Annotated in this window: 43 protein-coding genes, 1 tRNA gene and 1 pseudogene (1 of these 45 running past the window's edge); 28 read left to right on the top strand and 17 right to left on the bottom strand. The window is 40.0% G+C overall.

The genetic code is table 11. The features are described 5' to 3' along the window. The 3 genes from IQ236_RS06705 to IQ236_RS06715 form a co-directional block, all read right to left on the bottom strand. Nucleotides 1-225: RRXRR domain-containing protein (locus tag IQ236_RS06705; RefSeq protein ID WP_193868541.1), on the bottom strand; the 225-nt coding region annotated here is incomplete at its 3' end. A gap of 574 nt (nt 226-799) precedes the next feature. After that, nucleotides 800-1,984: an NAD(P)H-quinone oxidoreductase subunit H gene (locus IQ236_RS06710; RefSeq protein ID WP_193868542.1), complete on the bottom strand. Its 1,185-nt coding sequence runs from the start codon at nt 1,982-1,984 to the stop codon at nt 800-802. A 677-nt stretch (nt 1,985-2,661) separates the two neighbouring features. Next, complete coding sequence (locus tag IQ236_RS06715) at nt 2,662-3,279, bottom strand: DUF6335 family protein (protein ID WP_228041463.1); 618 nt, start codon at nt 3,277-3,279, stop codon at nt 2,662-2,664. A 421-nt stretch (nt 3,280-3,700) separates the two neighbouring features. Between IQ236_RS06715 and IQ236_RS06720 the strand changes: the two genes are divergently transcribed. The 4 genes from IQ236_RS06720 to IQ236_RS06735 all read left to right on the top strand — a co-directional run bounded on the left by IQ236_RS06720 (nt 3,701) and on the right by IQ236_RS06735 (nt 7,613). Next, nucleotides 3,701-4,351, top strand: coding sequence for a hypothetical protein (locus tag IQ236_RS06720; RefSeq protein ID WP_193868543.1), 651 nt, complete (start codon nt 3,701-3,703; stop codon nt 4,349-4,351). Between the two features lie 203 nt (nt 4,352-4,554). Continuing rightward, a complete protein-coding gene (locus IQ236_RS06725) occupies nt 4,555-4,944 on the top strand; it encodes a sensory rhodopsin transducer (RefSeq protein ID WP_193868544.1) in 390 nt (129 codons plus the stop codon). A 42-nt stretch (nt 4,945-4,986) separates the two neighbouring features. After that, nucleotides 4,987-6,627, top strand: coding sequence for an alpha-amylase family protein (locus IQ236_RS06730; protein ID WP_193868545.1), 1,641 nt, complete (start codon nt 4,987-4,989; stop codon nt 6,625-6,627). A 23-nt stretch (nt 6,628-6,650) separates the two neighbouring features. Then, nucleotides 6,651-7,613: a TIGR03885 family FMN-dependent LLM class oxidoreductase gene (locus IQ236_RS06735; protein WP_193868546.1), complete on the top strand. Its 963-nt coding sequence runs from the start codon at nt 6,651-6,653 to the stop codon at nt 7,611-7,613. Between the two features lie 11 nt (nt 7,614-7,624). Here the strand turns inward: IQ236_RS06735 and IQ236_RS06740 are convergent, their stop codons facing one another. The 7 genes from IQ236_RS06740 to IQ236_RS06770 form a co-directional block, all read right to left on the bottom strand. After that, the gene (locus IQ236_RS06740) at nt 7,625-8,569 is read right to left on the bottom strand and encodes a diguanylate cyclase (RefSeq protein WP_193868547.1); all 945 of its coding nucleotides are present in this window, start codon (nt 8,567-8,569) and stop codon (nt 7,625-7,627) included. A gap of 3 nt (nt 8,570-8,572) precedes the next feature. Continuing rightward, complete coding sequence (locus IQ236_RS06745) at nt 8,573-13,567, bottom strand: PAS domain S-box protein (RefSeq protein ID WP_193868548.1); 4,995 nt, start codon at nt 13,565-13,567, stop codon at nt 8,573-8,575. A gap of 103 nt (nt 13,568-13,670) precedes the next feature. Beyond that, nucleotides 13,671-14,993, bottom strand: coding sequence for a TIGR03279 family radical SAM protein (locus IQ236_RS06750; protein WP_193868549.1), 1,323 nt, complete (start codon nt 14,991-14,993; stop codon nt 13,671-13,673). An 80-nt stretch (nt 14,994-15,073) separates the two neighbouring features. Next, entirely contained in the window at nt 15,074-15,988 is a 915-nt protein-coding gene (locus IQ236_RS06755; RefSeq protein WP_193868612.1) for an undecaprenyl-diphosphate phosphatase, read from the bottom strand. Nucleotides 15,989-16,230: 242 nt separating this feature from the next. Further along, a complete protein-coding gene (gene tsaB, locus IQ236_RS06760; protein ID WP_322744095.1) occupies nt 16,231-16,896 on the bottom strand; it encodes a tRNA (adenosine(37)-N6)-threonylcarbamoyltransferase complex dimerization subunit type 1 TsaB in 666 nt (221 codons plus the stop codon). A gap of 9 nt (nt 16,897-16,905) precedes the next feature. After that, nucleotides 16,906-18,657, bottom strand: coding sequence for a serine/threonine-protein kinase (locus tag IQ236_RS06765; protein ID WP_193868550.1), 1,752 nt, complete (start codon nt 18,655-18,657; stop codon nt 16,906-16,908). A 140-nt stretch (nt 18,658-18,797) separates the two neighbouring features. After that, nucleotides 18,798-19,049 carry a Ycf34 family protein gene (locus tag IQ236_RS06770; RefSeq protein WP_193868551.1) on the bottom strand — a complete coding sequence of 84 codons (252 nt, stop codon included), beginning with the start codon at nt 19,047-19,049 and terminating at the stop codon, nt 18,798-18,800. 109 nt (nt 19,050-19,158) lie between these two features. On the opposite strand from IQ236_RS06770, the gene IQ236_RS06775 reads away from it, so the two are divergent. After that, the gene (locus tag IQ236_RS06775; protein ID WP_193868552.1) at nt 19,159-20,403 is read left to right on the top strand and encodes a tRNA nucleotidyltransferase/poly(A) polymerase family protein; all 1,245 of its coding nucleotides are present in this window, start codon (nt 19,159-19,161) and stop codon (nt 20,401-20,403) included. Between the two features lie 223 nt (nt 20,404-20,626). On the opposite strand, the gene IQ236_RS28300 is transcribed toward IQ236_RS06775, so the two are convergent. Then, nucleotides 20,627-20,680 carry a hypothetical protein gene (locus IQ236_RS28300; protein ID WP_407676143.1) on the bottom strand — a complete coding sequence of 18 codons (54 nt, stop codon included), beginning with the start codon at nt 20,678-20,680 and terminating at the stop codon, nt 20,627-20,629. A 437-nt stretch (nt 20,681-21,117) separates the two neighbouring features. Between IQ236_RS28300 and ilvA the strand changes: the two genes are divergently transcribed. Beyond that, complete coding sequence (ilvA, locus tag IQ236_RS06785; RefSeq protein WP_193868553.1) at nt 21,118-22,635, top strand: threonine ammonia-lyase, biosynthetic; 1,518 nt, start codon at nt 21,118-21,120, stop codon at nt 22,633-22,635. A gap of 34 nt (nt 22,636-22,669) precedes the next feature. On the opposite strand, the gene IQ236_RS06790 is transcribed toward ilvA, so the two are convergent. Next, complete coding sequence (locus IQ236_RS06790) at nt 22,670-23,143, bottom strand: universal stress protein (protein ID WP_193868554.1); 474 nt, start codon at nt 23,141-23,143, stop codon at nt 22,670-22,672. A 184-nt stretch (nt 23,144-23,327) separates the two neighbouring features. On the opposite strand from IQ236_RS06790, the gene leuB reads away from it, so the two are divergent. After that, entirely contained in the window at nt 23,328-24,416 is a 1,089-nt protein-coding gene (gene leuB, locus IQ236_RS06795) for a 3-isopropylmalate dehydrogenase (protein WP_193868555.1), read from the top strand. Nucleotides 24,417-24,525: 109 nt separating this feature from the next. Here leuB and cphA read toward each other — a convergent pair whose 3' ends face one another. Both cphA and IQ236_RS06805 read right to left on the bottom strand, forming a co-directional pair. After that, nucleotides 24,526-27,231: a cyanophycin synthetase gene (gene cphA / locus IQ236_RS06800; RefSeq protein WP_193868556.1), complete on the bottom strand. Its 2,706-nt coding sequence runs from the start codon at nt 27,229-27,231 to the stop codon at nt 24,526-24,528. A gap of 886 nt (nt 27,232-28,117) precedes the next feature. Beyond that, nucleotides 28,118-28,972 (bottom strand): cyanophycinase, encoded by an 855-nt coding sequence (locus IQ236_RS06805; RefSeq protein WP_190517177.1) that lies wholly within the window; start codon nt 28,970-28,972, stop codon nt 28,118-28,120. 350 nt (nt 28,973-29,322) lie between these two features. Between IQ236_RS06805 and trmD the strand changes: the two genes are divergently transcribed. The 9 genes from trmD to IQ236_RS06850 all read left to right on the top strand — a co-directional run bounded on the left by trmD (nt 29,323) and on the right by IQ236_RS06850 (nt 39,411). Beyond that, nucleotides 29,323-30,045: a tRNA (guanosine(37)-N1)-methyltransferase TrmD gene (gene trmD / locus IQ236_RS06810; RefSeq protein WP_193868557.1), complete on the top strand. Its 723-nt coding sequence runs from the start codon at nt 29,323-29,325 to the stop codon at nt 30,043-30,045. 62 nt (nt 30,046-30,107) lie between these two features. Further along, nucleotides 30,108-30,467, top strand: a complete 360-nt coding sequence (locus IQ236_RS06815; RefSeq protein ID WP_190517180.1) for a hypothetical protein — start codon at nt 30,108-30,110, stop codon at nt 30,465-30,467. Between the two features lie 497 nt (nt 30,468-30,964). Continuing rightward, nucleotides 30,965-31,231 (top strand): KGG domain-containing protein, encoded by a 267-nt coding sequence (locus IQ236_RS06820; RefSeq protein WP_072718569.1) that lies wholly within the window; start codon nt 30,965-30,967, stop codon nt 31,229-31,231. Nucleotides 31,232-31,783: 552 nt separating this feature from the next. Next, entirely contained in the window at nt 31,784-32,518 is a 735-nt protein-coding gene (locus IQ236_RS06825; RefSeq protein WP_193868558.1) for an NYN domain-containing protein, read from the top strand. A gap of 156 nt (nt 32,519-32,674) precedes the next feature. Further along, entirely contained in the window at nt 32,675-33,376 is a 702-nt protein-coding gene (rnc, locus tag IQ236_RS06830; RefSeq protein ID WP_322744096.1) for a ribonuclease III, read from the top strand. Between the two features lie 606 nt (nt 33,377-33,982). Continuing rightward, complete coding sequence (locus IQ236_RS06835) at nt 33,983-35,356, top strand: CmpA/NrtA family ABC transporter substrate-binding protein (protein WP_193868559.1); 1,374 nt, start codon at nt 33,983-33,985, stop codon at nt 35,354-35,356. A 119-nt stretch (nt 35,357-35,475) separates the two neighbouring features. After that, nucleotides 35,476-36,324, top strand: coding sequence for a nitrate ABC transporter permease (gene ntrB / locus IQ236_RS06840; RefSeq protein WP_193868560.1), 849 nt, complete (start codon nt 35,476-35,478; stop codon nt 36,322-36,324). A 72-nt stretch (nt 36,325-36,396) separates the two neighbouring features. Continuing rightward, nucleotides 36,397-38,403: an ABC transporter ATP-binding/substrate-binding protein gene (locus IQ236_RS06845; protein WP_193868561.1), complete on the top strand. Its 2,007-nt coding sequence runs from the start codon at nt 36,397-36,399 to the stop codon at nt 38,401-38,403. Nucleotides 38,404-38,556: 153 nt separating this feature from the next. After that, nucleotides 38,557-39,411: a nitrate ABC transporter ATP-binding protein gene (locus IQ236_RS06850; RefSeq protein ID WP_193868562.1), complete on the top strand. Its 855-nt coding sequence runs from the start codon at nt 38,557-38,559 to the stop codon at nt 39,409-39,411. 238 nt (nt 39,412-39,649) lie between these two features. On the opposite strand, the gene IQ236_RS06855 is transcribed toward IQ236_RS06850, so the two are convergent. After that, nucleotides 39,650-40,621 carry a LysR family transcriptional regulator gene (locus tag IQ236_RS06855; protein ID WP_193868563.1) on the bottom strand — a complete coding sequence of 324 codons (972 nt, stop codon included), beginning with the start codon at nt 40,619-40,621 and terminating at the stop codon, nt 39,650-39,652. A gap of 479 nt (nt 40,622-41,100) precedes the next feature. Here IQ236_RS06855 and bicA point away from each other — a divergent pair, with 479 nt between their 5' ends. The 4 genes from bicA to IQ236_RS06875 all read left to right on the top strand — a co-directional run bounded on the left by bicA (nt 41,101) and on the right by IQ236_RS06875 (nt 44,481). Beyond that, complete coding sequence (bicA, locus tag IQ236_RS06860; protein ID WP_193868564.1) at nt 41,101-42,828, top strand: bicarbonate transporter BicA; 1,728 nt, start codon at nt 41,101-41,103, stop codon at nt 42,826-42,828. A 129-nt stretch (nt 42,829-42,957) separates the two neighbouring features. Next, nucleotides 42,958-43,029, top strand: a tRNA-Gly gene (locus tag IQ236_RS06865). A 107-nt stretch (nt 43,030-43,136) separates the two neighbouring features. After that, on the top strand, nt 43,137-43,997 hold the full coding sequence (locus IQ236_RS06870) for a shikimate dehydrogenase (protein WP_193868565.1): 861 nt from the start codon (nt 43,137-43,139) through the stop codon (nt 43,995-43,997). A 52-nt stretch (nt 43,998-44,049) separates the two neighbouring features. After that, nucleotides 44,050-44,481: a hypothetical protein gene (locus IQ236_RS06875; RefSeq protein ID WP_193868566.1), complete on the top strand. Its 432-nt coding sequence runs from the start codon at nt 44,050-44,052 to the stop codon at nt 44,479-44,481. Nucleotides 44,482-44,496: 15 nt separating this feature from the next. Here IQ236_RS06875 and IQ236_RS06880 read toward each other — a convergent pair whose 3' ends face one another. Further along, nucleotides 44,497-46,677 carry a serine/threonine-protein kinase gene (locus IQ236_RS06880; protein WP_193868567.1) on the bottom strand — a complete coding sequence of 727 codons (2,181 nt, stop codon included), beginning with the start codon at nt 46,675-46,677 and terminating at the stop codon, nt 44,497-44,499. A 230-nt stretch (nt 46,678-46,907) separates the two neighbouring features. Here IQ236_RS06880 and IQ236_RS27990 point away from each other — a divergent pair, with 230 nt between their 5' ends. The 4 genes and pseudogenes from IQ236_RS27990 to IQ236_RS06895 all read left to right on the top strand — a co-directional run bounded on the left by IQ236_RS27990 (nt 46,908) and on the right by IQ236_RS06895 (nt 53,969). Next, entirely contained in the window at nt 46,908-47,039 is a 132-nt protein-coding gene (locus tag IQ236_RS27990) for a hypothetical protein (protein ID WP_265578680.1), read from the top strand. A 592-nt stretch (nt 47,040-47,631) separates the two neighbouring features. Next, nucleotides 47,632-49,382, top strand: a pseudogene (gene ltrA, locus IQ236_RS06885) (group II intron reverse transcriptase/maturase). Nucleotides 49,383-49,478: 96 nt separating this feature from the next. Beyond that, nucleotides 49,479-51,341, top strand: coding sequence for an acetate--CoA ligase (gene acs / locus IQ236_RS06890; protein WP_193868615.1), 1,863 nt, complete (start codon nt 49,479-49,481; stop codon nt 51,339-51,341). Nucleotides 51,342-51,491: 150 nt separating this feature from the next. Continuing rightward, a complete protein-coding gene (locus IQ236_RS06895) occupies nt 51,492-53,969 on the top strand; it encodes an ATP-binding protein (protein ID WP_193868568.1) in 2,478 nt (825 codons plus the stop codon). Nucleotides 53,970-54,066: 97 nt separating this feature from the next. Here the strand turns inward: IQ236_RS06895 and IQ236_RS06900 are convergent, their stop codons facing one another. Beyond that, nucleotides 54,067-54,642 (bottom strand): Uma2 family endonuclease, encoded by a 576-nt coding sequence (locus tag IQ236_RS06900; RefSeq protein ID WP_193868569.1) that lies wholly within the window; start codon nt 54,640-54,642, stop codon nt 54,067-54,069. 181 nt (nt 54,643-54,823) lie between these two features. On the opposite strand from IQ236_RS06900, the gene IQ236_RS06905 reads away from it, so the two are divergent. The 4 genes from IQ236_RS06905 to IQ236_RS06920 all read left to right on the top strand — a co-directional run. Further along, nucleotides 54,824-55,435, top strand: coding sequence for a PH domain-containing protein (locus tag IQ236_RS06905; protein ID WP_193868570.1), 612 nt, complete (start codon nt 54,824-54,826; stop codon nt 55,433-55,435). 327 nt (nt 55,436-55,762) lie between these two features. After that, the gene (locus IQ236_RS06910; protein WP_193868571.1) at nt 55,763-56,713 is read left to right on the top strand and encodes a thermonuclease family protein; all 951 of its coding nucleotides are present in this window, start codon (nt 55,763-55,765) and stop codon (nt 56,711-56,713) included. A gap of 12 nt (nt 56,714-56,725) precedes the next feature. Then, complete coding sequence (locus IQ236_RS06915) at nt 56,726-57,307, top strand: NADPH-dependent FMN reductase (protein ID WP_193868572.1); 582 nt, start codon at nt 56,726-56,728, stop codon at nt 57,305-57,307. A 39-nt stretch (nt 57,308-57,346) separates the two neighbouring features. Then, on the top strand, nt 57,347-57,671 hold the 5' portion of the coding sequence (locus IQ236_RS06920) for a heme-binding protein (protein WP_193868616.1). Its footprint extends 194 nt past the window's final position; the window shows 325 of its 519 coding nt (coding positions 1-325); it begins with the start codon at nt 57,347-57,349; its stop codon lies beyond the right edge, outside the window.

Genomic DNA, 57,671 nt, shown 5'->3' on the forward strand with positions numbered 1-57,671 from the left:
ATTGCATTGAGTTAAAGCAATACCTGTTTTCTTGGAACCGGGATCTAACTTGATTTCCACAGTCTCAATCTCAGGATTCTCAACAACCCTTTTCAGAATAATTGTAAAAGGGTATCTTCGGAAAACCGCAGCTTTCTTTTGGCTAAGAAGCTTTCTGGCTACTGAGGGATGACAGGGATTCAAAGGTTGTTTGTTATCGTCAATCACAAAGACATAATTTGACATTTCTGTCTCTCCTATTTCTAGGGTAATGTTAGCTTCGCCAATGTTTTAAGAGCTTTTTAGTCCAGTAACACTTCCTTAACCCAATACAGATGTTTAATTACTGGGGACAGAGCAACAGACTAGCTTCGCATCTATTGGTGTCGTGACTCAAAAAACGTAGTCAGTTAAGACTTGGGCTGGTAAACTATCGGCTTCTTTCAAAGCCTCCACTGTACTTGTACTCAAGTCAGTGGGGGTTGTTTACGGTAATAGCCTCTAACTCCATAATACCTAATATTTTCTTTTTAAAAGTTAGTTACTTTTGAAAAGAATCAAGACTATTGAGACGATTTCAACTTGAGTTGTGAGCAATTCGATGAAGATCACCCTTAAAAATTATTCTGTAAACGGACTCGTTTTTTTCAACACAACTGTTATTTTCAATCTAGTATTAGTATACAACAATACTTTGGGAATTCTATTTTTATAAATTTTTGTAAATTTTTTGACGAGATGCAGCGATTTGAGAGTAATTCTGTTTTGGGGATAGGGACAAGAATACCTCGCCCCAAATCCCATTTCTACCTATCAAACTCTAGCGGTCAACAGAGCCCATGATAATATCGATACTACCGAGAATTGCCACTAAGTCAGCAACTTTTTCTCCGCGCACTAATTCCGAGAGAATCGGTAAATTACAGAAATCCGCCGCTCGAATTTTGAACCGCCAGGGAAACACAGTATCATCCCCAATGATATAAATGCCGAGTTCCCCTTTGCCACTTTCAATCCGTACATAATGTTCCCCTTGGGGAATTTTGAATGTGGGGGCAATTTTCTTACCAATAAATTGATAATCAAAGCCATTCCATTCAGATTTCGGCCCCTCCATCATCCGTTTCGCTTCTAAATTCTCGTAGGGGCCACCGGGTAAACCGTCTAAGGCTTGATACAGGATTTTAACGGATTCCCGCATTTCCCGAATCCGCACTAAATAACGAGCGAAACAATCTCCGGCCGTTTCGTAGTGGACATCCCAGTCTAACTCGTCATAACATTCATAGTGGTCAACTTTGCGTAAATCCCACTTCACCCCAGAGGCGCGTAACATTGGGCCAGATAACCCCCAGTTAATCGCCTGTTCACGGGTAATTACCCCTAACCCTTCAATCCGACGTCGGAAAATCGGGTTATTGGTAATTAAGCGCTCATATTCATCAATTTTGGGGGCGAAATAATCGCAGAAATCTCGACATTTATCCACCCAACCATAGGGTAAATCAGCCGCGACTCCCCCAATCCGAAAATAGTTATTATTCACCATCCGGTATCCTGTGGCGGCTTCCCAGAGGTCATAAATTAATTCCCGTTCTCGGAAAATATAGAAAAACGGCGTTTGGGCTCCGACGTCAGCCAAGAACGGGCCAAGCCATAACAGGTGATTGGCGATGCGGTTGAGTTCCAGCATAATCACCCGAATATATTGCGCCCGTTTGGGGACGGTGACTCCGGCTAATTGTTCAGGCGCATTGACCGTGACCGCTTCGTTGAACATTCCCGCCGCATAGTCCCAACGGCTAACATAGGGAACGTACATGACAACGGTACGATTTTCGGCGATTTTTTCCATACCGCGATGCAGATACCCAATGACGGGTTCACAGTCCACCACATCTTCCCCATCCAGGGTCACAATTAACCGCAAGACCCCGTGCATGGAGGGATGGTGTGGCCCCATGTTCAAGACCATCGGTTCTGTGCGGGTTTCTATTCTGCTCATAATCTTATCTGTGTTCCCTAACGCGGATTTATGGCTTTCTTGGGATGTTTGTTTCAATTGTTTAATATTATAGGAACAGTTGGATTGTCTGAGATCGCAGCTTTGACAAAAAATACTCACAAGCCTTTTGTCCCTGGTCAGGCTCTGCACTTCCCCAGCAACCGGGTTTCTCAGCTAATTTAAGGGAATAGAATCAAAATTTCTGTTGAGAAACCGGGTTTCTTAGCTGGTTTAGAACTCTATATAGCAATCAAGATTGAATTTGTGAAAAATAACTGTAGGGGTTGGGTTCTCCAACCCAGATCCCTAGCGGGTTTGGCAACCAAACCCCTACAATAAAATATTACAAGCTTCACAGGGATTGCTATATATTGTTAAGGTGTAGTTTTAACTCCACACAATCAGGAGTCTAGTATGCACTTACTAAGAGTTCAAGTTCCTAATTTTCGAGGCTTGGATCAAGTTAATATTACGTTTGAGAAAGATTTTTTTTCTCGAATTTTTCCTTTTCTTTAAAATTTTATATCAGTTTGTATAAAATTCTATATTGATAATAATCATTCTATCCCTCTCCTAAGAAACCGTATTTGCTTGGGAGAGAGATAATTCTAAAAACGCTTAAATTCGTGACGGAATGGGATTTTTTTAGAGGTTTTATTCTCCCCTATCAATTTAGACTACAAACGTTCGTTTTCCCGGTCTTCATAATCCTCAGAAGAAGTCGGATCTAATTCCCAGCGTTGATCATCTCGTTTTTCTAAAAATTCTGTTGTCCGCAGGGAAGAGCGATCGCGCATTTCCAAACCCACTGCGGCTGCAATTTCCTCTACAATATCTTGATCCGGTGTGGCGACCGTCCCGCCAACGGCTTCATCGCCAACAGCATTGGCTTGTTCAAAATTAGCATCAATATCTCCACCTGTTAAAACTGCACTGGCTTGATTAAATTGATCACTTTGGCTTAAATGATCGCGTCTACCCGCACGGTCAGTAGGTTGTCCTTGTAGTCCTGTCCCTAATGATTGGGTCATTTCTGGGGGTAAATCACTAATCATTTCTGGATCATCATTAATATCCCAATTATCATCCGTATCATCAATCATTACCGTATTGAGTTCTTCGGGATCAACGGAAATTTCTATTAAACCCATTTCCTCCTCAATGCTTGCTAATTCTGCTAAGGTCGGTTCTTGATTTTGATTCAATTCAATCTCATCTTTAATTTTTTGAATTAAGTTTTGATTGTGAGGAAGTTGATTTTTTTTCCCTTTAGACGGGTGAGTTCGATTAGCCATGATGTTTTCCTGTTTATCTATGCTATTTGCACGGTATCTGACTGAAGCTAGATTTAATAACTTCATAAAGATAGACTCCCACTTCTTCCCATTTAGGGATATCTCAACCTGAAAGAATTTTATGAAATTCTCGGAATACTTAATCTATTTATGTTTTATAAAAAAACATCTATCCCAAGTTATAAGATCTGAATTATAACTTGAATTTGATTAAAACTCTTCCTCAAGTTAGAGAAGAAAACCGGAAACACAATTAATAATATAACTTTTGCTAGACGATGAGTTCTCTGTCCAAAGGTTAATGTATAAGCACGTTGATGATTGGCTTAAACATACCGAATCAACAGATGCTGTTAATCAGGCATTACCTACATAAACTTCAAAGATTCAGACTTTTTAATTTTAGGAGAAGCTAAAAAAAATGGCATACACTGATGAATCCGGCCGAATTATTGATCATCCCGTTGCTGTGGGAACAGACTATCATGATCGTGTCCGTTGGGGCCCTATTTTTGCAGGTTTAGTTATTGCCATTGGAACCCAATTAATATTGAGTGGAATTGGTGCAGCTATTGGTTTAACTGGACTTGCCAACTCCGGTGCACCTCGTTCTAATGCTGACGATACGGGGACAGCCGTTGGCATTTGGTCAATTATTAGTTTATTAATTGCCTTGTTTGTTGGCGGTTGGTTAATGGCTCGTGTTTGTGGGCCGATGAATCGTACCACCGCCCTCTTGAATGGTGCCATTTTGTGGGCTACAACATTAGCCATTAGTGCTTGGTTGTTGTCGAGTGGGGTATCCGGTATTTTTGGCATTGTTGCGTCTAATGCTGGAGAAGTGATTAATCAAGTTCAAGAAGGCGGTGTCAATGTTCCCGCCAATACCCCCAATGTCACGGCACAACAGGCTCAAGATATAGCTTCAAATGCAGCTAAAGCGAGTTGGGCATTTTCCTTTGGCTCTTTGTTAGGATTAATTTCAACTTTAGTTGGCTCATCCGTCGGTGTTCATAAACCCTATTCAGGCTCTACAGTCCAACCTGGAGTAGGTAGACCTTATGCTCGATAAAATTCCTTAGATTTTATGGTATTCAAACCCATGATTTTATCAACCCAGTTTCTATAAAAAGCTGGGTTTTTAATATTAATTTTTGATTTCCATCTTAAGGGTGAAGAAAGTAATTTTTAAATATGATTAACTTCTATATAAAGGGAGATCAATCATTGAAATTCAATGAATATTAAGCTTTAATGATTAAGGAATAATTGACTATGGTTTTACAAATTGGAGATAATTTACCCATTGGAAGTTTGCGTTGGGCGATCGCTGAAGGCTATATTCCTGACTATAGTAACGGCCCAGAGCCTCAATTTACCAGTCATGAAACGGCTTGTATTTTAAATACTTCTGATCAAGATGCTTATGTAAAAATCACCATTTATTTTAGCGATCGCGAACCCGTCGGCCCCTATTGTTTGACAGTTCCCGCAAGACGGACAAAACACCTGCGTTTTAACGATTTAACCGACCCTGAACCCATTCCCCGTGATACCGATTATGCCAGTGTATTTGAGTCGGATGTTCCGATTGTTGTCCAACATACTCGCCTCGATTCTCGACAGTCGGAAAACGCTTTACTCAGTACCATTGCGTATTCCTAGTTTTAGTTTTTTAGTTTCAGTAAAATCAAGTGATTATCCCTCATGGTTAAACAAAATTTTTGGTATAAAAACGCCATTTTCTATTCCTTAGATGTCGAAACCTTTAAAGATGCAAATGGCGATGGGGTGGGAGATTTTCAAGGCTTAACCCAATGCTTAGATTATTTATCAGGATTAGGAATCACTTGTTTATGGTTATTACCCTTTTACCCTTCTCCCAATCGAGATAATGGCTATGATGTCATGGATTATTATAACGTTGATCCTCGTCTGGGAACTTTAGGGGATTTTGTCAAGTTTATTCATCAAGCTGAAAGTCAAGGAATTCGAGTGATTATTGATTTAGTCGTGAATCATACTTCTATTGAACATCCTTGGTTTCAAGATGCCAGAACTCATAAAAATTCTAAGTATCGAAATTATTATGTTTGGTCAGAAGAACAACCCCCAAAAAATCAACCCGAATTAATTGCCTTTCCTACAATAGAAGATAATATTTGGGAATATGACCAAAAAGCAGAAGCTTATTATCTACATCATTTTTTTAAAGAACAACCCGATTTGAATATTTCTAACCCAGAAGTTCAAGAAGAAATCTGTAAAATTATGGGTTTTTGGTTAGAGTTAGGGGTTTCTGGGTTTAGAATTGATGCGGCTCCTTTTTTAATTCAAGGCGTGGGAATTAATGGAGAAACCCAAGAAGATTTACAACACTTTTTAGAGGAAATGCGGAATTTTGTGATCTCCCATCGCACGGACGGGGTGTTATTAGCAGAAGCAAATGTTCCCCCCGATAAAATTCCAATTTATTTTGGAAATGGGAATCGAATGCAAATTCTGTTTAACTTTTTAGTTAATCAAGCGATGTTCCTAGCCTTGGTACGTCAAGAAGCATCAACATTGTGGCAAGGTTTAAAAGCATTACCCGATATTCCCGACACAGGAGAATGGTTAAATTTTGTTCGTCACCATGATGAATTAACTTTAGATGCGTTAAGTCCTTCTGAACTTCAAGAAGTTTTTGAAGCCTTTGCACCGGAAAAAAATATGCAAATTTTTGGGCGAGGAATTCGCCGCAGACTTGCACCCATGATGAAGGGAAATCGCCAAAAAATTGAACTGATTTATAGTTTAATGTTGAGTTTACCCGGTATTCCTTTATTACGTTATGGCGAAGAAATTGGTATGGGAGATGATCTATCTTTGCAGGGTCGCACTAGCGTCCGAACGCCGATGCAATGGTCAAATCAACCCAATGGAGGATTTTCTAATGCTCCGGCTGAAAATCTCACCCAACCTGTCATTAGTGAGGGGGAATATAGTTATCAATTAGTTAATGTTTGTGAACAACAACGTGATCCGAATTCCCTGATTAATTGGACAGAACGTTTAATTCGTATTCGCAAACAATGCCCCCAATTCGGTCAAGGAAAATGGCATTTACTAGAAACCGATCACCCTGCTGTCTTTGCTCACTGTTGTCAAGGCAAAGATGAATCTATTTTAGCATTGCATAATTTAGGGGATCAAGGTTGTAATATTACCCTAAAATCGAGTGAAAATTATCAATATTTAATGGATGTTTTTGGTGATCAATATTACGATCCTCTCGATCAAAGTTTGACTTTTATTCCTTTATCAGCTTATGGATATCGTTGGTTGAGAGTGAATCAAAAAAACTAACATAATTATAGGGATAATTTCTCATGGTTAAAATTGGTTATCATGCGTCCCACGAACAATTTAAACCCAGTGAATTGTTAAATTATGTTCAACAAGCCGAACAAGCGGGGTTTCATTTATCCTTATCTTCTGATCATTTTTATCCTTGGAGTGAAAAGCAAGGACAAAGTGGATTTGCTTGGTCTTGGTTAGGGGCGGCAATGCAAGCCACACCGAATTTATCCTATCGAATTGTTTGCGCCCCAGGTCAACGATATCATCCGGCAATTATTGCCCAAGCAGCGGCAACTTTAGCAGAACTTTTTCCGAATCGATTTTGGTTAACCGTAGGCAGTGGTCAAGCGTTAAATGAACATATAACAGGGGATAAATGGCCTTGTAAAAGCGATCGCAATAGTCGTTTAAAAGAATGTGTTGATATTATTCGAGCTTTATGGGCGGGTGAAACCGTAACCCATCGAGGTTTAGTAACAATTGAAGAAGCAAAACTCTATACCCGTCCTGAAATTAATCCCTTAATAATTGGCGCTGCAATTACCGCTAAAACCGCCGAATGGTTAGGAAGTTGGGCTGATGGGTTAATTACTACATCTCGTCCCCCTGAACAATTAAAAGAAGTGGTTGATGCCTTTTATCGCGGAGGAGGAGAGGGAAAACCCATGATTTTAAAAGTGCAGTTATCCTATCATGCTAATGAAACCATTGCTAAACAAGGAGCATTTGATCAATGGCGAAATAATATTTTTCAAAGTCTGGTTTTATCAGATTTAAAAAATCCTGAACAATTTGATGCACTGGGAGAATTTGTCACCTTAGAAGAAGTTGAAAATAATGTCCGAATTTCGTCCGATCTCCAACAACATATTAGCTGGTTAAAACAAGATATTGAACTAGGGTTTAATGAGATTATTTTACATAACGTTAATCGAGAACAGAAACAGTTTATTCAAGGATTTGGAAAAGAAGTGATTCCGGTTTTAAGCTGATTAAAAGACAGTTAACCCGGTTTTAAAGCATAAGCAAAACAAGTATTTCGTCCTTGAGCTTTTGCTTGATATAGGGATTGATCTGCCCTAGAAAGAATATCCTCAAGGCGTGTATCCTGGGGTTCAGAAATAGCGATTCCAATACTCACCGTCATTTTTAAATCATCTTTTTGGGTCGGGATAGACAAATCAGCAATTAAACGACAAATATCTTGGGCTATTTTAACTGCATCTTCGAGATTTGTATCTAATAACAAAATCACAAATTCTTCTCCCCCATAGCGTCCAAAATAATCTGCTTCTCTGAGGTAATTCCTAATTACTGATGTAAAGGTGATTAAAGCGCGATCACCCATGAGATGGCCATACTGATCATTAATTTGTTTAAAATGATCTAAATCTAATATCAATAAAGAAAAGATTTTTCCCTGTTGAATTGATCGATTAAATTCGACTTCAGCCACTTTAAAAAAACTGCGACGATTTAAGATTTGGGTCAGGGAATCCAGTTGAGATAATTGTTCGAGTTGTAACAACGTGTTTTTTAAGATGTCGGTTGTATGTTTTAGGGTTAAATGAGTTTTGACCCGTGCTAACAATTCAGTTTTGATAAACGGTTTCGTAATAAAATCAACAGCCCCCATCTCAAAGGCATTAACTAAACTCTCTTCTTCATGACTAGCGGTGAGGAAAATAATCGGAATGTCTTGAAACTGGGGAGTATTTTTTATGACTTGACAAACCTCTAATCCATCCATTTCAGGCATCATTAAATCCAACAAAATTAAATCCGTTTGATTATTTTTTAGTCGATTTAACGCTTGAAAACCACTGGTTGCAAAGGTAGTATTATATCCGGCTTCAGTGAGCATTTGTCCGACTAATTTCAGATTTTGAGTAATATCATCAACAATTAAAATCAGAAAGTTTTCAGGAATAAATGTTTTGAGTTGCATAAATCAAACTCCTTGTTTACAGTAAAGTTTTAATCTTTCTCGAATCTGAGGGAAATCCTCAATGGTTTGAGGAATTGTATTCCAATCAAACGCTTCTAATTGAGTTTCTAAAGTTTGTATATAATCTAATAAGGGTTGATATTGATACTGTTGCCCCCAGGCAGCCAGACGTTGAACAAAATGTTGTAAATCTCTGGTTCTTAATGTTTTTCGCAACGTATTCCAAACCTGTTCTTCTTCTTGTTGAAGTTGAAACAGGAGTTCTGTACACGCATCAGAACTGAGGAATAAAACAGGAGAAACCCCGGATTTTTCTTTCGGACTTTCTCTGTCAATCTCGGTATTTTCGGGAGGGCTTTGGTATATTAAATGTCGCTTCATTTCTCTGACTAATTGTGGCAAACTGACCGGTTTTCGCAAAAATCCTTGACAAAGTGATTGAACTTCTGCTTGTTCTTCACTTTGACAAGATGCGGTCAAAATCACAATCGGAATCTGTCGAGTTTTTTCATCTTGTTTGAGAAATTGAGCCACCATTTTTCCGTCCATCTCCGGCATCCGTAAATCCAGAAGAATTAAATCGGGTTGATGAACATTTGCCATCTGAATTGCTTGTTTCCCATTCTCTGCTAAAAATAATAAATGATGAGTTCCGGCAAAGTATCCTTGAATTAATTCTCGGTTAGATTGCACATCATCAACAACCAAAATTGTACTCGCTTGAAATTGGTTGAGATTGCGATCTTCAGCAGAATTTAATTTCACCGAGATCGGATTTTTAGCCTGAGCAATGTCGGGAAATACAAAAGTAAAAATACTGCCTCGTCGCAATTGGCTTTGAAGCAATATAATCCCCCCCATCATTTGAGTTAAGCGTTGAGTAATCGCCAATCCTAAACCGGTGCCTCCATACTTACGATTACTTTGTCCGGCACTTTGAACGAAGGCTTCAAAAATACGAGTCTGCTGATGGGGTGCAATCCCAATTCCTGTATCTTCAATCGCAATTTCTAACCAAACTTTTTCGCTATTGCAGGCACAATAGGTTTGAGTTCGTGCAGAAATGCTAATATATCCCTTTTCCGTAAACTTAAGAGCATTACCGACAACGTTAAATAAAATTTGACGTAATCGTATCTCATCAATATAAATCAATTCAGGGACATTATCTTCAATTTGGATGTGTAAAACTAACCCTTTTTCTGTGGCTTTATGGTTAAAAATGTTTTGAATTTCCTGAATCAGCACCCTTAAGTTAACGGGGCCATAATCGAGTTCCAGTTTCCCCGCCTCAATTTTAGACAAATCAAGAATATCATTAATTAAGGCCAGTAGAGTTCGACTAGCGGTGATTACAGCGTTTAAATAAGAGACAGATCTCGGTTCATGAACAACAGATTGTAGTAAATCTGTAAATCCTAAAATAGCATTCATGGGTGTCCGAATTTCATGACTCATATTCGCCAGAAATTCACTTTTAGCTTGGTTTGCCATTTCTGCTTCCCGTCGAGCTTGTTCGAGAGCTATATTTTTTTGGGTTAGTTCTTGACTCCGACGGGTTTCTTGTTCGAGTAATGTCGCTAATTCTTGCTCTAAGCTTTTGCGATCGCTAATTTCAACTAAATATCCCAACATTTCCACGACATTTCCCGCTTCATCTCGAATTTTCCTTAACTGTGTTAAAAACCAGCTATAAGTTCCATCTGCTTTCAACCACCGATATTCATGAACATAATAATCCTCAGTGAATTTTGTTGCTAAGTTGGTTAAAACCCACTCTACATCATCAGGATGAATCTGTTGAATCCAGAAGCTCGAATCTTCTAAAAAAATTTGGGGTTCAAAACCGACAATTTCTTTAACATTTTCACTAATAAAAGTAATCGGATAATTACCTTCTGGTTTGCAACTTAAAATAACAATGGGAGAATAATTGAGCAGGAAATTTAAGCGATCGCTGGTTTCATTTAATTCTAATTCGGTTTTTTTGCGATCGCTCACATCCAAAATCACCCCTCGCCAAGCTATATCTCCATTGTCTCGATATTCAGGACGGGAAGCTTCTGCAATCCATTTTATATCCCCATTGGGCATTTGATATCGCCACTCATAAAACAGGGGGGTTAGGGCTGCTGCACTGGTGGAAATTAACCTCCGATGTTTTTCAAGATCTTCAGGATAAAAGCCCGGTTCTAAGAGTTTATGATTGCTAATTAACTGCTCTGCGGTCAAGCCAAAGACTTCAAAACAACCATCACTAATATATTCAAGAAAACTAGAACCATTTGGACGTTTAACATAGGTATAAATTGCCCCGGGAATGTTATCAGCAACGGCTTTTAATTGGGCTTCGCGTTGATGTAATGTTGCTTCAATCTTTTTGCGATCGCCAATATCAAAGGTCATGCCTAAAATTTGTTGAACCTCTCCGTTATCATTTAAAAGGGGAACGTATTTGATAATAATGACATAAGGTTCTAGTCCCTCCATTTGCAATGTAAATTCTCCAATTTGTACGGTCTTGGTCGCAATGGCATGATCAAGTAACGGCAGATATTTAGAATAAACTTCCGGGGGATAAACATCTTCATCTCGACGACCGATGAAGTTTTCTATAGGAATTTTTGTGCGTTCTGATGTTCGTTGATTGACATACTCAAATCGACGTTCTGAATTATAAATTACGAAGACATCAGGAGCGTGTTGTACTGTTAAAGCAAATAGTTCTTCATTGTGTTTCAGTGCATTTTCGGCTTCTTTGAGATCGGTTAAATCTTGAATACTGGCGAGAATTCCACAGATCTTATTTTGTTCATCTAAATAGGGAATATAGCAGCGCCTTAAATAGCGTTTTCCAAGGGTATCGAGCTCTAGCCATACATCATTTTGAACAATTTCCCCTTGTAAACATTGATCCAGATAAGGTTTGATGGTTTGTGAAAAAATTTCACTTCCTAAAGTTCTTTCAACAGAATGACCAATAAGGGCTTCTATAGGTTGATTAATGAGTTTTAAGTAAGCCGGATTTGCAATTTGATAAATATAGTTCTGATCCAGTAAACAAATTGCATCCGCCGTCATCGCGACAATGCGTTCATATCGTCTGAGGGATTCTTCATAATATTTGCGATCGCTAATATCTTCAATAATATAGGAAAACCGAGGACGATCATTTTCCGATAAACCAATATAAGACACCGTTGCTGATAACCATTTCTTTTTCCCATCAGGTTGATCATATTGACACTCAAATTTGACGGGTTTTCCTAAACGTTGACTTTCTCGATAATGATTCATCCAATGTTGAAGCAACGGGTAATTTATACCCAATTGACTAACAAATTTATGGTGAATTTCCTCATTTTTTTTTCCTAAGAATTGAGCCGTTGCTAAATTGACTGAAAGATGTAAAACATCCGTTTCAAATAGTTCAACAACACCCATCATCATTGGAGAAGAATTATAAAAACTATTCAGAATTTCTTGTTGGTGTTTTAAAGCCGTTTGGGTTTCTTGACTGCGCTCTAATTCTTGCCTTAATCGTTCATTGGTTTGTGCTAATTCAGCCGTTCGTTCTTGAACTTTGGCTTCTAATTCTCGATTAGCTTGTTGAACTTTCTCTAGTAACGTCGCGTGTTGAATTCCCAAAGCAACATGAACTGATAAATTTTCCAAAAATTCTATTTCTTCGGGTTCCCATGGCTGAATGATCCTAAAATTTTGAGCAATTAATCTACCCCATAGCTGGTTTTCAAATCGAATTTCAACAGCTAAATCTGAATCAGAATTGTGATAGATGACCCCGGCATCGAGAAGTGAGTATTGGGGGTTTTCTACAGATTCAACAATGACTCTTCGACAATCATCGGCTTCAAATTTTTCAATGATCACGCGATCGCATTCTAACAATTGCCGAACTTCTGTCACCGTTGTCTTCAAAATCAGATCTAAACTTAAAGAAGCTCGAATTCGTAAAGCGGTATCCGTTAAAAGCTGATGTCTTTGACTTTGTTCTTTCAGCCTGGTTGTATGAATTTTAACTTCTTTTTTTAAATTAAAATTAATACTATTTAAAAGATTTATTTTTTCATTATTAACTTGTTCAAGCTGTTTTTTTAAAAGAGAGATAACCGTTTGTAATTCATTCAAATCAATCGCTTGTAAAATCGTAGTTTGAGTGACCAAACCCGCTAAATATCCTTGCTCATCCGCCACCACTAACCGCCGAATTCTATGGTGCTGCATGGATTGATGAGCATCCCAAAGAGACGCTTTGGGACTAATAAATAATAAGGGCTGACTCATGACTTGTTCTGCTTCTAACTGGCTTAAATCCAGTTCCAAAGCTTGAAGATTTAAGATATCTCGTTCGGTTAAGATTCCCAAAGGACGAATTTTTTCAGGCGTGAATTTGTCTCCAATTACCACACAACTCACTTGATGCTCTGTCATGAGTTGTGCTAACTTTAAAACACTGGTTTTTCGAGAGCCACCAATCACAGTGTTCACCATGACATCTCGAATCGATTGACATTTCAAAATATCAGCCGGTTGCAAGATACCCCGAATACTATGAGGCGTTATAATTCCCACAGGTTGTCCTGTTTCATTCACAATCGGTAAATGACGAATCCGATGTTGGCGTAGAATTGAAATCACCTGTAAGGGTTCTTGAATCTCCCGTTCTTGATAGGTAATTAACTGTCGGGTCATTACCTGGGAAACAGGAATATGGTGCAAATTTTGTCTCTGGGTTGCCAATTTTACACAGTCTCGTTCTGTGAGTAAACCGACTAATTGTTGATGGTCTAACACCAAAACACAACTGGGATAGGTTGATTGTTGGTCAGGTTCTGACTGTCCATTTCTCGCTTTCCGGGGATTTTGAGTCATCTGTTGAACAACATCAAAAATAGAAGTATCGGGAGAAACAACCCAAAAATCACGCTCAATATAATCGTTAGAAATGGGAAATGTAACTTCTTCTGAAACTACCATTGTCTCCTGACCCCCTTTGAAACAAAAATGGGCTTGATCGTGAATCTTCCTTTATTATGGAATAAGAATTCAGTGATCTACACCACTTTTGTTCCGATTAAAATTAATCCTTCAACGCAATAGAGATTAATTCTTCAACCTGACTCACCGGGAAAATTTCTGTCTCCAGTTGTTCTGCGAGTTCCGCTACGGTCATATCATCCAGAAACACAGGTTCTCCTTGTTTTAACATCACCGAGGGTAATAAAATCCCATCCCCTAATGGTTTTCCCTTTAATCCTTGCAGCAAATCTTGTCCGGTTAATAGACCTGTAACCGTAATCTCTTGACCCCAATATTGACTCGCTAAAGCCACCAAATTCACCGTTAGTCCTGAAATGTCATTTAAGGAGTTTAACAAGGGTTGAAAGGCTTTTTCAACGGCATTTCCGACCACCCAAGTGAACTGACGGGGAATGGAACAAGATTGAATTGGGTATTCTTTGACGGTTTGTTCAAATTCTTTAATAAATTTGCGAATAGAACCTACCCCATTACCAATTTGAGGATAATCTTGATAATGGGATTCAGGGGGTAATTCTGCACCTGCAATCAGAAACAGTTCATCAGCAATCCAAACACAAGTAGAACCCAATTCTTGTTGAAATTTTTGTTGTAAATTTTGAACTTGAGTAATAATTTCTTGAGCTTTTTCTGGGGTAACTGGAATTAATTCATCTTCGGGAGGACGAAACCGAGTTAACCCCACAGGAACCACCGCAACGGAAGCAACGGTTGGGATTCTACCGCGATGAAATTGAGCTAAATCTAAGAGGGTTTGTTCGAGGTGTTGACCATCATTAATTCCGGGACAAACCACCACTTGAGCATGAATTTGTAAACGATTCTTTTTAAACCATTTTAACTGATCTAAGATTTGACCCCCACGGGGATTTTTTAATAAGCGAATTCTGACTTCAGGTTCGGTGGCGTGAACGGAAACATACAACGGAGAAAGGCGTAGTTGAGCGATTCTATCCCATTCTCGTTGAGATAAATTAGTTAAGGTTAAATAGGAACCATACAAAAAGCTCAAGCGATAATCATCATCTTTTAAATATAAGGTTTCTCGTTTTCCGGGGGGTTGTTGATCAATAAAACAAAACGGACAGCGATTATTACATTGAATTAATCCATCAAATAAAGCGGATTCAAACTCTAAGCCTAAATCTTGATCATAGTCTTTTTCAATTTCAAGTTGATGGGTTTTCCCCAATCGATCTAAAACTTCTAATTCTAAAATTTCATCAGCACATAAAAATTGATAATCGATTAAATCACGGGGTTGTTGTCCGTTAATTGAAATAATGGCATCTCCAGGTTCAAAGCCAATTTCTTCAGCAATAGAATCAGGTAATACAGTTGTAATTTTAGCAGGTCGAATCATAGGAGGAATTAAACATTAACAATCATAGACTCCGTAGAGACGCGCCATGGCACGTCTCTACTCTACTACAAGATTGTAGTCTAAATATTCTTTAACGCACCTCCCCACACAGCCGCTAGAATCATGACTCCAAAGGCGAGACGATACCAAACAAAAATCCAGGTACTTTTGCTTTGTAAATAACGAATTAACCAAGCAATGGATAAATAGGAAAAAATGGCGGCGGAAATTAAACCTACCAACAAAGGAAAGATTGGTATATTCCCTATTCCATCAACCAACACCGTTTTTAATTCTACAATTCCCGCTAAAGTAATTGCTGGAATTCCTAATAAAAATGAAAAACGAGCGGCAGTTGCTCGTTCTAAACCGATAAATAATCCAGCCGTAATGGTAGATCCAGATCGAGATACTCCGGGAATTAAGGCTAAGGCTTCGGCTAATCCCATTAATACTCCATCTCGGACTTTTAGCTGTTCAAAATCTCGTTTTCTAGTTCCTATATTTTCGGCTAATCCTAATAAGAATGCCATCCCAATAGAAGCGAATGCAATTACTACCATACTCCGCAAAGGAGAGTTATCATAATCAGGAATTAAAAGTTTAATTAACAATCCAAAAAAGACAATTGGAATAGTTCCTAACGCAATCCCTAACGCTAAACGAAAGTCTACAGACTCATAATCTTTTTTTTGAATCGCTTGCCATGACCCTAGGGTGACTTGAACTAAATCATGCCAAAAAAACCAAATCACTGCCACAATACTACCTAACTGAATAATGGCTGTAAATGCAATACCGGGATCTCCCCAACCTAACATAACTGGAATGACTTTTAAATGGGCGGTACTGCTAATGGGTAAAAATTCTGTTACTCCTTGAATTAATCCCAAAAAAAATGCCTCTAATAGATTAATATCGGAACCGATTGAAGCCGAAGATGCCGTTTGAGCCAATACATTTGCTGCTCCTAAATTCAAAAGTAAATCAGGCATAAAAATCATAGAATACCAACTCAATAACATCTGATTACACATCACAAGTCCTAATTTCCCTTAATGTGGAAAATTTCAGGATGCAATCTATAGACCCATCAAATAATAGCCTGATTAGCTAATCAATGAACTCTGATGTCAAAAACACTCTGGCTTAACTTTAACAGTAAATTGTCATTTGTTCATGAGAAGTTGCTTAAAGAAATCAGCATTTTATTTAAGGGAGGGTTAAAATCAGAATTCTAAGAGAATTCTACAGGATGCTGTCCATAATAAGGCAATGCTTCAGACCAGTGAGAATGCTTTTCCAATTTCCAGTCTAAATATCCTAATTCTAATAATTGCATTGCGGTTTCTCCTAATCCTGCTTCTACCTTTACCCGATGATAGGGAATTTGCCAAGATGCTAAGGTTTCTTCCCATTGCTGAGAGGACATTACACAATCCGCTAATTGGGGAATTAACCCGGAATTGGTTTCTGGATTTCGACCATAAATTGCGACAAAAAGTTGACCTCGTTGTGCTCGCATTTCTAATGCTATCACTAAGTTTTTATCCTGATTTTGTCTGTGTTGAAGTTGTTCTTTCCAGGCGATCGCGGCTAAACTAGAAATGGCAAATACTGGAATATTTAACTGTTGAGCTAAGGTGCGGGCAGTGACGACTCCAATCCGAGTTCCAGTAAAACTTCCTGGGCCTTTCGCCACTGCAATCCATCCTAAATCTGACCAAGTTTGGGGTTGAATAAACTCTAATAAATATGAGTGCAGATGGGTGGATAAATCCCGTCCTATCGCCCAGGATTGACAGCGCTGAATGTCTTGAAAATTACTGATGGCTAATCCCAAGTCAGGACTACTGGTGTGAATGGCTAAACCATAAGTGGGTTGAGAGGAAATCGGTTGCACAGGGTCTAATTAAGAAGGATTGCGGGAAAAAAAGATGGGCATGGAAATAAACAAGCCCGCTAGGATTATACCAAACATTCCGTCCGCCCAAATCCTTAAATTTAACCAGCCAAACATTAAAAATAGAGTGGTAATCGTTGCAAACAGTTGATTCAGTTGCAGAGTATTGGTGTGAGTGACTTGATGTTTAACACCCCAAAATCCTCCCGCAATCACTAAAGCCATGATGGGTTTTAAGATAATAATTTTATCGCTAAAGATAAAGATAATCATGGCAACCATTAACAGATCAAGCCAGAATTCTTTCTTTTTAATTTGCTGACTCCAAAATGTTCGAGTTGTCAATTGAAACAAATTCCAAAGAAACTTCTGATTCTGAAATCGGATCATTTGATTTCTAATTTTTGTCTTTCGATCTAGTTTTAACGAAGATGTCCATTCAGGAACATTTTGATTATTCACTCGCCCTAAAAGTTTGACTTTCTCAAGATTATTGATTTGGCAATAGGTTAATTCATATCCGATAATTGGAACTAACTCTTTATATTTTACAGAGCGATTTTTATCTCGATTTAAAACAATCGTTAACTGATTGATATGGTTTTGATTGACGCTCACTTGAATAATCCCATAGGGCTGTAAACGCTTTTGAAGAATTCCTGAAATTAGGTTGGTTTTATTTAAGAGTCTTGGTGGAGGTAATTCAGGAACTTTTTCTTCAGAAACCCCAGGTTCAGAAACATCAGAAATATTCGGAATAGAAGCAGAAGGCTGAATAAATTCAGGCTGTTCTGGTAAGGGTTTAAATCCCGTTTCAGGATTTATTTTTAATCCCGGCATTACTGGAACATAATCCGGTTTAGGATTAATTTGGCGTAAAATTGCTGCCGCCGAATTGTAACGATTACGGGTTGCACCCTGCAACATTTTATCTAAAATATATCCTAATTCATCACTGACAGGCGCTTTTAAATAATCTCGCCAAACCCAATTTCCTTCTGCACTATCAAATAAATCAAAGGGAGGAACATTAGTCAGTAAATGAATACAAGTCACTCCTAAACTATATAAATCACTGGAAAAAACAGCTTTCCCCATTAATTGTTCTGGGGCAGTATAGGCGGCACTTCCAATCATGGTTCCCGTTTTAGGTAACATTCCCCCGGTGACTAATTTAGCAGCCCCAAAATCTACTAAAACTAAATTTCCAATCGGTTTTTTCGTATTAAACCGACGAATAATATTTTCGGGTTTAATATCTCGATGGATGACTTTATTCTCATGAACAAACTGCAAAATAGGTAACAAATCTTTTAAAATAAACCATATTTTTTCTTCAGTAAATACTCCTTTTTCTTGTAATTCTTGAGCCAAATTTTTTCCTTCAATAAATTCTTGAACTAAATATTGATAGCCGTCTTGTTCAAAATAACCTAACTCTGTGGGAATTTGGGGATGTTGCCCCAAGATTTTTAATTGTTTAGCTTCTTGTTCAAACAATTCGGTGGCTTTCCTCGCATTACTTCCTTGAGGAAAAAATTGTTTAATCACACAATAAGGTGTTAAGGGTTGACTCTCATCAACCACTAAAAATGTCCGACCAAATCCCCCCTGTCCAATTAATTGAATCCCTCGATAAACAACAGATTCAGTTTGAGCAGAAACAAAACTCAACAATAATTTAGATCCACAATTTTGACAGAACTTGCCATCACCCAAATTCTGCGGATTAGAACAACTCGGATTAAAACAATAGCTCATTTTTTATAGAAGGGAACAGGGAATAGGGAACAAGGAACAGACAGGGAAAGAGGAACTATATCCTAACTGCCTTAGCCAGTGGTATAACTGATAACTGATAACTGATGACTGATAACTGATGACTGATGACTGATAACTGTTTAAGTGGGAACTAACTCCCCTGGTCTTAATTTCGCCCATTTACCCTTTTCTTCTTTAAAACTCAAACATCCGACTACATCCCATTCCATTTCAATTTCATAGTCGTTAGGGGTGCGGATATTGACGTTAATGGTGGGTTCGGTGGGTTCAAAGGTGGGGTTATCCGTCAAATGGCTTTCTTGATGCTGGGTTTCTACGGCGTGGTAGGTGGTACAGCGATCAACATAATGACAATTCACACAAATACACATAATTCCATTCCTCGGTGATTGCCCAGGGTGAAACTTGTCCATCCCTTTGATGCTAATTTAGCGTAGGTAGGCCTTAACCTGCTTGACAATCTCATTGATTTTTGTTGCAATGTCTGAAGCTTTAGCCGATGTCTTCTCTCCTGCCACTTGGCCGTTTGAACTGAGTGATTTACCTCAACCGGCTTATTTAGTCGGGGGTGCAGTTCGAGATGGGTTAATCGGTCGTACAACACCCATTTTAGATTTAGATTTTGTCCTCTTACAAGATGCGGTCAAAACAGCGCGAACTCTGGCTGAACAGTATCAGGCTGGGTTCGTTTTGTTGGATGCTCAACGGCATATTGCACGGGTTGTGTTTGACAAAGTAACAGTTGACTTTGCTCAAGCACAAGGAAATAGTTTAGAACAGGATTTACGCCGACGGGATTTTACGATCAATGCGATCGCTTTTGATCCATTTACCCAAACCTTTATTGATCCTAACAAAGGTCAAGAAGATTTACAACGGCGTTTAATTAAAATGATTTCTTCGGATAATTTACAAGATGATCCATTACGATTATTAAGGGGATATCGTCAAGCTGCCCAATTAGGATTTGAAATCGAAGATCAAACCCAAGCGGCTATTCAAGAATTTGCACCGTTGTTAAGTCGGGTTGCAGCCGAACGCATTCGCACCGAATTAGTTTATTTATTAAATACCCCAAATGCAACACCTTTGATCCAACAAGCTTGGAAAATAGGTTTACTTTCTCCTTATTTTAAGGGTGCAGATCAGCAATTTAAACGATTATCCGAAATAGATATATCTGCGATAAAATTAGGAGAAATTTACCCTCAAGTTTTACTTGAATTATCTCAAGAATTGAGCTATACATTAAAAATATCCCGTTTAGCTATAGCTAAATTAGCTTGTTTGTTAAATCAAAATATTATTGTATCTGAAGAAGAATTATTACAATTAAAATTTAGTAAATTAGAATTAAGAAGCACTTTAGCAATTTTAAAAGGTTTATCTCAATTGTCTTTATTAAAAAGCAGAGAATTATCCTTAAAAGAACAATATTTTTTATTCCAAAATTTAGGATTATTATTTCCATCCTTAATTGTAAGTGCAATAGCCGATGGATTTTCCTTAGATAGTCTTGCTCCTTTAATGAATCGTTATCTAAACCCCAATGATCCTGTTGCTCATCCCCAACCGTTATTAACAGGAAATGAATTAATGGAAGCGTTAAATTTACGTCCGAGTCCTAAAATTGGAGAACTTTTATTAGAGATTCAGTTAGGAAAAATTGAAGGAAAAGTAACAACCATTGAAGATGCGATCGCTTTTGCTCAACAATTATTATAGCAAATCTAAAGGGATTGTACAATCAGAATTTCAGGAGGATTTATCTCAAACAATGGACACACATTCCCCTGTAAGGGCGAGAAAACCTCGCCCCTACGATTTGGGTAATTTGTACATTAGACTTTTAATCCTTTGAATTTAACAGGAATTAGCAAGAATAAAATTAAACCCGCTTATGCGGGCTCGGTTGGGAATATTGTGGTTTTAACTTTCCTCAAATGGGTTAACTGATTTCATCTGAATCTACCCACTCACTATAGGAGGAATCATAACCAATATAATGAACATAATATTGATTTCCTTATCATTAATTAAATTATTTATATATTTTTTATCAATTGTTTGATTTTTGTGAAAATTGATTATCCATACCTCCAAAGAAGATATAACTTCTTTTGTTAAAGAATCATTAGGATAATAGTATTCTAATGTAGGTTCTACTGCCATAGTTAAAATTAATGTCATCCAGAGATAACGAAGATGACAGATTGTGGAATTACTAACTTTAAACCCTTCTAATACTTGGTTTAAAACATCAGAAATTGCAACTTTAATATTAGGTTCAGGCTCATAAAGATCTGTATAATGTTCGTGTTTGATTTGAGCCAGTAAAGCTTTAAAATCATCAGTCATAGGCAGGAATAAGAACTGATATTGACTCATGAGACCACAAATATATTAAAATTATAATCCATTCTGCCAATTTTTGAACCCATGCTTTGCGACTACTTAGTACAAATTCTCACCGCCCGTGTTTACGATGTTGCCCAAGAAACACCCCTAGAATCCGCTCCTAACCTCTCCGCCCGTCTCAATAATAAATTACTTTTGAAGCGAGAAGATATGCAGTCTGTCTTTTCCTTCAAATTGCGGGGAGCTTATAACAAAATGGCTTGTCTTCCTCCTGATTTATTAAAACAGGGAGTGATTGCCGCATCAGCCGGAAATCATGCCCAAGGTGTTGCTCTTGGTGCGTCACAATTAGGAACAAAAGCCATTATTGTCATGCCTGTAACCACCCCTCAAGTTAAAGTCAATGCCGTTAAAGCAAGGGGGGGTGAAGTGGTTTTATATGGCGATACTTTTGATGAAGCTTGTGCTTATGCCCGTCAATTAGAAGCCGAAAAAGGATTAACCTTTATTCACCCTTTTGATGACCCCCATGTGATTGCCGGACAAGGTACAATTGGTATGGAGATTTTAAGACAATATCAACAACCGATTCATGCTATTTTTGTTGCCATTGGTGGGGGGGGATTAATTGCAGGAATTGCGGCTTATATTAAACGATTACGCCCGGAAATTAAAATCATCGGAGTTGAACCCGTTGATGCCGATGCTATGTCACAATCTCTTAAAGCCGGACATCGAATTAAATTATCACAAGTCGGGTTATTTGCTGATGGGGTAGCCGTGCGAGAAGTGGGGGAAGAAACCTTTCGGTTATGTCAAGAATATGTGGATGAAATTATATTAGTAGATACGGATGATACTTGTGCGGCAATTAAAGATGTTTTTGAGGATACTCGTTCAATTTTAGAACCTGCGGGAGCCTTAGCAATTGCAGGAGCAAAGGCTTATGTTGAACGCGAACAAATTCAAGGAGAAACCTTAATTGCTGTTGCTTGTGGGGCGAATATGAATTTTGATCGCTTACGATTTGTAGCAGAACGCGCCGAATTTGGAGAACGTCGAGAAGCAATTTTTGCGGTGACAATTCCCGAAGAACCTGGAAGTTTACGCAAGTTTTGTGAATGTATTGGAAAGCGCAATTTAACTGAATTTAACTATCGCATTGCTGATGAACAAGAAGCCCATATTTTTGTCGGAATGCAGATTAAAAATCGGGCTGATGCAGCAGAAATGATCAAAAATTTTGAACAAAATGGATTTAAAACCATAGATTTAACCGATGATGAATTAACGAAATTACACCTGCGGCACATGGTCGGAGGACGGTCGGGTTTAGCCCATCATGAATTACTGTATCGGTTTGAATTTCCTGAACGTCCAGGGGCGTTAATGCAGTTCGTTTGTTCCATGAGTCCGAACTGGAATATTAGTTTATTTCACTATCGCAATAATGGGGCAGATTATGGTAGAATTGTGGTCGGAATGCAGGTTCCTCCTGAAGAAATGGCAGAATGGCAAGCCTTTTTAGACGGTTTAGGTTATCGCTATTGGGATGAGAATAAAAACCCAGCTTATAAACTATTTTTATCCCAAAAATAAAACAACTTTTCAACTCACCCCACACTCCGTTTGTCTAATCATCGGGTTGTTGTACAACTAATACAGAACATTTAACGTGATGCACCGTATAATTACTGACACTTCCTAAAAATAATTCGGCTAATTCTGAACGGTTACGTCTGCCAATGACGATTAAATCAGCCTCCCATTTTTTCGTAATTTCTCGTATCCAATAGCCCGGTTCTCCGATTTGATATTCGGTTTCAATGGAAATTCCTTGCTGTGCGGCATAATTAACAAAGGTTGATAACCATCCTGCCACTTCATTAATTTCCTGTTCAATTAATTCATGTTGAATTTGTGCCACCTGGTTTAACCGTTGACCATATAAATCTCCAGGGGAACCTAAAATCATTGGTGATACCGTAATAGAATGAAAGACTTTTAACTGACTTTGATACAGTTTAGCCAGTTGTAAGCCTTGGTCAAAGACAAACTCTGCTTGGGGAGTGCGATCAATTGCCACTAAAATTTTGTGATATGCCATGCCCTTGCCCTCCTTTCTCTGTTTGAATTCCCTTCTTTGCTCCAAAAGGGATTAATTTCCTCTAATCTGATTTTAAACTAAATTTCAGACTTTTTGACCCAAGAATGCTATATTTAAAGGTTGGGCGATCGCTGACAATGCTCAACATCGTCTAATTAATCTTTTTTTGTTACTATCGAGCTATATGAGTCAAAACTACCGCATTACTCTTCTTCCAGGCGATGGCATCGGCCCTGAAATTATAGCGGTGGCTGTCGATGCGTTAAAAGTCGTCGGAAAACAACTCAGCATTACTTTCGATTTTCATCAAGCGTTGATGGGGGGGGCGGCGATAGATGCTACCGGGGAACCCTTACCAGCAGAAACCTTAGAACAGTGTCTCAAGAGTGATGCGGTACTGTTGGCAGCCATTGGCGGATACAAGTGGGACAATTTACCCCGTCATCAACGGCCCGAAACCGGGTTATTGGGGTTACGGGCGGGATTAAAATTATTTGCGAATTTGCGTCCTGCGACAATTTTACCCCATTTAATTGATGCCTCTTCTTTGAAAAGAGAAGTGGTCGAAGGGGTGGATATTATGGTTGTCCGCGAACTGACGGGGGGAATTTATTTTGGACAACCCAAGGGCATTTTTCAGACGGAAACCGGGGAGAAACGAGGCGTTAATACAATGGCCTATACGGAATCCGAGATTGATCGCATTGGCCGTGTGGGGTTTGAAACCGCCCAGAAGCGTCGAGGTAGACTTTGTTCTGTAGATAAGGCGAATGTCTTAGATGTTTCTCAGTTATGGCGCGATCGCATTACCCTTCTCTCCTCAGAATACCCCGATGTCGAATTATCTCATTTATATGTTGACAACGCAGCCATGCAGTTAGTTCGCGCCCCCAAACAGTTTGATACGATTGTTACGGGGAACTTATTTGGCGATATTCTCTCCGATGCGGCGGCGATGTTAACGGGAAGTATCGGAATGTTACCCTCAGCGAGTTTAGGGGAATCTGGCCCTGGCGTCTTTGAACCCGTCCATGGTTCAGCCCCGGATATTGCGGGTCAGGATAAAGCCAACCCCCTCGCCCAAGTCCTGAGTGCTGCGATGATGTTACGCTATGGTTTAGATCAACCCGTTGCGGCGGATCTGTTGGAAAATGCGGTTTTAAAAGTATTAGATCAGGGATATCGCACCGGGGATATTATGTCTGAGGGCATGAAATTAGTCGGGTGTCAGGAAATGGGAGAAATGTTGTTAAAGGCATTAGAAGAAAATTAATTTTAATACCCATTGGGATTAAATAAAATCCTTAAATGTTTGCTACCCATTCGTATCCTGTAGAGACGCGCCATGGCGCGTCTCTACGGGGGTTTGAGGGATAATCTAATTAAACTTGAGAAGGTTTTAAACTGACTGGTGAGGAATTTAAACTCGGAGAATGGGAATTGTTGTTTGATTCCTTAATCGGGTTACGGGACTCAATTAATTGAATAGCGCGATTTACACTTTCGGGTAAAATCACCACTAACGAACCCGCCCCAGCCCGGTCTAAAGCAGTATTAATCGCTTCGGTTTCATTCAAAATCATTTCATAACGAATCCGAGGCTCTGGAACTCGTCCTAAGACCTGCTGAATACCTTGACTAATTAATTTCGCCGCCGAACCCCGTTCTCGGCCACGAGTATCATCATCCTCCTTGACAATAATCTCATCAAAAATATCCGCCGAGAGTTGACCCAACATCACAAAATCTTCATCTCGGCGATCGCCAGGGCCACCAATAACCCCAATCCGAGGCCCCGGCCAATTTTTCACAAAAGCCCCTAATGCGGCATAACTGGCAGCATTATGGGCATAATCAATCAAGGCGTGATAGCTACCCATATTAAATAAATTCATCCGTCCTGGGGTTTGGGATGTGGAAGCCACAAAGGTTGACAAACCCGCCCGAATATGCTCAATTTTTACCCCTTGAGCAAAAGCAGCTAAACAAGCGGCTAAAGCATTGGCAATCATAAACGGAGCCCGACCCTTCATTGTGATCGGAACATTCACCGCCTGCTCAATTCTGAGTGTCCAATCCCCTTTTAAAATCGACAAATAGCCATTTTCATAAACCGCAGCCAATCCCCCGGATTCCGTGTGTCTGAGGACAATTTCATTCTCAGGATTCATCGTGAAATAAGCAACTTGGGCTTTAACCCGTTCAGCCATTTGTACCACTAAGGGATCATCCGCGTTCAGCACCGCATAACCTTTCGGCATGACCACCTCAGCCACCACGCTTTTCACCTTTGCCATTTGTTCAATGGTATCAATATCCCCCAATCCCAAATGATCCGCCGACACATTCAACACCACTCCAACATCGCAGGTATCAAATCCTAAACCCGCCCGCAGAATTCCCCCCCGTGCACATTCGAGCACAGCCACTTCTACCGTTGGATCACGCAGAATCAATTGGGCGCTTTGGGGGCCAGTATTGTCTCCGGGTTCGGCTAAATGATCGCCAATATAAATACCATCAGTGGTGGTATAACCAACGGCTAAACCCGTTTGTTTAATGATATGGGCGAGTAAACGGGTGGTAGTGGTTTTTCCATTGGTTCCCGTCACCGCTAAAATCGGGACACGGCTGGGTTGACCGGGGGGGAATAACATATCCATCACTGCCCCCGCCACATTCCGAGGTAAACCCTCACTGGGGGCAACGTGCATCCGAAATCCCGGTGCGGCGTTGACTTCCACAATCACCCCGTCCACTTCCCGCAGAGGTTGGGAAATATCCGGTGTCACCACATCAATTCCGGCAATATCCAGACCGATAATTTTAGCAATGCGAGCAAATAACCAAGCATTTTCCGGGTGCACTTCATCGGTACGGTCAATGGCACTCCCCCCCGTACTCAAGTTAGCGGTAGCTCGTAGAAAACAAATTTCCCCAGCCGGTAATACACTCTCTAGGGTATAGCCTTTTTCCGCCACCATAGACAGCACGGTTTTATCCACAACAATCCGGGTGAGGACGTTATCATGGCCATCGCCGCGACGGGGATCTCGGTTGGTTTTTTCGATTAACTGTTCAATGGTTAATTGGCCATCCCCCACAACATGGGCCGGAACTCGTTCTGCTACAGCCACCATTTTGCCATTCACGACTAACACGCGATGATCTCGACCCGTATAGAAGCGTTCCAAAATCACACTATGGGTTTTAGAAGCGTTACTGGCTTCATCGTAAGCAGCAGCAGCCGTTTCCCATTTGGTAATATCCAGGGTAATGCCTCGGCCATGGTTGCCATCCAGGGGTTTAATGGCAATGGGATAACCCCCAACTTCATCAATGGCATCTTGCAGTTCATCAAAATAGCGAATGACTGTTCCCCTAGGAACCGGAACCCCCGCATCCCGTAGAATTTGTTTCGTGCCTTCTTTATCACAGGCCAACTCCACCGCTAATACTCCGGTTTGATTACTCAGTGTGGCTTGAATTCGTTTTTGATAACAGCCATAACCAAACTGAATCATAAATCGAGCATTCAGTTGTTGCCAGGGAATATCACGGGCTTCTGCTTCTTTAACAATAGCTTCTGTGCTAGGGCCGAGGGAGGCTTGGGCTTTTAATTCCTTGAGATCTTCAATATCCTGGGTGAGTTCTTCGGCTGGATAGGTTCCCGTATCCACAATACTTTGGCATAGGCGGACAGCGGCTCTTCCTGCATAACGTCCGGCGTGTTCGTTATCATACTCAAAGGCGACTTGAAAAATCCCTGGACTTGAGGTTTCACGGGTGCGACCAAATCCGGCAGTCATGCCCGCTAACTGTTGGAGTTCCAGGGCAACGTGTTCAATAATATGCCCCATTAACGTCCCTCGTTCTACGCGACTGAGAAACCCCCCTCGGACTCCCGGTGAACAGTGATGCTCAATCAAACTAGGGAGAACAGACGTTAAGCCTTCATAGAAGCCTGGAATATCGCAGCTATAGCGTTCAGTTAAATCTTCTAAATCTAGGCGCATGACAATCAGTTGATGACGTCGGATGCTCCAGTAGTTAGGGCCTCTTAAGGTTTGTATTTTAAGAATTTTCATAATAAAAAAATGGGGAGTTTGGAAACTGCATCTCTTCAGAGCCCGGAGGAAAAACGACACTTCGGCAAGACTTCCGCGTGAGATCAGTCGAACGCTCAGTGATCGCTCAGGAGAATTTATTCTCCCTTGAATATTAGATTGGGAATCGACAAAAATTATTGTATTTACCGATTCCCAGTTTTTTTGGTATTTCTACCACTCCTATTTCTAGGGTAAAGTTAGCTGAGTGCTTCGCACACGCTACGCGAATGCCCATGTTATCGGTCGGTAACTATCTCGATCATCACTGTCTTACCCCTCGTAAAACTGTTTAAATGGCCGAGTTTTAGAGCTTGGGACTAGCTACGCATCGTAGAGACGCGCCATGGCGCGTCTGTACAGAACTTTAACACTTACCGATAACGGAGTCAGTTAAGACTATAGCTGGTCAACTAACTCAAGTTAGAGGTATCAAGCCCCATCACAAAGAGTGCGGGGTGCTGACATCCGTGTGAGTCCGTGATGCAGGAATGTTCCAGGGAAATAGTCCGCTTTATTCAATTTCAAGCTAAGGTGATTTGTAAACTGTTTGCAGTGAACAGTTTTTTCAAAACTATTGAATTCTAGGAGGTTTGGCCAGTGGGGATTTACAATTTTTCAAAGCTGAACCCTCAAAATCAAATAAAGCAGGGAGCCTGATGAGCCGTAGAGATGCCCTAATTAAAGGGTTTAGCAACACCTTCAACCCGGCTCCTAGGAATTGTTCAAGGGCGGAAATTTTCTGTCCTGACTTCCCCTAGGCTATTCCCTCACCTTCAATCCTCAATGGCTTCAGTTAGGATTCCCTGATCGTAATCACCGGGAAAAACCTGGGCAACCTCCCACGGCCAGATTCGGTGTCCACGGTTTACACACTAGGGGCAGAACTCGGACGCCGGGAATGGAAGTTATACTGATCGCCATAGGACAAAATATGTACCCGGAGATTGAATACACTCAGGGGATCAGTCGCTCCCGCATTCACCAGATTGGTGTAGGACATTTCGTGGGTATCCACAATCGTAACCGTTCCTTTCCCCACCACCCGCAATAAGCCTTCCGCTTCAAATAAGGCACAGGTATCTTCATCAATGCCAATGCCTATTTTATCGGGATGGGCTGCGATCGCACTGATCAGTCGTGCCATGCGATTGCGGTTGTGGAAGTGTTGATCAACTAGCAATTCCGGTAGAATATCTAAGCCCGTTGCCATGTCCACCAGAGAACGGTTAGGAGATTCGCCACTTCCTCCCCCAGCAATCATGTGATGACCCATAACGGCAGCCCCCGCACTGGTTCCGGCTAAAGCCATCCGGCCTTGTCGGGCGGCAATGCGAATTTTTTCCATCAGCAGGGTATCGGCTAATAAACTATACAGCCGGAGTTGATCACCCCCTGTCATGAATACCCCGGTACAGCCTTCTAAGTAGGCGTGCCATTTGGGCTCTTCACAATGATGACGTTCCCGAATATCAAAAATTTCAATGGATTTGGCCCCCATTTCCTCAAAGATTTTTTGATATCTTTCTCCTTGAATGGCAGGTTCGCGGGAGGCAGAAGGAATGATGGCTAGGTTGGCATTGGAAGCACCAGCCCGATGAAAAAAAGTTTGCAGAATCTCACGTCCATGAACTTTGTCTTCTGCTCCACCAATAATGAGAATAGAGGTTTTAGTTTGTTGGGGAATCATGTGTTCAAGGGCTTGAGATGTCAACTGCTGCATAGTGTATCTCCTAGTCATGAGAATAAGTTCAAGATTAGGGGCGTTTGTCACCACCTACGGCTTGTTACCAACAGTTGTTCGATTTGGCTACAATGAGTACAGATCTTTTTGAATGAATCTGTAACTTGGGTAAGCGACCTAAACTCCCCCTAATTGGATCGGGAAATTTCGAGAAACCTGATTCAGGTAGCTTTGCCCAATCAAAAAAAGCTAATCCATTTTAGTATATTTTGATACGAATTAAGAAATATTTAAGTTTATGGACTATCATATAGCATGACATCTTCTGTGCAAGTTTTTGCTTAAACTTTTTTTTGGGTCAGGTGATCCACTCGTCAATCTTAAATACTGTGCGTTTTGACATTATTACTCTATTTCCCGACTTTTTTGCCTCTCCCCTGAATTCAGGTCTTTTGGGTAAAGCTTTAGCAAAGCAAATTGCTGATGTCCATTTAGTGAATCCCCGTGATTTTGCATCGGATAAGCATCGCCGGGTGGATGATGAGTCCTATGGCGGTGGTGTGGGGATGGTCTTGAAACCTGAACCGATTTATGCAGCCGTTGAATCCTTACCCCAACTTCCTCGTCGAGAAGTGATTTTTTTAACGCCCCAAGGGGAAAAAATGCACCAAGGGTTATTCCGCAATTTAGCTTTAAATTTTGATCAGATTGTTTTAATTTGTGGGCATTATGAAGGTATCGATGAACGCATTTTGTCCTTAGTCACCCGTGAAGTTTCTTTAGGGGATTTTGTCCTGACTGGAGGCGAAATTCCAGCAATGGCACTGATTAATGGAGTTGTGCGATTATTACCGGGAACGGTTGGCAAACAGGAGTCTCTCAAAGCAGAAAGCTTTGAAGATGGGTTACTGGATTACCCTCACTATACTCGACCTGCGGAGTTTCGAGGAATGCGAGTTCCTGATGTTTTATTATCAGGAAATCATCAGAAAATTGAGCAATGGCGAAAACAACAGCAACTTCAGCGCACCCGTGAGCGTCGTCCTGATTTGTGGCAAGATTGGATACAGGGGTCAGAAAGCAAGATTGAGGATGAGGGGACAAGGGGATAAAGAGGATTTTGGTTGTCGGTCAACAACCAAGGGTCAACCGTCAACAATCAACAGTCAACAGTATGAATTCTGATACACCCGAAGAAGTCATTCGAGCTATTGATTGGGCATTAAGTCAAGGGAATTTTAATCAAGCAAAAACCCTCTGTGCCCAAGCGAGTCAAGATTATCCTAATCATGAAAAAATTCAACGCTATGCTCGAATTTTAGCTTCTCGAAATTTGCCCTTTCATCAACTTGCTCCCAATCCAGATACACCCTTAAATCTTAATTGGGTGATTCAACATCGCCAACATTATCGGGGGAGATGGGTGGCGTTAGAAAAAGGGAATTTAATTGCAGATGCCAGTTCTATTGATGAATTATTTGCTCAAGTCGGAAAGGAAAAAATGAAAGATTTATTTTATACAATTATTTATTAATTTCCGACTGAGTTTCGGCAATATTTAACTTAAAATCTCGATTTATTGATATACTTTAAAATATAAAAATACCCTAGATAAAAGAGTGATATTGTTAAGGAGGTTTCACAGCGATAAAGTCTGGGATCAATTGCCTAGTGATTCAATCGGGGCAACCTTATACACAAATTAATTGAGTAATGCTATAATTAATAGTAGAAACTCTCGGATTAATCTCAATCCTTTTATCAGTATTTTGGGCTAACCTTGACGGAGTGTAAGAATTGGCTGTTTTAGTGAGGGAAATGGAGGATTTATCACAAATTTGATAAATTTTGTGATCAGAGCCAATTTCTAGGGATTATTGGACGTTGACTAAGGAATAAGTTGACGGTTAAATTATTCTATCTTTCAGTTTATTAGTGGAAGAAGTTAACTCTGTCTTCTGGTAGAAGGTAAACCTTAATCAGAGAGATACAGTAGTGTTTAGCCAATCAAGAAAAGATAAGGAGAAAATCATGGCGACAGAAAAACGTGGATTTGCTTCCATGGATGAAGAAAAACAACGGGAGATAGCCAGCAAAGGCGGTAAAGCAGCCCATGAGTCAGGCCGCGCTCATGAATTTACTCCTGAAGAGGCCAGAGAAGCGGGTCGCAAAGGTGGTAAAGCAGTCAGCCAAGATCGCGAACACATGGCTGCTATTGGTCGTAAAGGAGGTAAAAATAGCCATAAAAAAGATAATGATAATGAACAAAATAATCAAGATAATGAAGAAAACTCATAATCTGGTTCCATAAAGTTTAATCTCAATTGAGATCAAACTTGGGTGTTTAAAAAAAGCTTCTGTTTGAAATAGTGATCAAAAACTGGGTTTTTCTTAAGATTAAGCCTAGTTTTTGCCCACTCTACCTGTGTAACAAGTTTTTAGACTCCAACGGAGAAGTCGTGACTCTGTTGGAGTTTAAGCTTTGGCAATAAAAGACTTGACATTCTTAGAGGGCTTGATTATAGTAGAATCACCTGGCATTGAGCCGGAAATTGACTTCTGCCTCATGTCTCGGAATCAAGAGGTATACAAACGAGATACCAACACAGCTAAGATATTAGTGATTTGTGTTGATATCTTTGATTCCGATACTTGAGATTTAAGCCAAAACCACTCTCAACTTAGGGTTTTAATTCAATACATTAGCTCTGGTGCTGACAGGATCAGTTTTCGAGTTCTATTTTGGACTTGGAAATAATATACTTTAATTTACACCAAGGGTCTGAAGGGTTAGAATTACAAACTTTATGAATGCTAGGCATCCATTTATTAAAATATTAAGAAGGTAGTATGAAACCTCGCTTGGCAATTTATTGGGATGTTCAAAATGTTCGGATTTCTCCTGAAAAAATCAAACTTTTGAATCAATGGTTAAATCAAAAAGGTCAAATCGTGTTAAAGAAAGCTTATGCTTACTGGAGAAAAGAAAATGAAAAATTAGAAAAATTAATTTATCGTTCAGGGTTTGAACCAATTAACATTCCTTCTGGGAGAAAAAATGCTGTAGATAAAAAAATAATCCAAGATTGCCAGCTAGAAACTTTAAATAATCCGGGGATTGAAATTATAATTTTAATGACAGGAGATAAAGATTATTTAGGGTTGATAAAAAATTTAAAATCTCAGGGAAAGATAGTAATCATTTTAGCACATCATAATGTTCAAATCACCTTAAAAAATCAGGCTGATCAATTTTATAATATTGACGATTTATTCAAAATAGAAAAACTTAATCTTCTGCCTAATCAAACGAATTCTTCCTCAGAAATAATTTCCTATGAAGAAGCAAAACACTGTTTAATTGCAGCGATCAAAATGGCTCAAGTTAAGGGAAAACGTGCTATTTTATCTCGTGTTAGTAACTTAATGCAGAATAATCCCCATTTTAGCCACTATCAAAAAGGCTCATTGATACGCAAGCCTGATGGAAAAAATTTTTCTAAATTTAGTAAATTTGTAGACGCAGTAATTCAGGAGGGAATTATTCAAAATCGCAATGGAGAGTTGATTTTAGTTACAATTTAGAAAAATAGCGATCGCTTTAATCCGATATAGCAATCCGCACTAAGGTTGTAATATTTTATTGTAGGGGTAATGTCAATCCAAACCGTTTTTATGGTTGGGTTGGGTTTCCAAACCCCTACAATATTGAATCATAAATCTTATACGGATTTCTATATAATGATGACAAAACTACCCGAAATCAAAAACGAACAATTACGACTACAAGCCCTTACCCATCGTTCCTATATTAATGAACATCCCAATGTAGGAGAAGATAATGAACGATTAGAATTTTTAGGGGATGCGGTCTTAGGATTTTTAGTCGGAGAATTGCTATTTAAAAAACGTTATCCTGAAAATATGACTAAAATGAGTGAAGCGAATATGACGCGCTTACGGTCAGCGTTAGTCGATGAAAAACAACTCGCTAAATTTGCGATTCAATTTAATTTAGGGGAATTATTACGGTTAGGAAAAGGAGCCATTCGAGATGGGGGACGAACTAACCCCGCTTTACTGAGTGATGCTTTTGAAGCTTATATTGGTGCTTATTATTTAGATACGAATATTGATGCAGTTCGAGATTTTATTTATCCTTTATTTTCGGCTGTTGTCAATGAAATTATTTTTCCCCAAGCAGAAACAACACCCCAAACCTTAATTGATTGTAAAAACCGCTTTCAACAATGGGCCTTAGCGGAATACGGTGAAAACCCGAAATATTATGTCGTCGGAGAATCTGGGCCAGATCACGCCAAGGAATTTCGGACAGAAGTTCGGGTTAGGGACAAAGTATATGGTTATGGGAAAGGACGCCGAAAACAGGATGCGGAGAAAAGAGCCGCAGAAGTCGCATTACAACAGTTGGGTTTGCTTTGATGATCAGTTATCAGTTATCAGTTATCAGTTATCAGTGCGTTTACGGTTCAAAATCTTGAGCGAGGGTAGAGCTAACGTCCCTCCACTTCCCCTGCTTCCCCTGCTCCCCCTGCTCTATCTTCCCGTTTTATCTTCATAGACTCTTATCTATGTCAAGTTTATTGAGTATTGTTTCTTATCAATATCTATAACGCAGTGGTTTTTGGTCAACTTAAGCAACAGAATTATTGTTTTAGTAGCCGATTTTGCCTCAAATTGCCATTTTTGATAACTTTTAATTATTGAAAATATAAATTTTGGTCAAATAAAGTGATGAATGATAAGCTAAACTTGATCACTATATTTAAGAAAAAATAAAAATTTGACACTAAAAAGTAGTGACATATTGGAAAAAAGCTGTTATCTTTATAGATAAGAACAGTCTTAACACGACTTCTTAATTAATTCGGCTCTAGCCAAAGTCACCTTAACGGTAGGGTGATGCTTAATCTAGCTTATTGCCTTTCAGGACAAGCTAGATCCCTTGTGTTCAATGATTTAACTACTACAAAACCTATTTTGTAAGTAGCAACCTATTGTTTTAAAGGCAGGTTGTTAGGAGGGTCTATGTCTCAATTTTCAAACCATTATTCTCGCAGAAAATTTTTAATTACAGCCGGAGTTTCTGCTGCTAGTACCATCTTTTTAAAAGGGTGTTTAGGCAACCCCCCCGAACCCACCGCTAATGCTGGAAGTTCACCCGCAGCAACGGCAGTTCCCGTGGCAAATATTAGTCCAGAACAAGCTCCAGAAGTCACAAAAATTAAACTTGGTTTTATTCCCATTGTGGAATCTGCCCCATTAATTATTGCTAAAGAAAAAGGCTTTTTTGCTAAGTATGGAATGAGTGATGTTGAAGTTTCCAAACAAGCAAACTGGGCCTCTGCACGGGATAACGTAACTATTGGCTCAAGTGGGGGCGGAATTGATGGCGGACAATGGCAAATGCCCATGCCCCATTTAATGACAGAAGGCATTATTACCGGGGGCAAAAAAGTTCCTATGTATGTCTTAGCTCAATTAAATACAAATGGCAATGGTGTCGCAATTGCAAATACCCATTTAGGGAAAGGGATCGGCTTAGATATTAACAATGCTGCTGAATATATTCGCAGTTTTCCCAGTACCACTGGACGTAAATTTAAAGCGGCTCATACCTTCCCCAATGTTAACCAAGATTTTTGGATTCGCTATTGGTTAGCAGCCGGAGGAATTGACCCCGATGTTGATATTGATTTAATCGCAGTTCCTCCCGCAGAAACGGTTCAGGGAATGCGGAATGGAACGATGGATGCCTTTAGTACAGGCGACCCTTGGCCCTATCGAATTGTTAACGATAATATCGGGTTTATGTCCTGTTTAACCACCGAAGTTTGGCCCTACCATCCTGAAGAATATTTAGCCATTCGTGCCGACTGGGTTGATAAAAATCCCAAGGCAACAAAAGCCCTATTAAAAGGCTTAATGGAAGCCCAACAATGGTGTGATAAACCAGAAAATCGAGCCGAATTAATCACAATTGTTTCTGGTCGGAATTATTTTAATATTCCCAAAGATGTGATCACTCCTCCCTATCAAGGAAACTATCAGATGGGAGATGGAAAACCAGCCATTCAAGACTTTAATAAAGGCCCCTTATATTGGAAAGATCCCATTGGCAATGTTTCCTATCCCTATAAAAGCCATGATTTATGGTTTTTAACTGAAAGCATTCGTTGGGGTTTCCATCAAGGTCAAATTCAAGATATTGCTCAAGCTAAAGCCTTAGTAGATAAGGTAAATCGTGAGGATATTTGGCGGGAAGCGGCTCAAGAAGCTGGATTTACGGCTGATATCCCCACTTCAACTTCAAGAGGGGTTGAAAAATTCTTTGATGGCATTACCTTTGACCCAGCAAATCCTGAAGCTTATCTTCAAAGTTTAACCATCAAAAAAGTATAGTCATCACTTCAGAATTAAGAATAAAGCTATAGAAATTATAGATAATTCTTAATTCTTGAAAAGTAAATCTTCCCCATTCTTATTGTAAACCGAAAAAACTTTCAAGGAGTTGTAACAAAATGACAAGCGTAGCCAAAAGAAGAGGAAATGGAAATAGCTTTGCGGATAACCTCGGTGAATTTTGGAAAAAGAACTCACAAAATATTATTCTCCCCTTAATGGGAACCCTGGGTTTTTTAATAGTTTGGCAACTTTTATCCCTATCAGGAATTACCCGTTTGCCTGGGCCGTTGAGTGTGGTAACAAATGAACAAACCCGCATTTTATTAATGTATCCCTTCTATGACCGAGGAGGTTTAGATAAAGGCTTATTTTGGCAAACCTTAGCCAGTTTAGGACGGGTAGCTCAAGGCTATTCAATTGCTGCCATTGTTGGTATTAGCGTCGGTATTTTAGTCGGAACAAACCCCATATTAGATAAAGCCTTAGATCCCTTATTTCAATTCTTACGCATGGTTGCACCTTTAGCCTGGGTTCCCATTGCCTTAGTCGCCTTTCAACAAAACCAACCCGCCGCGATTTTCGTGATTTTCATTACTTCCGTTTGGCCGATTTTAATCAACACTAAAGAAGGCGTTAAACAAATTCCTGATGATTACAATAACGTTGCCCGTGTGTTGCAGTTATCTCGAAAAGAATATTACTTAAATATTCTGTTTCCTTCTGCTTTACCTTACATTTTCACGGGATTAAGAATTGCCGTTGGTTTAGCTTGGTTAGCGATTATTGCTGCTGAAATCGTGATGTCTGGTATCGTCGGAATTGGTTTCTTTATCTGGGATGCTTACCAACAAAACTATATCAGTGACATTCTTTTAGCCGTCGTTTATATCGGTGCTGTGGGTTTACTCTTAGACCGAGGAATTGGCTACATTCAACAATTAATTGTTCCCGGTGAAAGAAAGTAAACCCGTAGGGGCGGGGTTCCCCCGCCCAACCCCCACACACCATCCCCCAATCATTACTAAGGAGTTAAAATCATGGCAAAACCGTTAATCGAAGTCGAACAAATTGATAAAGTCTTTCCTTTAGCCGGAGGCGGTCAATATATAGCCCTCAAAGGCATTGATTTACAAATCAAAAAAGGTGAATTTGTTTCCTTAATTGGGCACTCAGGTTGCGGAAAATCCACCTTATTAAATATGGTAGCTGGGTTAGATTTACCCTCAGAAGGAATTGTCACCATTGAAGGTCAAAAAATCACCAAACCAGGGCCAGATCGGATGGTGGTGTTTCAAAACTATTCCTTATTACCTTGGAGAACCGTCCGAGAAAATATTGCCTTAGCGGTTGATTCTGTTATGAAAGGATTACCCTTGGCAGAGCGAAAAACTATCATCGAAAGTCATATTGATTTAGTCGGTTTACGCCATGCAGTTGATAAATATCCCGCCCAATTATCCGGGGGAATGAAACAACGAGTTGCGATCGCTCGTGCCCTCGCCTTACGCCCGAAATTATTGTTATTAGATGAACCTTTTGGAGCCTTAGACGCCTTAACACGGGGTAATCTTCAAGAACAATTAATGAAGATTTGCCAAGATAATCAAATCAGTGCCTTAATGGTGACTCACGATGTCGATGAAGCCGTGTTACTTTCCGACCGAATTGTGATGTTAACCAACGGCCCCGAATCAAAAATCGGACAAATTTTAGAAGTCGATATTCCTCGCCCCCGTCAACGGATGCAAGTCGTAGAACACCCCAGTTACTATCGCTTGCGGAGTGAAATGATTTATTTCCTCAACCAACAAAAACTGATCAAAAAAATGCGGGCCAAAAAGAATAAAATTTTATCCCGTCATGGCTTAGAAAAAATTAATTTAGAACTCGGTTTTGTTCCTCTCACCGCCTGTGCTCCCCTCGCCGTTGCTAAAGAATTAGGATTTTTTGAAAAACACGGTTTAGATGAAGTCCATCTAGTGCGGGAAAGCAGTTGGCGCGGCATTAGCGATGGCATCGCAGGAGGCTATTTAGACGCGGCTCAGATGCCCTCTGGGATGCCTTTATGGATGACCTTGGGGGGGGATGACACCAAGCCTGTAACGGTGATTACATCCCTTACCATGACCCGCAACGGCAACGCCATTACCCTCGCCCGTCGCTTCTATGACCAAGGAATTTACAGCCTAGCCGACTTCAAACGGATGTTATTAAAATCCCCTGGACAACAACACCGCATGGGGGTTGTCCATCCCAGTTCCATGCACAACCTGTTACTGCGGTATTGGTTAGCATCGGGGGGTATTGACCCTGACCATGATGTGGAACTGTTACCCATTCCCCCCGCCCAAATGGTGGTGGACTTACAAGGCGGCACCATTGACGGGTTCTGCGTCGGGGAACCTTGGAACCTGCGGGCGATGATGGAGGACGTCGGGTTTACGGTGGCGACGGACTTAGAAATTTGGCCCGGACACCCTGGAAAAGTCTTAGGGGTGCGGGAAGACTGGGCCGCCGCTTATCCCAATACCCATATTGCCTTAGTGAAATCGTTGTTAGAGGCGTCCGCCTATTGTGCTGACCCGGAAAATGCCAATGAAATTCGCCAAATTTTAGCCCAACGGACGTATCTGGGCACTCGCGCCGAATATATTCAATTAGCTGACCCCAATGATACCGCGTGCAATTTGGATCAACCCATGCGTCAATATGCCCATCATCAGTTTTTCGGCGAAGGCGTCAACCGTCCCAGCCGCACCGAACAATTGTGGCACATGGTTCAAATGGCCCGTTGGGGACATACTCCCTTCCCCCGCAACTGGGTGGAAATTTTAGAACGCTTATGTGCGGTGGGTGCTTTTAGTACCGCCGCCCGTGAATTAGGACTTTCTGAAATTAGTTATAGTCGGGGCGCTATTCAATTATTTGATGGTACAAAATTTGATACTGAAGATCCCATTGGTTATCTCAATAGTTTGAAAATTAAACGGGATTTTACAGTGACAGAAGTTGTTTTAGATTATCCCCGAATTAAAGTGGCTTGACTTCAGAAACCGGGTTTCTCCCTTGATTTTTGAGGTCTTCAGAAACCGGGTTTCTCCCTTGATTTTTGCTAATGAGTAAAAATTTCTGCTAAGAAACCCGGTTTCTATATCTTTAAATAAATCGTGAAATTTAAAATTCAGGAAAAATTAACCATGACTACTGCTAAAAGTTCTGTGTCTACCTTTGGTAAAAAATTTACGAAAAAATCCCTGGGGAAAAATCAGCCTTATTTAGTGTTTGATCACGTTTCTAAGGTTTATCCCACTGCTAAAGGGCCGTACACCGTTTTAAAAGATGTTAATCTCACGATAAATGAAGGGGAATTTATTTGCGTGATCGGGCATTCCGGGTGTGGAAAGTCTACTTTATTAAATATGGTTTCGGGGTTTAATACTCCTTCAGATGGAAAAGTTACATTACGCTCAAAACCGATTTTAAAACCAGGGCCAGACCGGATGGTGGTGTTTCAAAACTATGCCTTATTACCTTGGCGGACGGTCTTTGAAAATGTTTATTTAGCCGTTAATGCGGTTCATCCCAATAAATCAGAAGTTGAAAAAAATGCTATTGTTCGAGATCATTTAGCGATGGTGGGATTATCAGAAGCCGCCGAGAAAAAACCCCCTCAAATTTCGGGAGGAATGAAACAACGGGCGGCGATCGCACGAGCGTTAGCTATTCGTCCTGAAGTGTTAATTTTAGATGAACCTTTTGGGGCTTTGGATGCAATTACTAAGGAAGAATTGCAGGAAGAATTGTTAAAAATTTGGAATGATCATCGCTGTACGGTGTTAATGATTACCCATGATATTGATGAAGCATTATTCCTCGCAGATCGCTTAGTGATGATGACTAATGGCCCCTCTGCAACTATTGGAGAAATTTTAGAAATTCCCTTTGAACGTCCTCGCGATCGCACTCAAATTATGGAAGATCCCGAATATTATAACCTCAGAAATTATGCCCTCGATTTCCTCTATCGTCGGTTTGCCCATGATGATGAATAAATCATCGTAGGGGCGGGGTTCTCCCGCCCTAAACCCGCGATCGGACTGATGACCCTGAATAAATCATCGTAGGGGCGGGGTTCTCCCGCCCTAACCCCGCGATCGCACTCAAATTATGTCAAGAAACCGGGGTTTTAATTAGGAGGATTTCAAGCCGTTAAGGGCGAGAAAACCTCGCCCCTACAGGTTATCTTTAGATGAAGTAAAATGTTATTTGCTTTTCTAAAGATAACCGATTTTATCCCAGTTTAACTAAATCTACCTGATGATTTCCGAGTAACGTTCCACTCTGTAAAGCCAGGGTTCCTAATAGGGGAACATGATTACTATTTTCTAATAAAAATTTTAAAAAAGTTTCGGCAATAATAGACAGTTGTTTTCCTTCTAAATGAGTGACATACCACCGCAGATGAATCGGAAAATGTTGTACATCTAAAATTGTTAATTCCCCCATTAACTGTTCTGCAATTAAGGTATGTTGAGATAAAACCGAAAGCCCTAAACCTCCTGCGATCGCTTGTTTAATCGCTTCATTACTGCCTAATTCTAAACGAACTTTCACCCCAACTTTATACCGTTCAAATAGCTTTTGAACTGATTGTCTTGTTCCTGAACCTTGTTCTCGCATAATAAAGGGTTCTCCCGCTAAAGATTTAATCGGAATATTTTTTTCTCCCGCTAGAGGATGATCTTGTCGGGATACAACCACTAAGGGATTATCTAAAAACGGTTGACTGGATAATGCTAAATCTTCAGGAGGTTGACTCAGGATATACAAATCATCTTGATTGTCTTGCATTCGTTGAATTAAGGTCGCATGATTCGTCACCTGTAAAGCAATATCAATCCCTGGATATTGTTGACAAAAATGCCCTAAGACTCTGGGGACAAAATATTTAGCTGTTGAAACAACGCCTAACCGCAAGCGACCTTGTTTTGTTCCTTTTAACGAAGCCACTTGCATTTCTAAATTATCCAACTGTTCAAAAATATTCTGACAAGTAGATAGCAACGCTTCTCCGGCTTCAGTCAGATACAATTGCTTGCCAATTTGTTCAAATAAGGGTAAACCAATGGTTTGAGTCAGTTGTTTAACTTGAGTTGAAACCGTTGGTTGTGTAATCATCAATTCCTCAGCGGCTTTCGTAAAGCTACTATGACGCGCCACCGCCTCGAATACTTTTAATTGATGTAAAGTTGCCTGCATCAAGAGTCTATCCCTCCTTGAGTCATTAGGGTTATGAAATCAAAAGCTGTCCAAGGTTCCTGCTGTTTTTATTATAGATATAAATCAATAAATTTATCGTTTTGTATAAACCAAAAACTATATAAGTAAAAGTTATCTACACTTGTTAAAGGTCGAAATTCCCGAAAATCTTTACACCATCAGGATTTTGAGGAAATTGAACTTAAATCGATTAGATGAATTCCTGGATAGATTATAACTGATTCACCCTGATCTAAGTTGTTTTTTTATTCAATACTTTTAGCCCTAACCCGTTAAAGTTCCGATTCCGTCAAGTTGCTTCTGGTTGGGCTTCCTGGCAATTGCAGATTTCAGGATAAAAATTTTTCAATGAGAGCTTGCGATCGCTGTTGGGATAATGATAAGCTTCACGATAGATAAAAATCAATAGTCCATGTTTTAACAATAGTCAAAAAACAATAACAGGAGCCTAATATTTCTCTATGCAAGTCTTCAACCAGATCAAGTTTGATAATCTACGGGGGGATCTATTCGGGGGACTGACCGCCGCCATTGTCTCCCTACCCCTTGCCTTGGCTTTCGGGGTAGCCTCCGGTGTTGGCCCGGTTGCGGGTCTTTACGGTGCAGTCTGTGTGGGCTTTTTCGCCGCTTTATTCGGAGGCACACCCACGTTAATTTCCGAACCCACTGGCCCAATGACGGTGGTAATGACCACCATTGTCGCCAGTTTTATGGCAAAAGACCCCGATAACGGTTTGGCAATGGCGTTTACCGTTGTCATGATTGCGGGGTTATTTCAAATTATTTTTGGGGTATTCAAACTGGGTAAATATATTACCTTGATGCCATATAGCGTGATTTCCGGCTTTATGTCGGGGATTGGGATCATTTTAATCATCTTACAAATCCCACCGTTTCTAGGGCAAGCCACACCCAAGGGCGGTGTCTTGGGAACCATCCAAAGCCTACCGGAACTATTGACAAATATCAATCCTGTAGACGCCACATTGGCAGGCTTAACCTTGGCAATTATTTTCCTAATGCCATCCAAATTTAAGCGAATTGTTCCCCCTCAATTAGTAGCATTAGTCATTGGTACAGTTGTTTCTTTAATCTTTTTCCAAGGGGTTGATATTCGTCGCATTGGTGAAATTCCCACCGGACTCCCCACCCTGCAAATGCCTGTATTTAGCTTCGACCAACTGACCATCATGTTAGTGGATGGGGTAATGTTGGGGATGTTAGGTTGTATTGATACGTTATTAACGGCCGTAATTGCGGATAGTATTACCCGGACTCAACATGATTCTAATAAAGAATTAATTGGTCAAGGGATTGCCAATATGGTGTCAGGAATTTGTGGCGGATTACCCGGTGCTGGTGCCACCATGGGAACTGTTGTTAATATCCAAACGGGTGCTAGAAGTGCCTTATCTGGGATTACCCGTGCAGTGATTCTGCTGATTGTGATTTTAGGCGCCGCCAGTCTTACCCAAAGTATTCCGATGGCGGTGTTAGCTGGAATTGCTTTGAAAGTGGGGATTGATATTCTCGATTGGAGTTTCCTCAAACGTGCTCACGCCGTTTCCGCCAAAGGCGCGATTATTATGTACGGCGTGATGCTATTAACGGTATTTGTTGACTTAATTGTTGCTGTGGGTGTGGGGGTATTTATTGCTAATATTCTCACTATTGAACGTTTGAGCGATATGCAAGCTCAAGATGTGAAAGCCATTAGTGATGAAGATGATGCCATTGTCATGAGCCCGGAAGAAAAACAGTTACTCGCGGCGGGTCAAGGTCGAGTATTGTTATTCTATCTCAGTGGCCCGATGATTTTTGGAGTAGCGAAGGCCATTGCCCGTGAAGAATCCGTAGCCCAAAATTATGATGTGCTGATTTTTGACTTAAGCGATGTCCCGATGTTGGGGGTTACGGCTTCTTTGGCGATTGAAAATGCGATTAAGGATGCTGTGGATAAAGGTCGTCACGTCTTTATCGTTGGCGCCGCAGGTAAGATTAAACAACGCTTAGAACGCTTTAAGATTTTAGATATGATCCCTTCTCATCATTTAATTCTGCAACGGAAAGAAGCCTTACAACAAGCTTTAACACTGATTACTCCTCCCGCCTATAGTGATGAAATGCTCGACACGAACCCCAGTGATGCTCAAAAACCGATTATCACAACCAACTCTGAATTAATTTAAGCTCTTCCTGACCCGTGAGTTCCCTTGCTAATTCTAGCCTGACTGCTCACGGGTTTTTCGGGTTTCACCGATTGCGACTATTGAAAATTAGGGAAATTATGTTATAATTCAATAAGGTTTGAAAAATTCGCGGACGTAATTCAGTGGTAGAATGTCACCTTCCCAAGGTGAACGTCGTGGGTTCGAGTCCCATCGTCCGCTTCACTCCGCTCACCTCCTGAATGGAATATTCTCTAACTGAATTACACCCGCATTTTAATCTTGTATCTGGCGTTTACTCTTATTAAGATTAAGGCAAGGGGAGCGAAATGATTAAAGGAACTACGAAACTATTAGGGGTGATAGGTTATCCCATTGAACATTCGCTGTCTCCAGTGATGCAGAATGCGGCGATCGCCCATTTGGGTGTAGATTATGTTTACCTTCCTTTTGCCATTTCCCCCCCTAATTTAAAAACCGCTCTTGAAGGATTTGCCGCCATTGGTGTACAAGGATTTAATGTAACAATTCCTCACAAACAGGCGATTTTACCCTTTTTATCCGAGGTAACAACTTTAGCACAATCCGTAGGTGCAGTGAATACGGTTTGGTGTACCCATAACGGCTGGAGTGGCACCAATACCGATGTTGTAGGGTTTCTTACGCCCTTAGAAGTGTATCATCAACAGTGGAATGATAAACTGGCGGTCATTCTCGGTTATGGCGGGGCGGCGAGGGCGGTTGTAGCGGGATGTGTAGAATTAGGAATCAAGGAAATTTATGTGGTCGGTCGTGACCCGCAGAAATTAGCAACCTTCCAAGACAGTTGGCGGGTGTCTCCTTTAGCCGTTGCGGTTAAAACCTGTCCTTGGGATCAATTATCGAGCTTACTACCTCAAGCCGACTTACTGGTGAATACGACCCCGGTGGGAATGTATCCCCACGTTGGGGAGTCTCCCGTTGAAGCATCGGTGATGGATCAGATTAAATTAGGTGCGATCGCCTATGATTTAATTTATATTCCTCGAACGACTGAATTTTTAAATTTAGCCGCCGCCAGAGGTGCGATGATTTTAAATGGACTACCCATGTTAATACAGCAGGGAGCCGCCGCTTTACAATTGTGGTTACAGCAACCTGTTCCTGTTGAAATCATGCGTCAGTCTCTACAGCACTATTTAGAGTCCTAAAAAGACTCAATCTTTCCGTCAATTTTGGGTTTGATCGCCCTTTTTATCGTCTATGAAATTCAGAACTTTATCGGTTATTGTTGGCGCCTGTTTCTGGTTTTTAATCACCAGCTTTTGGACTTCTCCCGCTTGGGCATTAATTCCCATTCAACTCCAAGATTTAAGTTATAAAGATTGTCCCCCGGAATTAGCAGAAGGTGCCGTTTCTAGTGGTTCGAGCCAAGATGCTTACTGTTTTATTATTACGGGAAAAGCTAATAATACATCGGGGAAAGTCGTTGTCGATGCTGATATTTTTGGTCGGATTTATGATGCTACCAATAATCCCGTGATGCAAAATCGAGGACGTTTAGGAAGCATTGATATTGTTCCTCCAGGGATTAGTGATTTTGAATTTAGAATTTCCATTCCCTCTAACCTGGAACCTCCTTTACAACTCAAACAATTTAAAGCCTCTGGTTTTAAGCATCCCATTGGTCGATAAACTCGACTAACACCTTTATTCTAATTTTTTCATTTGGAACTGGGCATCTTTATAACCCCCGGTTAAGCCTTGTTCCAAATAGAGTTTCCCCGCCTGTTCAAAATCGCTAATTGCACCGCTTTTATCCCCAATTTCAACCCGAACTAATCCCCGACCATAATAGGCACCTGCATAATTAGGTTTCAGACGAATGGCTTGAGCATAATCGGCGATCGCTTGATCATAATTTTTCATTTTAACATAAACTTGAGCGCGATTTCCATAGGCTTCAGCATCATTCGGATTAATATTAATACCCCTGGTATAATCAGCAATTGATCCTTCATAATCTTGAGCACCAAAACGAGCTAATCCTCGATTACTATAAGCTTTATAATCATTCCCTGTCAGTTCAATTGCTTTTGAGCAATCTTCGATGGCTTTTGAATAATCTTTGAGGTTTAAATAGGCAATACAACGGTTATTATAAGCCACTTCATTCGGAACACGGTTAATGGCTTCCGTACAGTCTGTAATTGCTTGATTATAGTTCCATAAATTAATATAAACACTACAGCGATTAGCGTAGGCTTCAGCATTATTGGGATCAAGTTGTAAGACGGTATTATAATCTCCTAAAGCGCCTTGATAATCTCCTAAATGAAATCTGGATCGACCTCGATCATAATATCCAATCGGGTTTTTAGGTTCGATCTGAATAGCTTGGGTATAATCAGCCATTCCTCCTTGTAAATCCCCTGATTTTACCCGTGCAGTTCCTCTAGCGCGATAAGCTTTCGCTTGTTCAGGTTGCAGTTTTAAAACCGTATTATAATCTTGAATAGCATTCTCATAATCTTCCATCTCATAATAAACTAAACCTCTTTTATAAAAAGCATCACCATCTTGAGGTTGTTGTTTAATGACTTGATTATAATCCCCTAAAGCCCCCGGTAAATCCTTCAGATCATAACGGGTTAAACCCCGATTAAAATAAGCATTTGTATAGTTAGGATTGAGTTCAATGGCTTTGGTATAATCTGCCAAAGCTTGATCAAATTCATTCAAGTCATAGTAAGCATTAGCCCGTTTATGATAAAATTCGGGATTAGTAGGATTAAGTTTGATCGCTTGATTAAAAAATCGAATTGCCCCTTTAGAATCTCCATTCTCTGCTTTTTCTACCCCTTTTTTTAAGGCATTTTCCGCTTTAATGGGATCGGGACGATTGGCAACTTGCACCACTCCAAAAATCACAATTAAACCGACTAAGCCCGTGGTCGTGATCGCTATAATTTTACCCCATTCAATGGGTGGTTTCTCCTCTTGATAAGTGGGAAAGTTTTTTAACTTATTAATATTAAACCCTGAACGTCCTGTGGCTTTTCTTAAATCATCTAAAACATCGATCACCGTTGCATAACGTTTGCTATAATAAGGATGAACCATTTTATCAATCACATGGGCTAATCCTGGACTGACTTTAGCATAATTTCGCCAACTTAATTCTCCGTTATTCGATAAGCTCGGATCTTGTAATTTGGGTAAATCAGACGCTTCTAACCCAGTAATGGCTTGAATGGCAATCATGCCCACAGCATAAATATCACTATTATATTGGGGATGACCTTGGAACTGTTCAATGGGCATATAAGAAGGGGTTCCCGTCGCAATAGTTCGCAACGCTTGTCCATTGCCATCCGCCAGTCGCGTACTGGTTTCTTTGACGGAACCAAAATCAATTAAAACTAATTTATCATCAGATTTACGGCGAATTAAATTAGAAGGATTAACATCTCGATGAATCACTTCGTTTTCATGAACAAAAACCAAAATTTCTAAAATATCTTCAATTAATAAAATCACTCGTTCTTCTGACCAAGGATTTCCCGGAACTAACTCCTTCATCAACGGATGGCCACTGACAAATTCTTCAATCAAATAAAATTGATTATGATCTTCAAAATAAGCTAATAATTGGGGAATTTGATCATGTCGTCCCAACCGTTCTAATATTTCTGCTTCTTGACGAAATAACCGCAGTGCTGTTTTTAAGACATTAGAATTATTACTCGGTGGACGTAATTGTTTAACCACACATTGGGGATGACCCGGACGACGGGTATCCGCAGCCAGATAGGTTTGTCCAAAGGCCCCCGAACTTAAGACTTGCACAATTCGATATCTTCGATCTAATAGTTGACCAATCATTTCCATAATTAGTAATCAGTAAACAGTAATCAGTAAGCGGTTAAGCATCTAAATTTCTGATTCAAAAATCTTTATATATAAGTAGTGCCAGCGTCCTTGCTTACTAAATTATAGGCTATAAATGTCTACACAGCTTAATCAGTAATCAGTAAAGTTAAGAATTATCAAGCCCATTCTTAACCCTTAACTCTTAACTCTTACACTGATAACTGATAACTCATTACTGATTACTGATTATGTCACAACCAACGATAGAATCCATTTTGCAAGAAAATCGGTTATTTGCACCGACACCAGAGTTTTCCCAGAATGCTCATATTAAAAGCTTAGAAGAGTATAAACAACTCTATGAAGTGCGATTCGTTTAACCTAAAATAAGCTGAAAAGCTTATGGGACGGTTAACCCAGTTGTTAAGACTGGTGATAACTGATTACATTTGTGGGTGAAACTCCGTGAGTTAAGTCCCACCCCTCAAGTGCTGAGGTGAAAGCATAACCCCTAGTTTGATTGGGTAGCAACCAACAAGCTAAAGCGGGGTTAAAAAGGTAGAACTACTGGAAGCCAAATCTGGTAACTACTGAGCAAGAAGTCCATGCGTAGCGAAAGCAAAGATGTGTCTGAACCATCGTTAGTTGTGATGGTGTAATGGCTAAATCAAGAACAATCTTGATTAACACCAAGCCAAAAGGCAAGGATAGGGCATAAGCGTATTTCTTAACGACTTATAAGCACCGCCCAAAAAACCCGGTGGATAGCATCACGCTAAAGACTTCAAACAAATGTGTAATCGGAACGAAGTAACCCCTGTATATCTCTGGAGAGGTCGTGCGTCCAGTAAGTAGCTAACGAATGGTATATGGGGAAAGGATGGTATCAAAAGCGAATGCCTTGTTGTAATGACAAGGATATGCTGACAGATACTCGGTAATTCCAAAGAAATAGAACAAGTAGCAATACAAATGTCTAAAACGCTGATTAAAACTCAGACGGTGGAATGGAAAGACCTTAACTGGCGCAAGCTGGAAAGGGTAACTTTCAAGTTGCAAAAGCGCATATTTCAAGCGAGTGAACGAGGCGATGTTAAAGCAGTTCGCAAACTTCAAAAGACCCTGATTAATTCCTGGAGTGCTAAATGTATTGCGGTTCGCAGGGTAACACAAGACAACCAAGGCAAAAATACGGCTGGAGTGGATGGAGTTAAATCTCTGACCCCAAAACAACGTATGAGCCTTGTAGGACGATTAAAGTTAACCAATAAGGTAAAACCAACTCGCAGAGTTAATATTCCCAAACCTGGTACAACAGAAACCCGTCCACTCTTGATACCCACAATCAATGACCGCGCATTGCAAGCGTTAGTAAAAAGCGCGTTAGAACCAGAATGGGAGGCTAAATTTGAGCCAAACAGTTATGGTTTCAGACCAGGACGTTCCTGCCACGATGCAATAGGAGCAATATTTTTAAGTATCAGATACAAGTCCAAATATGTACTTGATGCTGATATCTCCAAATGCTTCGACCGCATAAACCACAAAGCGTTAATCTCCAAAATAAACACATACCCTACATTAAGCCGTCTGGTAAAGACATGGCTTAAAGCAGGGTACATGGACGGAAAAGAACTTTTTCCTACTAATGATGGTACACCACAGGGAGGGGTAATTTCACCCTTACTTGCGAATATTGCCCTACATGGTATGGAAGAAAGAGTCAAGCAATACGCCGAAACTCTAAAAGGGAAACAAAACAAACAGCATAAACGTGAATCCCTAAGTTTAATCCGTTACGCCGATGATTTCGTAATAATCCATGATGATTTAAACGTAGTCAAAAAGTGTCAAGAGATAATTGCAAAATGGTTAAGTGACATGGGATTGGAATTAAAACCCAGTAAAACAAAATTAACCCACACCCTCAATAAAATTGATGGAAATGTTGGGTTTGAGTTCTTAGGATTCCATATACAACAACACAGAGTAGGCAACTACCGATGTGCCAAAAACCCAAAAGGAACTCTACTAGGTTTTACGACATTAATCACACCCTCAAAAGCCAAAATCAAAACTCATCTTGAAAAAATTGCTAAAGTAATAGATACCCATAAGACAGCCCCACAAGCTGCTTTAATTAGCAAGCTAAATCCAATTATTAGGGGATGGTCAAACTATTACTCAACAGTGGTTAGTAAAGCAACTTTTTCAAAAGTAGATACACTAACCTACGATAAGTTAAGAGCATGGGCAAAAACGAGGGGAAAAGGGAGCATCAATAAAGACAAATACTGGAGAACAGTAGGCGATAAAGATTGGTGTTTCAGTACAGAAGACGGAATAGAATTATTCAACCACGCCAGTACGCCAATCGTAAGGCATACAAAGGTCAAAGGAAAGGCTAGTCCGTTTAATGGAGACTGGATTTACTGGAGTAAACGAAGGGGCGAATATCCTGAAACTCCTAGCAGAGTTTCCAAATTAATCAAAAAACAAAAGGGTATTTGTCCTCACTGTGGTCTGTATTTTACAAGTACAGACATTGTAGAAGTTGGGACACAATTAAACCAACATCGATAGGTGGAAAAGACACCTACGATAACCTTCAACTTTTACATAAACATTGTCACGACATAAAAACGGCTAAGGATGGTTCATCAACAAAGAAAGGATTAATACCCCTAGAACAAGTTGTGAACTATGAAATGAATCCGTTTTGAATCGTACCTATAACAAAGGTGGAGTTATCAAGGAGCCGTGTGAGGCGAAAGTTTCATGCACGGTTCTGAAGGAGAGGTTAGGGGGGTAACTCCCTAATCGACTCTAACAAAGCCAAAGCCAACCCGGAAGCGTTCTGGGCAGAACTAGCGGAAACGGAACTGCATTGGTTTCAAAAATGGGATCAAGTCTTAGACTGGCAACCGCCCTTTGCTAAGTGGTTTGTTAATGGCAAAATTAACATTTCTTATAATTGTTTAGATCGTCATTTAACAACCTGGCGGAAAAATAAAGCCGCCTTAATTTGGGAAGGGGAGCCCGGAGACTCTCGCACCTTAACTTATTTCCAACTGCACCGGGAAGTGTGCCAAATGGCTAACGTTCTCAAACAGTTAGGGGTTAAAAAAGGCGATCGCATTGGCATTTATATGCCCATGATACCCGAAGCCGCCATCGCCATGTTAGCTTGTGCCCGCATTGGAGCCCCCCATACCGTTGTTTTTGGCGGGTTTAGTGCTGAAGCCTTAAAAGATCGCTTAGTCGATGCAGAAGCTAAACTGGTGATTACCGCCGATGGTGGCTGGCGAAAAGATGCCATTGTCCCCCTGAAAGAACAAGTGGATAAAGCCATTGATGCAGGAGCGAAGAACGTTGAAAACGTTTTAGTCGTGCAGAGAACGGCCCAAAAAATTAATATGGAACCGGGACGGGATCATTGGTGGCATGATCTTAAACAGGGAGTATCCGCCGACTGTCCCGCCGAACCGATGGATAGTGAGGATATGCTGTTCATCCTCTACACCAGTGGGACGACCGGAAAACCCAAGGGCGTTGTCCATACCACAGGGGGATATAACCTCTACACCCACATCACGAATAAATGGGCTTTTGACTTACAGGATACCGATGTTTATTGGTGTACTGCCGATGTCGGTTGGATCACCGGACATAGTTATATTGTGTATGGGCCGTTATCCAATGGGGCGACAACGGTAATGTATGAAGGAGCCCCGCGTAATTCTAACCCCGGTTGTTTCTGGGATGTGGTGGAAAAATACGGGGTGACGATCTTCTATACCGCACCAACCGCTATTCGGGCGTTTATGAAGATGGGCGAACATCATCCCAAGTCCCGTAATTTATCGTCTCTGCGCCTGTTAGGAACCGTTGGAGAACCCATTAACCCGGAAGCTTGGATGTGGTATCATCGCGTGATTGGAAACGGCAATTGCCCCATTGTCGATACTTGGTGGCAAACGGAAACGGGTGGGTTTATGATCACACCCTTACCTGGGGCGACTCCCACCAAACCGGGTTCGGCAACTTTACCTTTCCCTGGAATTTTAACGGATATTGTGGATACCGAAGGCAACCCCGTAACCGATGACAGTGGCGGCTATTTGGTGGTGCGCTATCCCTGGCCGGGAATGATGCGGACGGTGTATGGTGATCCCGATCGCTTCCGCCGCACCTATTGGGAATATTTGAAACCCAAAGACGGGGGAAACCTTTATTTTGCCGGAGATGGAGCCCATCAAGACCGGGATGGTTATTTCTGGGTTATGGGTCGGGTGGATGACGTGATCAATGTGTCGGGACACCGTTTAGGGACGATGGAAATTGAGTCGGCGTTAGTCTCCCATCCGGCGGTGGCTGAGGCGGCGGTCGTCGGGAAACCCGATGATATTAAGGGTGAGGATATTGTGGCGTTTGTGACTTTGGAGGAAGGCAAAGAAGCCTCCGATGAGTTAGCCAAGGAACTTAAAAAGCACGTTGTCAGCGAAATTGGCGCTTTAGCTCGTCCTGGGGAAATTCGGTTTACGGATGATTTGCCTAAAACTCGGTCTGGGAAGATTATGCGGCGCTTATTGCGATCGTTGGCATCGGGTCAGGAAATTACCGGGGATACCTCTACGTTACAAGATCGCAGTGTATTAGAAAAATTGCGCGGTGGGGCGTAGACAGTTATCAGTTATCAGTTATCAGTTATCAGTTATCAGTGTTAATTTTGTGATCTTCCCTGGTTTACCAGGGATTTTTTATAACTTTAGGATGGGCTTTGCCCATTATTTTTTTCCTATAATAGAATGATTGCCTTTATAAATTTAACGATGCGTATTTCCTTTGGCATAAAATTAGGTATTTTAATTACATTACTAACCACAGGAATTAGTACAGCTAGTCTATACTATTTTTATTCAATTACTTCTAAATTGGTAATGGAACAAATTAGAGGACGACTTAAAGATATTGGTAGTACCAGTGCCTTTTTATTCAGCAATGAAGATCGTGAAAGCATTGTCAAATTAAAAGCTGAAATTGACAAGGAAGCTGACTTTTCCATGGCAGAGCTACAAAAATTACCCCCTGGTGGTACATTGAATAGTCTGAGTCCTGAAAATATTCGTAAATATCAGTCTACAAAAGAGTGTAAAGAGATCGTTCAAATTCTTAGAAAAATTCACTACGCCAACCTAAATAATAATAATAAAATAACACCATTAAAAGACGTTTATCCACAAAATATTTCAGCTTCTGAAAATATTTCAGATTATGGCGATTCAATTTTACCTTATATTCTGATTACAATTCCAGAGTCGCCTGATCACAAGTTTTTAAAATTTCTTGCCTCAGATGCCCAAGAGCCAGAAGGTTGGTGGCAAGGTAATCCCATCGGCAATCTATATGTTCCCAATTCTCCTGTCTTTGATCTTGCCTTTAAAAACGGTGAAATATTTGTTGCTAAAGACTATTATACAGATAGTTTTTATACTTCTATTACAGTCGCTATCCCTATTAAGGATAAACAAGGCAAAACCATCGCCCTTCTTTGCTTAGATTATATAGCAGGAAGTCAGCAAGACCAACTCAGTAATTTGAAATACACCAGCTTCGGCATAATTGCCATTAGTTTTATCCTCTCAATCTTACTTTCGATTCTCTTGGCTCGTTATTTAGGGCATCCGATTAAACAGCTACAAATCGCCGCTCAAAAAGTACAGTCTCAAAATTATAATGTAACAATAGATCTAAAACGTAAAGACGAATTAGGTCAACTTGCAGAAACTTTCAATTTAATGGTTGCTGATGTGCGTAACTATGCAGAAACCCTGGAGCAAAAAGTTGAACAAAGAACCGAAGAATTAGTTATTGCCAAAGAAAAAGCAGAAGTTGCTAATCAGGCTAAAAGTGCTTTTATTGCCAATATGAGCCATGAATTACGGAGTCCATTAAACGCAGTTATTGGTTTTTCGCAGTTAATGTTACGCACCCCAAATTTACCTAAAGAACAATATGAAAATGCGGGGATTATTAATCGCAGTGGGGAATATTTATTAACCTTAATTAATAATGTTTTAGATTTTTCTAAAATTGAAGCCAAAAAAACCACCCTGAATCAAAAGGATTTTGATCTTTCTCAATTGTTAGATGATTTAGAAGATATGTTACATTTAAGAGCCTTTAGTGCGGGCTTAGAATTGATTTTTGTGCGGGGAGAAAATCTCCCTCGTTATATTTACACTGATGAAGTAAAATTACGTCAAATTTTACTCAATTTATTAGGGAATGCGATTAAATTTACATCCAAAGGTGAAGTCATTTTAAGGGTTAATACCGAGGAAAGTAAAGACAATCAAAATCAGACTTTAAATTTTCAAATTAGCGACACAGGGAAAGGAATTTCTGAAGCAGAATTAACTAACTTATTCGAGGCTTTTTCGCAAACAGAATCAGGACGAGAAGCCCAAGAAGGAACCGGATTAGGATTAGCTATTAGTCGTCAATTTGTGCAGTTAATGGGGGGAGATATTACCGTAGAAAGTGAATTAGAAAAAGGCACAACTTTTCAATTTTATATTTCGGTACAATTAGGTAAAGAATTAACTAAAATTCAACAAATTAATCCTAAACGAGTATTAGCACTAGCACCCGGTCAAGCGACTTACAAAATCTTGACGGTAGATGATAAACCTATTAATTGTCAATTATTAATAAAATTACTTTCCCCTTTAGGATTTGAGATGAAATCAGCGAGTAATGGACAAGAAGCTATAACAATTTGGAATCAATGGCAACCGCACTTAATTTTTATGGATATGAGAATGCCGATTATGGATGGTTATGAAGCCACTAAATCTATTAAGTCAACGACTCAAGGGAATGCGACGGCGATTATTGCTTTAACTGCGAGTGTTTTAGAAGAAGAAAAAGCCATTACTCTCTCGGCGGGCTGTGACGATTTTATGCGTAAACCCTTTAAAGAATCTACTATTTTTGAGGTATTAACTAAACATTTAGGAATCAAATATATTTATGAAGATATGACAGATGGCAATAGTCAAACCGGGGGAATAATTAATGAATTACCCCGACTAACGACAGAACAATTTCAAATCATGCCTCAAGAATGGGTACGGAGATTATATCAAGCAGTTCTCGAAGCAGATGAGCAGCAAATCATGAGATTAATCTTAGAAATTCCTGAAACTGAAGCTTGTTTCACTAAAAGCTTAACTCAACTGGTGCATCAATTTCAATTTGAGCAAATTATTGATTTAATTGAACCTCTGGTTGGGGATTCTAATTAATTAGAGTGCTACAGGCTTCTAGCCTGTAGCCACAGGTTTGATAACTTAAATTGTTAGAAATGCAATTTTAATCAATTAGGGTTTTATCAAAAATCAATTAATCATTAACTTCTGCTTCTGTAAAAATAGGCGGCCATAATGCAGAAATTGATAATTCCCAACCTGGGAATAGTTCGGGTAAAGTTAAAATATCTTCATTTGCTAGTATGATGGTTTCCCCGGTCGGTCGATAAACGGTAACAGTCAATTCATCAGGGTCAATCAAAATTCCCACAATTGCACCTAATTCTAAAAACTTTTTGAGTTTTTTTTCTAGTGTTTTAACTCGATCACTTTGAGATTTAATTTCTACAACTAAATCAGGAACTAATTCTGCAAAATAGCGAACACTTTGTTGTAGCTGAGATGCACGAACAAAAGAAACATCTGGTGCTTTTAAGTTAGTATCGGGCATGATAAAACCCCCTGCGGAGTCAAATATTCGCCCTAAGCGACGAGGTTCAACCCAAGCGAAAAGAAAAGCAATTAAACGGACACCTATTTCGCTAGAGATAATATCTGATGGCCCCATAACGATAATTTTCCCATTTTCAAGTTCTAATTGGTAATCCTGTCCAGCTTCTGAGAGAGTTGCTTGTAAGTTTTCTAAATCTTTTATTGTCATCAGTGCCATGAGAAAAATCTCCTTGTCTAACTGAATTAATTAATATTATATCTCTAAATTTAGGTAAAAATAAGTATTTGTACTATAGATCTAGGGAAATTTATGTAGTACAGTACGTTACTTTTTTGGAAGTGGGGAATCTGGGATATAATGCAGTTAATCTTATTCATGCGATCGCAGAGGCAAATCTATGTTCAAAAATATTGCGGCGGATGCTTTGGGTATAAGTGATATTGGTGCTGTCATCAAACCCGCAGATTATAACAAAGTAGATACCGATGATTATATCATCCATGAAGAAGGGGAAAAAATCTATTTTCTAATTAAGTCAAAAACCGATGAATATTGCTTTACTAATCGCGCTTTGATTCATCTGGATGGTACTTCTGCTATGAGCAAAAAACGCTTGCTTCACCGCTATAATTACAGTCACCATATCATTAAAAATGTCAAGCTTGAAACAGCAGGAACTTTGGATATGGACATTGAAATTAAATTTACGATGGGTGAGCATTCCTATTCCATCGATGTTGGTAAAACTTTTATTGAAAAACTTAAAGACTTGTATAAAGCCTTAATTAAAATTTCGGAAATTCAACAGGAAAATGCGATTCATTATGAATATGCTAAAACTAGCTTAAATACAGCAACAAATGCCGTTAACCGTTCGACAACTGCCTCCGCTTTAGAAGAACAATTTAAAGCCATTAACCAGTATGCTTTTCAGTGGCTCGAACAAGCTCATAAAACTTATGTTCGGAAAGAATTTGGCGATATTTTTGAGAAATTTATTAATAATTAAAGCCAGGATGAGTTATTATAGCACTTCTAAATAGGTCGTAATATTTTATTGTAGGGGTGGCGTCTCCCAACCCTTACAGTTATTTTTCACAAATCAAAAAAGTTAAGAGTAGAGGAACGCCATCTTAATACCAAGCCAAATGATGGTGTTGATGCTCTTGCTGTCAATGAAAGCAGCAATAATCATCTAAATCACCACAATCCTTATATTTTAATTAATAAACTTCTGTCTATTCCCTGTTATCCTCTATGGTATTATAATCAAAGCTATTAATTCTAGTGTCAAGATAAATTGTATCATTTATAACTCAAAGGAAAATTAAATATTGTGGGAACTCGAATTAAAAACTTACAAGTCACAAGAGTCGTAGATGGGGACACTATCAAAGTGTTACTCAATGATAAGCGGGAATTTTTAAGACTCGATTGTGTGGATACAGAAGAAATACTCAACCATGATTCTAAACCTCGAACTAATGCCGGAATTGCTGCGGCAGAAATGGCACAACAATATTTTACAAATGAACATGGTTTTTTAACCCAAGTTGATATTGAATTTGATGGCAATGAACCCGCAGAAGTCTGTTTAGAAAAATATCGAGATCATCACGGACGATTAATTTGTTATGTTCATAAATATGGGGAAAACTTTAATTTAAAATTAATTAAGGAAGGGTGGAGTCCTTATTATATTAAATATGGACATTCTCGCTTATATCATCAAGAAATGATGGAAGCTGAAGCCGAAGCCCAAGCTTATAATCGCATGATTTGGAATCCTCAAACCAATGAACACAGTGGGTTTAGAAACTATACAATTTTAATGCCTTGGTGGTCATTAAGAGCTTCAATTGTAGATGATTTTCGTCGCTATGGACAACCCAATGGTGTGTTATCCGTGCGTTTAGATTATCCTAAAATTTTACTCGCCGCCATGAAACAACAATGGGTAACTATTTTCTGTGATTTACAGGAGGGAATTACCAAATGGATCGGGAATAGTGCTATTATTCATACGGGAACAAAAGACCACAATTTGAAATTATGGATTCCTGAAGCCACCGACGAAAAATATGCTCCCCTGGTTTATTTAATTAATAAACGGTATACCGGGTTAGGACGCGGCTATATTTATGTTAGTGGACAGGTGACGATGTATCGAGATAAACCCGAAATCACCTTAACCAGTTTGCAACAATTATCGGATTTTTGTCCGATTTTTCAGACGACAAGTTCGACAAATTCCCCGACTTTCATTTACAATAAAACCCAGAACTGATGAGGATAAATCATGGCAAATCCCCCCAAAATTCTCGCGTTTGCTGGTAGTGCTAAGGAAACCTCTGTGAATAAAAAGTTAGTTCAAATTGCCGCAGCCGGGGCAAAAGCAGCCGGGGCAGAAGTGACTTATATTGATTTGCGGAATTTACCGATGCCCTTATTTGATGAAGATTTAGAAGCGCAACAAGGAATTCCGGCAACGGTTCGTGAATTTAAAGATTTAATGTTAGCTCATCAAGGCTTATTAATTGCCTGTCCTGAGTATAATAGTTCAATTACACCGTTATTAAAAAATGCCATTGATTGGGCGTCTCGTCCTGAACCTAATTTACCCGGATTAGCTTGTTTTAACAATAAAGTTGCAGCCCTTATGAGTGCATCTCCTGGAGGGTTTGGAGGAATGCGGGGATTAGTTCATGTTCGGGCAATTTTAGAAAGTATTGGGGTGTTAGTTATTCCTGAACAACGTTCAATTTCTAAGGCGTTTGAAGCCTTTAATCAAGATGGCAACTTAAAAGATCCCCAACAACAGCAAGAGGTTGAAAATTTAGGAGCCAAAGTAACCACTTTATTAATGAAACTTTCAGCTTAAATTGTCGTTTTAAGGTGGGTTATTCCCACCTAGTTTGAGATTATGGCTTCTTTACCAGACGGATTTCCACAACCCACTCCCGTTGGAGTGATTGAAGTTAAACAATATCCCGCTTATCGAGGAGTAACCTATTTACATCAAGGGGATTTAACTCAAGCCACTCGCAGGGCATTTAATCCCCTATTTCAACATATTAGTAGCAACAATATTTCCATGACAACCCCTGTAGAAGCTCGGTATTTACAGAAGTCTGAATCTATCAATCAAGCCGAGGTTTCTTTTCTCTATTCTCATCCTGAAATTACCCCTCAACAAATACAATCTGATGTCAATGTCACCGATACCCCAACGATGAAAGTCGTCA

Source organism: Planktothrix mougeotii LEGE 06226 (assembly GCF_015207485.1).
In the GTDB taxonomy this organism is placed as follows: Bacteria; Cyanobacteriota; Cyanobacteriia; order Cyanobacteriales; family Microcoleaceae; genus Planktothrix.

Bases quoted from the DNA above. Each gene is read 5' to 3' on its own strand.
- IQ236_RS06710 (WP_193868542.1), bottom strand. From the start codon at position 1,984: ATGAGCAGAATAGAAACCCGCACAGAACCGATGGTCTTGAACATGGGG.
- IQ236_RS06715 (WP_228041463.1), bottom strand. From the start codon at position 3,279: ATGGCTAATCGAACTCACCCGTCTAAAGGGAAAAAAAATCAACTTCCT.
- IQ236_RS06720 (WP_193868543.1), top strand. From the start codon at position 3,701: ATGGCATACACTGATGAATCCGGCCGAATTATTGATCATCCCGTTGCT.
- IQ236_RS06725 (WP_193868544.1), top strand. From the start codon at position 4,555: ATGGTTTTACAAATTGGAGATAATTTACCCATTGGAAGTTTGCGTTGG.
- IQ236_RS06730 (WP_193868545.1), top strand. From the start codon at position 4,987: ATGGTTAAACAAAATTTTTGGTATAAAAACGCCATTTTCTATTCCTTA.
- IQ236_RS06735 (WP_193868546.1), top strand. From the start codon at position 6,651: ATGGTTAAAATTGGTTATCATGCGTCCCACGAACAATTTAAACCCAGT.
- IQ236_RS06740 (WP_193868547.1), bottom strand. From the start codon at position 8,569: ATGCAACTCAAAACATTTATTCCTGAAAACTTTCTGATTTTAATTGTT.
- IQ236_RS06745 (WP_193868548.1), bottom strand. From the start codon at position 13,567: ATGGTAGTTTCAGAAGAAGTTACATTTCCCATTTCTAACGATTATATT.
- IQ236_RS06750 (WP_193868549.1), bottom strand. From the start codon at position 14,993: ATGATTCGACCTGCTAAAATTACAACTGTATTACCTGATTCTATTGCT.
- IQ236_RS06755 (WP_193868612.1), bottom strand. From the start codon at position 15,988: ATGCCTGATTTACTTTTGAATTTAGGAGCAGCAAATGTATTGGCTCAA.
- IQ236_RS06765 (WP_193868550.1), bottom strand. From the start codon at position 18,657: ATGAGCTATTGTTTTAATCCGAGTTGTTCTAATCCGCAGAATTTGGGT.
- IQ236_RS06770 (WP_193868551.1), bottom strand. From the start codon at position 19,049: ATGTGTATTTGTGTGAATTGTCATTATGTTGATCGCTGTACCACCTAC.
- IQ236_RS06775 (WP_193868552.1), top strand. From the start codon at position 19,159: ATGTCTGAAGCTTTAGCCGATGTCTTCTCTCCTGCCACTTGGCCGTTT.
- ilvA (WP_193868553.1), top strand. From the start codon at position 21,118: ATGCTTTGCGACTACTTAGTACAAATTCTCACCGCCCGTGTTTACGAT.
- IQ236_RS06790 (WP_193868554.1), bottom strand. From the start codon at position 23,143: ATGGCATATCACAAAATTTTAGTGGCAATTGATCGCACTCCCCAAGCA.
- leuB (WP_193868555.1), top strand. From the start codon at position 23,328: ATGAGTCAAAACTACCGCATTACTCTTCTTCCAGGCGATGGCATCGGC.
- cphA (WP_193868556.1), bottom strand. From the start codon at position 27,231: ATGAAAATTCTTAAAATACAAACCTTAAGAGGCCCTAACTACTGGAGC.
- IQ236_RS06805 (WP_190517177.1), bottom strand. From the start codon at position 28,972: ATGCAGCAGTTGACATCTCAAGCCCTTGAACACATGATTCCCCAACAA.
- IQ236_RS06815 (WP_190517180.1), top strand. From the start codon at position 30,108: ATGAATTCTGATACACCCGAAGAAGTCATTCGAGCTATTGATTGGGCA.
- IQ236_RS06820 (WP_072718569.1), top strand. From the start codon at position 30,965: ATGGCGACAGAAAAACGTGGATTTGCTTCCATGGATGAAGAAAAACAA.
- IQ236_RS06825 (WP_193868558.1), top strand. From the start codon at position 31,784: ATGAAACCTCGCTTGGCAATTTATTGGGATGTTCAAAATGTTCGGATT.
- rnc (WP_322744096.1), top strand. From the start codon at position 32,675: ATGATGACAAAACTACCCGAAATCAAAAACGAACAATTACGACTACAA.
- IQ236_RS06835 (WP_193868559.1), top strand. From the start codon at position 33,983: ATGTCTCAATTTTCAAACCATTATTCTCGCAGAAAATTTTTAATTACA.
- ntrB (WP_193868560.1), top strand. From the start codon at position 35,476: ATGACAAGCGTAGCCAAAAGAAGAGGAAATGGAAATAGCTTTGCGGAT.
- IQ236_RS06845 (WP_193868561.1), top strand. From the start codon at position 36,397: ATGGCAAAACCGTTAATCGAAGTCGAACAAATTGATAAAGTCTTTCCT.
- IQ236_RS06850 (WP_193868562.1), top strand. From the start codon at position 38,557: ATGACTACTGCTAAAAGTTCTGTGTCTACCTTTGGTAAAAAATTTACG.
- bicA (WP_193868564.1), top strand. From the start codon at position 41,101: ATGCAAGTCTTCAACCAGATCAAGTTTGATAATCTACGGGGGGATCTA.
- IQ236_RS06870 (WP_193868565.1), top strand. From the start codon at position 43,137: ATGATTAAAGGAACTACGAAACTATTAGGGGTGATAGGTTATCCCATT.
- IQ236_RS06875 (WP_193868566.1), top strand. From the start codon at position 44,050: ATGAAATTCAGAACTTTATCGGTTATTGTTGGCGCCTGTTTCTGGTTT.
- IQ236_RS06880 (WP_193868567.1), bottom strand. From the start codon at position 46,677: ATGGAAATGATTGGTCAACTATTAGATCGAAGATATCGAATTGTGCAA.
- IQ236_RS27990 (WP_265578680.1), top strand. From the start codon at position 46,908: ATGTCACAACCAACGATAGAATCCATTTTGCAAGAAAATCGGTTATTT.
- IQ236_RS06895 (WP_193868568.1), top strand. From the start codon at position 51,492: ATGCGTATTTCCTTTGGCATAAAATTAGGTATTTTAATTACATTACTA.
- IQ236_RS06900 (WP_193868569.1), bottom strand. From the start codon at position 54,642: ATGGCACTGATGACAATAAAAGATTTAGAAAACTTACAAGCAACTCTC.
- IQ236_RS06905 (WP_193868570.1), top strand. From the start codon at position 54,824: ATGTTCAAAAATATTGCGGCGGATGCTTTGGGTATAAGTGATATTGGT.
- IQ236_RS06915 (WP_193868572.1), top strand. From the start codon at position 56,726: ATGGCAAATCCCCCCAAAATTCTCGCGTTTGCTGGTAGTGCTAAGGAA.